Origin of the sequence: Mycolicibacterium madagascariense (genome assembly GCF_010729665.1) — a bacterium.
GTDB lineage: Bacteria > Actinomycetota > Actinomycetes > Mycobacteriales > Mycobacteriaceae > Mycobacterium > Mycobacterium madagascariense.
In genome coordinates this window covers 688,963-746,633 of the sequence record NZ_AP022610.1, presented here as the reverse complement: position 1 = coordinate 746,633, position 57,671 = coordinate 688,963, and the positions used below count along the sequence as shown (strand labels likewise).

Sequence of the window (57,671 nt, the reverse complement as noted above, 5' to 3'; positions counted from 1 at the left end):
AGCGCCGAAGTCGAACTCCTGAAGGGCGATCGAGCCCTGTTCGTGCTGGAGATCCTCGACGGGGACGACGTGCCGTCGCGCAACGGCATCGACATGTCCGACTCGCTGTTCGACGAGACCACGTCCTTCTGGCGTTCCTGGTTGAGCCAGTCGCGCTACGTCGGCCGGTGGCGCGAGGTGGTGCACCGGTCGGCGATCACCCTGAAGCTACTGACCCACGAGCCGACCGGGGCCGTGATCGCCGCCCCGACCACCAGCCTGCCCGAACACATTGGTGGAGAACGGAACTGGGACTACCGCTACGTGTGGGTGCGTGACGCTGGCTTCAGTCTCTACGCCCTGCTGCGACTGGGCTTCACCGCCGAGGCCCGCGCGTTCATCGGCTGGCTGTCGGAGCGACTCGGCCACGAGCGCAACGAGAACCACGACCTGGGGCCGCTGCGGGTGCTCTACGACATCGACGGCAAGCAGCCCACCGAGGAGTCCGAACTCGACCATCTGCGCGGCTACCGTGACTCGACGCCGGTGCGGGTGGGCAACGCGGCAGTGGACCAACTGCAGCTCGACATCTACGGCGAGCTGATCGATTCGATCTACCTGTTCAACAAGTACGGCGCCGGCATCAGCAGCGACGCCTGGGACGACGTCGTGCAGGTCGTCGAGTGGGTGACCGAGAACTGGGACCGCGACGACGCCGGCATGTGGGAGGTGCGCGGAGAGACCAAGGCGTACACCACCTCTCGACTGTTCTGCTGGGTGTCGCTCGAGCGCACCATCCGGGTGGCGCGCCAGCGCGGGCTGCCGGGTGACCTGGCGGCGTGGTGCAGGACACGCGACGAGATCTACGAGCGGATCATGTCGCGGTGCTGGAACGACGACCTGCAGGCCTTCACCCAGACCGAGGACGGCACCGACCTGGACGCGGGCGTGCTGCTGATGCCGATGGTGAAGTTCCTCTCGCCTGCCGATCCAAAGTTCCTATCCACCCTCGAAGCCGTCGAGAAGGAACTCGTCATCGACAGCCTGGTGTTCCGCTACAGCCTGGAGTCCGACGGTCTGGACGGCGAGGAGGGCACGTTCTCGCTGTGCTCCTTCTGGTACGTCGAGGCGCTGACCAGAGCGGACCGACTCGAGGACGCCCAACTGGCGCTGGAGAAGATGTTCACCTACGCCAATCACGTGGGCCTGTACGCCGAACAGGTCAGCGCCACCGGTGACCAGGTGGGCAACTTCCCGCAGGCCTTCACCCACTTCGCGCTCATCAGCGCGGCGATCAACCTGGATCGCGCACTCGACAAGAAGGAACGACCATGACCGTCGCACAACGGGAACGTGCCGCACTCGTCACCACCATGCGCGGCGTAGGCCCAGACAAACCCACCCTGTGCGGGGACTGGACGACCCGGGACCTCGCCGCGCACCTGGTGATTCGCGAACGGCGGCTCGACGCGGCGCCGGGCATCCTCGTCCCGCGACTGGCCGGTTACACCGAGCGGGTGCAGAACCAGGTGGCCGCGGAGAACGACTGGAACGTGCTCCTGGACCAGATCGCGGCGGGCCCGCCGCTGCTGTCACCGTTCAAGCTGCTCGACCCCTTCGTCAACGTCGCCGAGATGTTCATCCACCACGAAGACGTCCGGCGTGCCGAAAGCGGTTGGCAGCCACGGGAACTCGATGGGGAGACGACGGCGTCGGTGGCGAAGCAGGTCGGCCTGATGTCGCGGCTGACGATGTCCAAGGCGCCCGCCCGGGTGTCGCTGCGCACGCCGGACGGCACGACCCTCGCCACCGTCGGCAAGGGTCCCGAGGTCGTGGTGACCGGCGCCCCCGGTGAGCTGCTGATGTTCATCTCCGGTCGCGACGAGGCGAAGATCGAGTTCTCCGGCGACGACTCCGCGGTGCAGGCGGTCCGTGACGGCGAGCGCGGCCTCTAGTCCCTCCCGCGAACAGACGCGAAAGTGTCGCAGCCTCGGCGTGTTGCGACATGTTTGCGGCTGCTCGCGAGGGGCTGGGCGGCCCAAGGTAATAAGCTGAGCCGATGGACTTCCGTGTGTTCGTCGAACCTCAGCAGGGCGCTACCTACGCCGACCAACTCGCCGTCGCGAAGACCGCCGAGGCGGCGGGGTACTCCGCCTTCTTCCGGTCCGATCACTACCTGGCGATGGCCGGCGACGGCCTGCCGGGTCCGACCGACTCCTGGGTGACACTCGGCGGCATCGCGCGCGAGACGTCGACGATCCGGCTCGGCACCATGGTCACCTCGGCGACGTTCCGGCACCCCGGCGTGCTGGCCATCTCGGTGGCCCAGGTCGACGAGATGAGCGGCGGCAGAATCGATCTCGGCATCGGGGCCGGTTGGTTCGAGGCCGAGCACGACGCGTACGCGATCCCCTTCCCGGCCCTGGGCGAGCGGTTCGAGCGGCTGGCCGAGCAATTGGACATCATCACCGGCATGTGGCAGACCCCGACGGGTCAGACGTTCGACTACGCGGGCACGCACTACACGGTCAAGGACTCCCCGGCCCTGCCCAAGCCCGTGCAGACGCCGCCGCCGATCATCATCGGCGGCGGCGGCCCCAAGCGCACCCCCGCGCTGACCGCGAAGTTCGCCTCGGAATTCAACATCCCCTTCGTCGACCTCGACACGTTGGTGGCGCAGTACGCCCGCGTCGCCGACGCCGTCGAGAAGGCGGGCCGGACGCCGGACTCCCTGACCTATTCCGCGGCGTTCGTGGTGTGCGCCGGATCCGACGACGCCGAGGTCAACAGGAGGGCAGCCGCCATCGGCCGCGAAGTCGACGAGTTGCGCTCCAACTCGCCCGCGGTGGGCACGCCTTCGGAGATCGTCGACAAGCTCGGGCCGTTCATCGAGGCCGGGGTGCAGCGCGTGTACCTGCAGGTGCTGGACATGTCCGATCTCGAGCACGTGGAGTTCTTTGCGAGCAAAGTAGCCGGCCAACTCCGCTAACCCGTTGGCCGGACCGGCCCGCCGCTACTATCGAACGTCGTGGCGGGTGACGACGACTCGGGGACCGGCGAACCCGCATGGCACGAACGCACCTCGACCGTCGTCGGCGCCAGCGCGGGCGCACTCGCGGTCATCGCGCTGCTGTGGTTCGCCATCTCCTACGTGACGAGCGGGTCGGACGCGCCGCCGCCACCGACGCCGCAGTACTCCGTGCAGTCCAGTGACTCGGGCACCACGACCACGACGACCGCCACGAGCACCGAGACGATCACCAGCACCAGCCCGCCGATGACCTCCGACATCAACCCCGGCGACACCAGCGCCACGACGACGTCGGGGACCTCACCGAGCACGGACACGACGACGTCGTTCAACCCGTCCAACCTGCCGCACACCAAGTCGCCGACGACCTACGACGACGGCCGTACCCGGCCGCGGTACAACGAGACTCGCACCCTGTACCCGCATCCGTAGCTCAGCGGCCCTGCGCGGCGAAGTCGGCCACCATCGCCTCGGCACTGCGCACGGCCGCCCGGCACGCCCTGGTGGTGAACGGATCGTTGAGCGGATGGTCCGCGCGGCGTCGCCAGCGCTGGGCGGCCGAGAACGCCGCGCGCGGGCCGTCGTACGGCGCGTCGGGCTGCAAGCCGAGCCGGCTGGCCGCATCGGTGCCCGACCCCCCGATGATGCGCCTCAGCGACGCCATCTCGTCCTCGGTCAACGTCGTTGGGCGCGAACGCAATTGACTCAGCAGCCGGAGTTCTTCGAACGCGTGGGTGTCGGCGAGCAGCGGGTCGATGTCGGCGACGATGAAGGGCGTCGCGTAGATGGGGTTGGCCTCCACGACCCGTCGCAGCGACAGCAGCGCGGTGTGGGCCTTCAGCAGATCGGACCGCTGCGCGAACTGCTGATCGATGACGTCGCGCAGGGCGACCAGCCCACTGCGCTCGAGGAGTTCGTCGGCCAGACCCACCGAGTCCCCGACGCCGGCCCGCAGCACCGCGATCGAGATGCGGATGCCGAACATGCCGAACCGTTCCAGCAGAGCCGATCTGGTGGCGGCGTCCACGGGCAGCGCCGCATCCTCCCGCACGAAGCGGTCGACGCTCAGCATGGCCTTGGCGAGGTCGGCCGCGTCGACGGCAGCGAGTTTCTCCAGCGCGACGAACTCGCTCTGCCGCAGCGTGCGCGCCGTCAGCGCGAGCAGTCCGGACACCGGCACCACCGCCTGGCAGATGCCCGTCCTGTCCATCTCGGCGGTGAACCGCGCCGCCACGTCCTTGGCGGACAACATCGCATCGATGCGGCCCGCCCCGATCTCGTCGGCGCGCGACGCGACCCCGATGACGCCGAGCGCACCCGACGCCCCGCCGACCAGCGTGCCGATCTGCTCGAGCAGGGCGATGTCGGCGGCGTTGAGCGTGCGCAGCAGGAACACCACCGCGTCGACGCGGGGCACCCCGTCCTCGGGCACCAGCAGGCGCAGCGTGCGCTCGGAGACGTCGCGGTTCAGCGACGAGGTGCCGGGGGTGTCGATGATCGTGGCGTCGGCGAGTTCGGCTGCGGGCCATTCGACGTCGAGATCGAGCACGTCCTGCGGGTCGAGGCTGGCGAAGTCGAAGGTGAGTCCGCCGTGCGCGCGGGTGATGGGGACGTTGGTCCTTCGCCCGCCGCGGTGGTTGGCCGTCACCCGCGGGGTGGCGCCGTTGCGGAACCACGTCACGATGCGGGTGGCCTCGGTGGCGTCGGTCGGCGCGATGTCCTCCCCGACCAGCGCGTTGACCAGCGTGGACTTGCCCGCCTTGAGCGTGCCCGCCAGCGCGATGCGGATGGGCTGGTTGAGTTGTCGGCCGATCCGGTCGAGCTCGTGCAGGACGTCCTGACGCTGGGCGTAGACCGGGTCGCTGCGGTAGGCGGCGACGGTGCCGCCGAGGATTGCCCGCACCCGGTCGCTCGTGCTCATGTCGGTAGGCCAGCTTAAGGCGTCCGCCTGCGAACGGCCCTACGCGGTGACGGTTTCCGATCGCGCTGACATCTTGACGGCGTGCTCGGTGACCTGCCGCAGGATGTCGAGGCGACGTTGCAGCTCGCGCACCCTGGCGTCGCGCTCGTCCATCTCCATCTTGGCGGCGTTGAGCGACGCCTGCAGGGATTCGTTGAGCGAGCGGGTCGTCTGATTCGCGATGTCGCGGTAGTGGTCGCGCAGTTGGCGCTGTACGCCCTTGAGCCGGTCGCGAGACTCCTTGCCGACGACGAAGGACACGTCGTCGACGAATCGCCGCACGTTGGTCTTGGCCTCGTTGCGCACCCGCAGCATGCGGTTCTCCATGTCCTCCCGATAGGCCTTGCGGCCGAGGACCAGACCCGCGCCGAGCGACAGCGGGTTGAACATGCCGAGGCCCGCGAACGAGGTGAGCATGCCGAACATCAGCACGCCGCCGTAGGAGCCGCGCATCCCGGTGACGACCTTGTGCCCCTTGCCAATCGGGTTGGCCTCGAGCCGACCGAGGGACTTCATGTCACCGAAGCCCGCACCCATCTCGCGGGCATTCAGCTGCGGCATCTCGACGGCGTCGAGCCCGGCCTCGGCGAAGGTGCGGCCCACCTCCTGCGCCAGGGCCTCGGCGCGGCGGTAGGCCCACACGAAGTTGTCCCCGACGGCCGTGGCGACCGCATTCTCCAGCTCGGTGCCGATTTCGGCCCAGTGCTGCGTCGGATCGCAGCCATCGATGCGGCGCTCGGTGTGCTGGGTGATCGCACGGAACCGGGCGCGCATGTCGTGGTCGACGTCGGCGGTCAGGTCGGCGATGCCGTCGTTGAGCACCTGCTGCCACAGCGCCGTGTGCTGCAACGCATCCTGGGCCTCCTGCTTGCGCCGCTCGAGCTCGGCGTTGAGGGCGTCCCGGGCCTCGGGGTCATTGATGGACGCCAGTTCGGTCTCGATGGTGAGCGTGAGATGCTCTGCGGCCGAACGCACTTCGGCGAGCACCTCATCCTGGATCCGGTCGTTCTCGCGGCCCAGCACCCGGTCCCCGAGGAAGGCGACGATGGCCGGAAAGTTGGACTCTGCGTTGAGCTCCTGGTCGTTCATCTGGATGGCGTGGCTGCGCAGGACCGACGAGACCGGGACGACCGGCACGTCGATGCCGGCGCGACGCAGGTGCGCCTCGTCCGCGGCCACGATCTCGCGCCAGTGCGGGTACAGATCGGTCTTCGTGACGAGAACCGTTGCCAGCGGGCAGATTTCGATGGCCTGGCGCAGGAACGTCAGCTCCGGCTCGGTGAATTCCTGGCTCGCGTCGGTGACCATGAGCATCGCGTCGGCGTCCGGCAGCAGGCCGAGGGTCGCGGACAGGTGCGGCTGGCCGTGCCCGCCGACGCCGGGGGTGTCGACGAATGCCAGCCCGTTGCGCAGCAGCGGACTGGGCGCGGTGACCTCGACGCGCAGCACCTCGCGACCGCCGGCCTGCGGCGCGCGGCGCAGATCGTTGCGGACCTCGGCGATCGGGATCTCGACCGCCTCCGGCTCGGCACCGTCGCCGCGGGCCACGATGAGCCGCGCCGACGGCTGCTCGCCGTAGGACACCACCGTCGCCAACGTCGTGGTCTCGTCGTCCCCCACGCGCGCGACCGGCACGTTGAGCAGGGAATTGAGCAGCTGGCTCTTGCCCTGCTTGAGCTGGCCCGCGATGACCACCCGGATCTGCGGGTCACCGATGCGCTGCTTCGCCCTCGACAGCCGCTCGACCAGATCGCCGCGGTCGTAGTCCCCGGCGATCCTGACGGTGTGGTCGATCAGCTCGACGATGACCGTGACCGGCCGTGGGTCGTTCGGGGGCGTCATGTGATTTCTCCTCACCTCACGGTAGACGCGCGGACCGGCGGGGCGCCGGAAGGAGCCCCGCCAGTCGCGGTGCGTCAGAAACCGATGTGCGTGTCAGGCTGGACGTGGGTGTCGACCGACTGGTGCAGCGAGTTCTCCTGCGAGAACGACGTGTCGCTGTGCACCGAGCTGTCGGTGTGGGTGGAGTTGTCCTGCTCGAACGTGTTGTCCTCGTGCACCGTCGAGGCGGTGTGGGTGGAGGAGTCGACGGTCGAGGTGTTGCCACTGCCCAGGTCGTGACCGACCGTGGTCTGGTTGCCACCGACGGCCGTCGTGGACGTGTTCGAGTGGTTGCCGTTGTCGGTCACGATGATCGAGCCACCCTGACCGCCGCTGCCCGCGTGGGCGTCGTTGCCACCGGTGCCGATGCCGAGGAGGCTGCTGCCGCCGCTCGCGCTCGCGCCGCCGCCGTGCCCGCCGGACATGTCGTTGTCCTTGATGACGGTGCCTTGGTTGCCATCGATGATGTCGCCGCCGGAGTGCTGCGAGCTGTCGCTCACGTGGGTCTGGTTGCCCTCGCCCACGGTGATCGGCGAGTGGCTACCCGCGGAGATGACCCCGGTGTTGGCGTTGTTGTCGTGGCCGACGACGTTTCCGTCACCGTTGACGCTGGTGGTGTCGATGTGGCCGGCGCTGCCGGTGTTCACGACGCCGCCGTTGGTGGCGGTGTTGCTCGTCTTGTCGCCGAACGTGATGTCGCCGAAGCCGAGGTTGAACGCGCCGTTCTGGGCGTTGGCCCCGGCCGACTGGTTCGGGCTCATGACGTCGTTGTTGCTGGCGACCTCGGTGGCGTTGTTGCTGGCGAAGTCGGTCTGCGGGGAGAAGGCCGTCTGCGGCGAGAACGCGGCCGGGATGCTGTGGTAGTTCGCGACTGCCGTCTGCAATCCGTACACCGGGTCGCCGTCGCCGAGGAACACGCCGGCGGGGGCGGCGCTGGCGGCGACGGCCTGCAGCTGAGCTGCGCTCACGTTCGGCAGGCCGGCGTCGCGCAGGGCCCCGTCGGGGTCCCTGACGAACGTGGCCGCCACGCCCGGGTCGCGGAACAGGTCGAGGATGTAGTCGATGAGGTTCGTCATGGGACTGCCTTTCGTCGGTGGGTGCTTGGTGTGCTGGCAACTACGTTATGAGCGTCGGGACACCCCGGAAACGGGGCCCACACCCCTTCCCCGTGGGGATCGTTGAGGGATGCCCTAGGGGCGTCCGTTAGGGGGTTAGGGGATCCCCCGGGGGCGCCGAGCTGCCCTCACGACGACGACAGTGCGGCCACTCGGGCCGCGCTGTCGTGGGGTGATTCGGGCGTGGGGTCACGCGAAGATGTCGAAACCGGGGTCCTGCGGATGGTCGTCGACGACGCCGTGGTGCACGTCGTCCACCGGGCCGGCATCGGTGACGTGCCCATCGTCGATCACGGGCACGTCGTAGGCCAGCGCGTGGTCCGACGGACTCACCGCACTGACCTCGCGCAGGTCGTCGAAGGCATCGAAACCATGGTCGACGACGGTCGGCGCGGCGTCCGCGGGCGGCTGGATCACGGTCGCGACCGTGGGCACGTGAGCTGCGACGACGTCGGCGCCGCGCAGGGGCAGATGGTCGTCGAACGCGTCGAAGGCCGCCGTCGCCGCGCCGCTCGCCCAGACGTTGTGCGCGTCGTCGAGCGCGCTGCCCGCCGCCGCGGACGGCACGACCGTCGACATCGATTCCGCCACCACCGGGATGAGGTGGTTGACGTCCGCACTCGTCACGTCGGTCAGGTGGGCGTCGGCGATGGCCTGCGCGGGATTGGCCGCATACTGGGCAGCGGCGTCGGGATCGCGCACCAGCGACATCACGAAGTCCAACAGCGAGTTCGCCACGAGCCGCCCCCTTCCCGGCGTTGCGCCGACTGTCTGCACCGAATGCTATCGGCGTATCGCGTCGCTGGGATCGGTGGTGAAGCCACCCGTGCCAACAGGGCGTTAGGGGATCGGCCATTAGGGGCTCGACACCACTAGGGGGATGACACCCCGTTTCGCGTACAGCAGCCGTTAAGGTGAGGGCTGTTTCTCCGACCCGGCAGGGGATGAGCCGTTCATGACCGAACCACTGGCCACGACTGAACCACTCGGGATGTCCGTCGGCACCACCAACCTGGTGGCCACCCGCGGCGGGGCTGCGCCCGTCACCCGGCGCTCGGTGCTGACGGTCTACCCCGACCGCGCGCCCGAGGTCGGGACCTTCCCCGGACCGAACCAGCCCGGCCTGGTCTTGGCGGGGTTCGTCGAACGCGTCGGCGACCCGGTGCCCCTGGTCGCCGCGGACGGGTCGTCGCACCGCGGCGAGACCGTCCTCGTCGAGGCCCTCGACGTGATGGCCCGCATCGTGGGTGGGGGCGCCCCCGTCACGATCGCGGTGCCGTCCCACTGGGGTCCGGGAGTCGTCGGCGCACTGCGAAATGCCCTGCGCGCCAAGCCAATTCTGAGCCCAGGCGGGATTCCCGCCACGCTGGTGCCCGACTCCGTCGCCGCGCTCGCCGGGCTGCGGTCGTCGCCGGGCCTGCCCGACGCCGGCGTCGTCGTGCTCTGCGACGTCGGCGGCGGGGGCACGAGCATCACCCTGGCCGATGCCGCCGCCGGCCTGGCCGTCATCGGCAGCACGACGCGCTATCCGGACTTCTCCGGCGACCTGGTCGACCAGGCCCTGCTGAACCACGTCGTCGCGGGCATCGCGGACGCCAACCCGGCCGATACCGCGAGCACGGCCGCGGTCGGCTCGCTGACCCGGCTGCGGGCCGAGTGCCGCGACGCGAAGGAACGCCTGTCGTCGGACACCTCCACCGTCCTCTCGGCCCAATTGCCGGGCTACTCCTCCGACGTGCGGATCACCCGGCAGGAACTCGAACGGCTCATCGAGCAACCGCTGGCCGGTCTGCTGTCGGCGGTGTCGGAAGCCGTGCAGCGCTACGGCATTGCGCCGGCGAGCGTGTCCGCGGTGGCCACCGTCGGCGGCGGCGCCGCGATCCCCCTGGTGACGCAGCGACTCTCCGAACGGTTCCGGGTGCCCGTCGTGACGGCACCGGTGCCCGCGCTGACGATCGCCGCGGGTGCCGCCGTCGTCGCGCTCGGCGGCTACGACGACGCCCGCACCGGCTTGGCTCCGACGGGTCTGGCCCCCGTCGCCGATGCGCCGACGGGCTTGGCGCCCACCATGGGATGGGTGGCCGGTGCGCCTCCCGTCGAGGCCCCGCCCACCGAGGCGGCCGGCGCCCTGGCGTGGTCCCAGGACGACGACGCTCCGTCGGGCGAACCGCTCCCCTACGCCGGCGGGGAGTACCAGTCCGAGTACTCCGGCGCGCGGCCCGAGATGGCCTTCGCCCACGACGAGGAGGACGAGTTCCCCGACGAGGCGGCGGTGCTGCCCTGGTACAAACGCCCGCCCATCCTGTTCGGCGCCGCCGCCGCGGCCGCACTCCTGGCGATCGGCGGCCTCGCCGTGACGCTGACGGGCAACTCCACCAACAGCGGCACGGTGACCGAGGTCGTCACGATCTCCTCGACCGGAGCCAACGGCCTGGTGACCACCAGCCTGTCCACCAAGACCGAGACGCCGTCCTCCGCCAGCAATGGGCCGCAGAGTTCGTCGTCGGCGTCCCAGTCCCCGACGTCGGGTTCGAGCACCACCGAGTCGACGAGCGACACGACGTCCAGCACGACGTCGTCGACCACCACGACGACCACCACGACCACCACCACGACGACCACCACCACCACGACACCGCCCACGACGACGACGCCACCCACGACGACGACGCCACCCACCACCACACGGCCGACCACCACGACCGCTCCTCCCGTCACCACGACGAGACCGCCCGTCACCACGACGGAGGCACCGGTGACCCGGCCGCCCAGCTCGCAGGCGTCCGCGCCCACGTCGGTGGTGCCGCCGAATTCGTGATCACCCCCGACGCAGCGACGGCGTGGTCGACGGCACCGGCCGAGCCCGCCAAGATGCTGGTGTCAGGTGGTGTCGGCACGGGAAAGACCGCGCTGCTCGTCGAGGTCAGGACGGCGCTGCGCGCAGCGGGACGCACCGTGCTCGCGCGCCCGCCGCGGAGTGAGGATCCCCCCGATGCGGCGGTCGTCGTCGACGACGCCCACCTACTGCCCGCGCCGGACGTCGATCGGTTGACGGAGCTGGTCGCGGACCCGGCCAGAACCGTCGTGATCGCCGCCGAACCGCGACTGCACGATCCCTCGCTCACCTCGTTGCGGGCGGCCCTGGCCCGAGAAGCGCCGCCCATCACGCTCGGCCCGCTCACCGCCGCCGACGTGCACCGGCGCGCGCTGGACGCCCTCGGCGCCGCGCCACCCGCCGAGACGCTCCACGCGGTGCTGGTGGCCACCGCCGGCCTGCCGTTCCTGGTCGACGCCGCCGTGTCGGGCCTGGCGTCCGGGCCCGACGGGATCGAGGCGGCCACGCGCGTCGCCCTCGTCGAGCGCCTGCGACGGGTCGAGGAGCCCGTGCTCGACACGCTGCTGGTGACCTCGCTGAGCCAGGATCTCGGCCCCGACGACGTCGCCGCGGCGCTCGACGTCGACCACGGCGAGGCGCAGCGGTTGGTCGACGTCGCCAGGGCCAGCGGCTTGATCGCCCCCGGACACAGTGCGACGTTCGCGGCCGCGCTGCACCGCGGCGTCGCGCAGCTCGCCGGGGCCGCGCGCCACCATCGCCTCGAAACGGCGCTGCTGCACACGCAATGGGACAGGTCGACGCTGTCGATGGACCTCGCCCTGCAGCTGGCCGAGCACGGCCTGCGCGACGCGCGACTCGCCGACGCGCTCGCCGACCTGGCGGCCCGCCACCGCACCCGTCCCGCGCTGGCCGCCCGTCTCTACCGGGCCGCCGGGGAGATGGGCGCCGACGGGGCCGGCTCCTCCCTCGCCGACGCCCTCGCGCTGACCGGCGACTGCGCGACGGCCGGACGGCTCGCCGACCAGCTGCTGGGCTCGGAGCTGGCCGCCGAACGAGCGGCCGCGGTGCGCATCGCGGCGAGCGTGGCCATGCACGACGGGAGTGCCGTGCAGGCGGCCGAGCTGTTCCGCTGGCTGGGGGCCTACCCCGATGCCGTCGTGGGAGCCGCCGCCGTCGTCGCGGCGCTCGGGGTCGGGGACGCCCCGACGGCACGGGCCGCGCTGGCCGTCGACGCCTCCGGTCCTCCGACGTCGAGCGCGCGTGCCGCCCGCGGTCTCGCCGACGGGTTGCTGATGACCGTCGACGGCACCTACCCCGCCGCCGTCGCCCGGCTCGCGCAGTCGACGTCGGCACAGGCGGCGGCCATCGTCACGCCGGACAGCGCCCCGGCGCTCGTTGCGCTGGTGGCCCTGCACGGTGGCGACTCCGTGCGCGCCCGCAGCGTCCTGGGCCGGGCGGTCCACGACACCGGCCCGGACCTGGGTTTCACCGCTGCACGGCACGCGCTGCTGCACGGCTGGGTGCGCATGCTCGACGGCCAGTTGACCGCGGCGGCCGCCGACGTCGCCGCGGCATCCGGTGCGCCGCTGCACCGCCGCGACGCCCTGTGGGCGGCCGCCCTGCAGACGGCGATCGCCCGACGGGCCGGCGACAGCGGCGCGGTCCACAAGCACTGGCACGCCGCGATGGAGGTGCTCACCGAGTACTCGGTCGACCTCTACGCCCTGCTTCCGCTCGGCGAGCTGTGGGTGGCCGCCGCGCGGCTGGGCCAGGTCGACCTCGTCCGGCCCGCCCTCGACGAGGCCTTCAATCTGCTTGCCGCACTGGGTGATCCGTCGCTGTGGGCGATCCCGCTGCACTGGGCGGGGGTCCACGCGGGCATCCTGTCGAGCGCACCGAGCGCGGTGGCGCCGCACGGCCAGGCGCTGACGGCGGCCGCCGCGCACAGTCCGTTCGCCAGGGCGCTCGCCAACGCGGGCCGCACGTGGCTGCGGGTGCTCGCCAACCACGTCGACGCCGACGAGGTGGCCGCGGCCGCGCGTGCGCTCGTCCAGTTCGGGCTGACCTGGGACGCCACCCGGCTGGCCAGTCAGGCGGCACTGCAGACCCCCGACGGCCGGACCTCGGGCGCCATGCTGCAGCTGGCCCGCGACCTCAAGTTCGCCAGCGCCGACCCCGTCGACGTCAGCGCGACCCCGTCGGCCACGTCGGCCACCTCGTTCCCGGCACCGGCCGCCACCGCGCAGGCGCGTCCGTCGGCGTCGACCGCGCGCCTGTCCGACCGCGAGCGCGAGGTTGCCGAATTACTGCTGCAGGGTCTGCCCTACCGCGACATCGGCAGCCAGCTGTTCATTTCAGCGAAGACCGTGGAGCACCACGTGGCACGCATTCGACGCCGGCTCGGCGCGGAGTCGCGATCGGAGCTGATCTCGATGCTGCGGGCGATTCTCGAGACTCCCCCGGGGTGACAACCGACACAGGAGTCGCGCGTTCGGGCGCGCAACATACCCCCTCCCTGCCGCCTGCGCGACCGCTGCTCAGGTGCCACGAGCAGCGACACTGCGCGGCCAACGGCTGAGAGTGCCGGCGCGGTCGGCGCGGCCACCCTGGGCGACCAACCGGTGAGTTAGGTGAACCTTCGTAGCGGCGCCAAACCGCCGGGTGCCACTATGAGCTGGCATGTAGCGTAAGTTACCGCTCAGTAACAAGACTCCTTACTGATGGGTAACTTGAACCCGGGAGGCACGCGTGGACACGCAGACTCTGATCAGGCTGACCCTTGGCCTCTTGCTCACCGCAGTCGTCATGGCCTTCGCTGCCAAACGCGTGCTGTTTCTGGTCAAACTGATCAGCTCGGGTCAGAAGACGATCGACGAGGGCGCTCGCAAGGACGATCTCAAGAGGCGCATCACCACGCAGTTCACCGAGGTGTTCGGGCAAACCCGGCTGCTGAAGTGGTCGCTGCCCGGCATCGCCCACTTCTTCACCATGTGGGGCTTCTTCATCCTCATCACCGTCTACCTCGAGGCCTTCGGGGTGCTGTTCGACCCGAAGTTCGCCATCCCGCTCGTCGGGCGCTGGGGGGCGCTCGGCTTCCTGCAGGACTTCTTCGCCCTCGCCGTGCTGCTCGGCATCATCACCTTCTCGATCATCCGGTTGCGTTCGGAGCCCAAGGAATACGGCCGCGACTCCCGCTTCTACGGTTCGCACACCGGTGGCGCGTGGCTCATCCTCTTCATGATCTTCCTGGTCATCTTCAGCTACGCGTTCTTCCGCGGTGCGGCGGTGGCCAACGGCAACCTGCCCTACGGCTGGGGGGCGTTCTTCTCCCACGGCATGGGCTCCTGGATGCAGGTCTTCGGGCACACCGCCAACGAGTGGATCGAGACCGTCGCCCTGTTGGCGCACATCGCGATTGCGTTGATCTTCCTGCTGATCGTGTTGCACTCCAAGCACCTGCACATCGGCCTCGCACCGGTCAACGTCACGTTCAAGCGGCTGCCGAATGCCCTTGGCCCGCTGCTTCCCATGGAGTACAAGGGCGAATACATCGACTTCGAGGATCCCGCCGAGGACGCCGTGCTCGGACGCGGCAAGATCGAGGACTTCACCTGGAAGGGCTACCTCGACCTCACCACGTGTACCGAGTGTGGCCGCTGCCAGTCGCAGTGCCCGGCGTGGAACACCGGAAAGCCGTTGTCTCCCAAGCTCGTAATCATGAACCTGCGCGATCACCTCTTCGCCAAGGCGCCCTACATCCTCGGTAGCGCGGAGACGCCGCTGGAGAACACCGCCGAGGGCGGCCTCGGTGAAGAGGTCCGCGGTGAAGGGCACTCGGAGGCCCACGCCGTGCCCGAGTCCGGCTTCGAACGCGTGCTCGGTTCGGGCCCCGAGCAGGCCACCCGCCCGCTCGTCGGCACCCTGGAGCAGGGCGGCGTCATCGACCCCGACGTGCTGTGGTCCTGCACGAACTGCGGCGCCTGCGTCGAGCAGTGCCCCGTCGACATCGAGCACATCGACCACATCGTCGACATGCGCCGCTACCAGGTGATGGTGGAGTCGGAGTTCCCCGCCGAGCTCAACGGTCTCTTCAAGAACCTCGAGCGCAACGGCAACCCCTGGGGACAGAGCGCCAAGGAGCGCACCAAGTGGATCGACGAAGTCGACTTCGACGTTCCGGTCTACGGCGAGGACGTCGACTCGTTCGACGGTTATGAGTACCTGTTCTGGGTGGGATGCGCTGGCGCGCTTGAAGATCGGGCCAAGAAGACGACCAAGGCCGTCGCCGAGCTGCTCGCGACCGCCGGGGTCAAGTTCCTCGTCCTCGGCTCCGGTGAGACCTGCACCGGCGACTCGGCCCGACGCGCCGGCAACGAGTTCCTGTTCCAGCAGCTGGCCGCGCAGAACGTCGAGACCATCAACGGGGTCTTCGAGGGCGTCGAGACCGTCGACCGCAAGATCATCGCGACGTGCCCGCACTGCTTCAACACCATCGGCCGCGAATATCCGCAACTCGGTAGCAACTACACCGTCGTGCACCACACGCAGTTGCTCAACCGCCTGGTCCGCGAGAAGAAGCTGGTCCCGGTCAGCCCCGTCAGCCAGGACGTGACCTACCACGACCCGTGCTTCCTGGGCAGGCACAACAAGGAGTACGAGGCGCCTCGCGAGTTGATCGGCGCCTCGGGCGCGACGCTCACCGAGATGCCGAGGCACGCCGACCGCGGCCTGTGCTGTGGCGCCGGTGGCGCGCGGATGTGGATGGAAGAGCACATCGGCAAGCGCGTCAACCACGAGCGCGCCGAGGAGGCGCTGAACACCGACGCCTCCAAGATCGCGACGGGCTGCCCGTTCTGCCGGGTGATGATGACCGACGGCGTCGGTGACCGTGCCGAGGAGATGGGCAAGGAGGCCGAGGTCCTCGACGTCGCGCAGCTCCTGCTCGCAGCGCTGGACAAGGACTCGGTGACGTTACCCGCCAAGGGCGCCGCCGCCGAGGCCGCCGCGGCGAAGCTGGCGACTGCCCCCGCCGAGGCCGAGCCCGTGAAGGCGGAGGAAGCCGCCCAGCCCGCCGCCACGGTGGACACCGCGCCCGCCGAGGCGCCCGCCGCCGCAGCAGCGCCGGCGAAGGGCGGACTCACCGTCGCCCGCAAGCCGGGTGGCAAGAAGTCGGCCCCCGCGGCGTCGAACGGCACCGCCGAGGCTGCCCCCGCCGCCACTGCGGCCCCCGCCGAGGCACCGGCCGCGGCGGAGCCGCCGGTGAAGGGGCTCGGCATCGCCAAGCGACCCGGCAGTAAGAAGGCTGCCGCACCGACCGCCGAGACGGCACCCGTCGAGGCATCATCCACCGAGGCACCGGCCGCATCCGCAGCCCCCGCCGAGGCACCGGCCAAGGCCGAGCCGCCGGTCAAGGGACTCGGCATCGCCAAGCGACCCGGCAGCAAGAAGGCCGCCGCGCCCGCCGCCGACACGGCACCGCCGCACGAGGGCGACGCCAGCGTCGTGCAGCCCGCCAACGTCGCGCCCGACGACGTGCCCGCCGGACCCGATCCCGCGGACTCGGCCGACTCGGACCTCGGCCTTCAGACCCCGCCCGCGACGGAGTCGGCACCGGAGCCGCCCGTGAAGGGGCTCGCCATCGCCAAGCGACCCGGCAGCAAGAAGGCCGCCGCGAAACCCGTTGATGCACAACCGGAGACGACCGGCGCGCCGTCGGCCGAGGCGTCCGCGCCGTCGGCTGAGGCTTCTGCGACGTCGGCTGAGCCGGTGGCCGAGGCACCCGCGCCGTCCACCAACGGTGGGTCCGCCAACGGTGAGTCGGCCAACGGGGCATCGACGCCGTCCGCACCGGAACCCCCGGTGAAGGGCCTCGGCATCGCTCCCGGGGTGCGCAGGCCCGGCAAGCGGTAACGGTCGGTGGCCAAAATGCCTTGCACGCCAATGGGAGCATGGACGTCGTGAGCACCCATCAGCTGCCCTGGCACACCGGCCATCAGCCCCGGCAACGCACGTTCGCGCAGTCCACCAAGCTGCAGGACGTCCTCTACGAGATCCGGGGTCCGGTACACGACCACGCCGCCAGGCTGGAGGCCGAGGGCCACCGCATCCTCAAGCTAAACATCGGCAACCCGGCGCCGTTCGGCTTCGAGGCGCCCGACGTCATCATGCGCGACATGATCCAGGCGCTTCCCTACGCGCAGGGCTACTCGGACTCCAAGGGCATCCCCAGCGCGCGCCGTGCGGTGTTCACCCGCTACGAACTCGTCGAGGGCTTCCCGCGGTTCGACATCGACGACGTCTACCTCGGCAACGGGGTGTCCGAGCTGATCACGATGACGCTGCAGGCGCTGCTCGACAACGGCGACCAGGTGCTCATCCCGGCGCCGGACTACCCGCTGTGGACGGCGTCGACCGCACTCGCCGGCGGCACGCCCGTGCACTACCTGTGCGACGAGACGCAGGGCTGGATGCCCGACATCGCCGACCTGGAATCCAAGATCACCGAGCGGACCAAGGCGCTCGTCGTCATCAACCCGAACAATCCGACCGGCGCGGTGTACAGCCGCGAGATCCTGCAGCAGATGGCCGACCTGGCCCGCAAGCACCAGCTGCTGCTCCTGGCCGACGAGATCTACGACAAGATCCTGTACGGCGACGCCAAGCACATCGCGATGGCGTCGGTCGCACCCGACCAGCTGTGCCTGACGTTCAATGGGCTCTCCAAGGCCTATCGGGTCGCGGGCTACCGGTCCGGATGGCTGGTGATCACCGGGCCCAAGGAACACGCGACCAGCTTCATCGAGGGCATCAGCCTGCTGTCGAACATGCGACTGTGCCCGAATGTGCCTGCGCAGCACGCCATTCAGGTCGCCCTGGGCGGCCATCAGAGCATCGACGACCTGGTGCTGCCCGGCGGCCGACTGCTCGAACAGCGCGACGTCGCGGTCGCCAAGCTCAACGAGATCCCCGGCGTCTCCTGCGTGAAACCGGATGGCGCGCTGTACGCGTTTCCGCGCCTGGATCCCGAGGTGCACGACATCCACGACGACGAGCAGCTGGTGCTCGACCTCCTGCTGCAGGAGAAGATCCTGGTCACCCAGGGCACCGGATTCAATTGGCCCGCACCGGATCACCTGCGCATCGTGACGCTGCCATGGGCGCGGGACCTGTCGAATGCGATCGACCGGCTGGGGAACTTCCTGGCCAGCTACCGGCAGTAGCGCCTCAGCCGGCACCAGTACGGTGGTGCCCTGTGGCGCATTCGCACTCGCACTCCCTGCCCTCCGGTCCGGCTCCCCTCGGTCCGGTCGCCGCCAAGGTCGTCGTCGGGCTCCTGGTCGCCATCGGGGTGGTCGTGGTGGTCGGCATGGTGGTGCTGTGGCCCAGCCGCGAGACGGTGGATATCCCGCTGCCCTTCCAGAACGCGCAGGGCGGCGCCGTGACGACCGAATCCGCCTCCGTGCTGTCGAGTTCGCGGGCGCCGTGTGGCAGCCCGTCGGCGGGCGGGGTGCTGACCTCGGCGCCCGTGCAGGCCCAACCCGGCAACGGTGAGTGCGTGCAGTCGCTGGTGCGGATCGACACCGGACCCAACACCGGCGCCGACACCCTGCTCGAGTTCAGCGGCGGCCCCGGGCAACCGAGCCTGGCCGTGGGGGACGCCGTCAGGGTCAGCAGGCAGGTCGATCAGAACGGCAGCACGTCGTATGCGTTCTTCGACTTCGAGCGGAGCTGGCCGCTGGGGCTGCTCGCCGCGACCTTCGCGGTCGTGATCGTCGCGGTGGCCCGCTGGCGCGGGCTGCGGGCGTTGATCGGGATCGGGGTGGCGTTCGCGGTGCTGATGCTGTTCCTGCTGCCCGCGCTGCGCGACGGCGCGCCGGCGGTCCCGGTCTCACTGGTGGCGTCGGGCGCGATCCTCTACGCCGTCATCTATCTGGCCCACGGGGTGAGCCTGCGCACCAGCGCGGCCCTGCTCGGCACGCTGAGCGCACTGCTGCTGGCAGCTCTATCATCTTGGGCCGCAATCGAACTCGCGCACCTCACCGGCCTGTCGGAGGACCAGAACAACGAGGTCGCCGCCTACCTCGGGAACGTGTCGATCACCGGACTGCTGCTGGCGGGCTTCATCATCGGCTCCCTCGGCGTGTTGAACGACGTGACCGTCACGCAGGCGTCGGCGGCGTTCGAGATCGCCGAGCACGGCGCCAGCCGACGGGCCATCTTCGTCGGCGCCATGCGCGTGGGTCGCGACCACATCGCCAGCACGGTCTACACGCTGGTGCTGGCCTACGCGGGCAGCGCGCTGCCGCTGCTGCTCCTGTTCAGCGTCGCGAACCGCTCCCTCGGGGACGTGCTGACCAGTGAGAGCGTGGCCATCGAGATCGCGCGGTCCGCGGTCGGCGGCATCGCGCTGGCGCTGTCGGTGCCGCTGACGACGTCCATCGCGTCGGTGTTGGCCACACCGCGGGCGCCCGCCGACTCAGAACGGCGTGCTGCGTAGCCAGTGCTCCCACACCTCGGCGTCGCCGAGGACCTCGACGTCGTTGCTGCGGCGGCTCAGCGCGAGCAGCAGGTCGACGGCTCGCCCCCGCACCGCCGCGTCGCCCTTGCCGTGGGCGTGCGACCACTGCAGACCCTCGTCGTCGTTGGTGATCGTCCACTCCCCCGTCGGGCCGAGTCCGTCGTCGTGGGCGTGCAGGTGCAGGGTCTGCCCGGACCGCAGCGGCGGGTCGGCGGGCTTAGCGCTGGTGAGGGCCAGGTCGATCCACTCCGAGACGCCGTCGGCGGCCAGTTCGGAGTCCATCTCGAGGTCGCCGCCGAGCGCAAGCACCGCGTCCGCGCGGTGCACGGTCGCCTCGTGGACGCGTCGGCGGACCCACCATCCCGCGGGCCGCGGACCGACGAACGTCCACACGCGCGTCTCGGCGCCGACGCGCTCGACCGCGTCGATGACCGCCTGGGCGCTCTGGTCGAGCCATTCGAGCGCGCCGTCGACGTCGGCGGGCGGTTTGCCGTCGCGCACCTCGCGCGGATCGATCGGCTCCAGCCGCCGGTCGGCGATGATCTGCGCCGACCAACGATGGCCCCGCCCAAGGTGTTTCATCAGCTGGGTGATGGTCCACCCCGGGCACGACGGCACCGGCGTGTTCGGGTCGGCGCGGCGGATGGCGTCACCGAAGGCCCGGGTCTCTCCGAGCAGCGTTGCACGAAAGTCCACGCCTAGGACGGTACCGCTGCGCGCGCCTCTCCGAGCCTGATCGGCAACGTCGACCAACCGCGCAGGACCCGGGTGTCGCGGCGCGTCCCCGGCCCGGCCAGTTGGACGTCGGGGTAGCGGTCGAAGAACGTGCGCAGCCCGACCTCGCCCTCGGCGCGCGCAAGAGCCGCACCCAGGCAGAAGTGCCTGCCGCCGGAGAACGACAGGTGCTTGCCCGCGTTCTCCCGCGTCACGTCGAACCGGTGCGGATCGGCGAACACCTCGGGATCGCGGTTGGCGCCCGCGAGGTAGAGGATGACGAGCTCGCCCGCCGCGATCTGCCGCCCCCCGACCTCGGTGTCGACCAGTGCGATCCGCGCGCTCAGCTGTACCGGCGACTCCAGCCGCAGGATCTCCTCGACCGCGCCCGGCCACAGCTCCGGCGACGACCGCAGCAGCGCCAACTGGTCGGGATGCTCGAGCAGGATCCGAATTCCGTTGCCCAACAGGTTGACCGTGGTCTCGAACCCGGCGGCGAGGACCAGGCCGGCGGTCGCGCGCAGCTCGTCGTCGTTCAGGCGGGCGCCGTCGTCACCGGCTCGGATGATCTGGCTCATCAGATCGTCGCCGGGGTGGTGCTGCAGCTGACCGAGGTGCTGCGCCAGCCAGGTGTTGAACCCGTCGAGTCCGCTCTCCACGCGCAGGTACTGCTCCCAGGACAGGCCGATGTCGAGGCTGGGGGCGGCGAGCTCGCCGAATTCGAGGATGCGGGGCCGGTCGTGATCGGGCACGCCGAGGATGTCGCCGATGACGGTGACCGGCAGCTGCGAGCAGTAGAGGTCGACGGCGTCGACGCTCGCCGACGGTGCGGCGGCGATCCCGTCGAGCAGGCCGGTCGCCGCCTGCTGCACCCTTTCCCGAAGTGCCGCAACGGCTCTGGTGGTGAACACCGATGACACGGTCTTGCGGTAGCGGGTGTGCTCGGGCGGCTCGACCGACAGCATCGACGGCGGCAGCAGGGGATGCAGCCTGCCCTTGACGGTCGTCTTCTGTTCGAGCCAGCCCAGCGGACCGGGCAGCGTCTTGCCGATCGCGGTGACCGAGAAGTCGTCGGAACGCAGGAGTTGGTGTGCCAGTGCATGATCGGCGGTCAGCCAGGCGGCGCGGCCGCGCACGATCCTGCCGCGCTCGCGCAACTCGTCGGCGAAGGCACCGGGGTCGGCGCGCACCGCAGGATCGGCGATCAGCCTGCCCTGCATCTCGCCGCGTCGCGCCCCGAACGAGGCTAGACCGCGGATCACCCCGTGTAGCGCGAACCAGTGCAGACGTTGCCTGAGCGAATGCCTGCTGACCGGCGTCATGCCTCGAGTTTAAGCACCGGCCGCAAGTCGTCCAACCGGTCGAACAGTTGCCAGACGTAGGCAGACGTCCCGTTTTCGCGATGTGCGTGCAGGTCGGCGAGGGTGGGGTCGTTGCAGTAGCCGTCGAACGCCGCCCGGTCCGGCCACTCCACCAGAATCAGGACCTGACGCCCGGCCACCTCGCCCTCGATGGTGTCGCTGTACTTGCCGAGCGCGACCACGCGCCCGCCGTACCTGGCTACCTCGGCGACGGACCGCTTCGAGTACGCCAGGTACTCGTCGCGGTTCGCGACGTCGAACAGGTTGAGCGCGTAGACGGACATGCCCACACGCTACGACCCGCGACCGTCAGCGATGTCCCGGCGCGCAGAAGATGAGGAAGCACCCACCGCCGCCGCCGCCGCGACCGCCACCCGGGTAGCCACCGCCACCTGGGTAGCCGCCGCCCGGATATCCGCCGCCGGGGTAGCCGCCGTAGCCGCCGTCGTCACGCCCCCGCGGGGACTGCCACGGGCTTTGCGGCTGAGGCTGCCAGGGCGGCTGGTACTGCGGGTATTGCTGCTGGGGGTACTGCTGGTACGGGTACTGCTGCGGATATTGCTGATACGCCGGTTGCTGCTGGAACGGGTTGAACACCGGCGGCACCGGGGGGACCGCGGCGGGAACGGGATCGGGCGGCGGCGCGGCCGGAGGATCGGGCACCGGAGCCGGGGCCGCCTGCGGCGCGGGGGCCTCGGGCTGACGCTCGACGTAGACAGTGCGCGGCGGGGTCTCGGGTTGCTGCTTCACGACCGGGATCGGGTTCTTGATGGTCTCGGCGGGCGGCGGGGCCGGCGCTGCCGCGGGGACCGGAGCGGGCGGCGGTGCCGCCTGGGGCACGACCGGAGCGGACGCCGCGGGGCTCGGGATGATCGCGGCCTGACCGGGGTCGGGACGCTGGTCGGCCGTCGGGCGGATGCTGACGGCCAGCGAGATCACCAGGGCGATGACGCCGATGACGAACACCGACGTCAGCGCGCTGCCGACGAGCAGGAACGGCTTGCGCCCTTCCTCCGCGGGGACGTCCGCATAGTCGTCGGCGTAGGCGAGGTCGGCCTCGTCGGACAGGGGCGTCACGCCGCCGACGCCGCGCAGCTGGGTCTCGGCGCCCGCGAAGGCGAGGTACTCGTTGCCCGCGGTGCCGTCGGGGTCCTGCGAGTAGGCGAGGCCGACGGTCGACGCGTCGAAGATCGGGGCGTTCGCGGCCGCGATCGCCGCGCCGCGGGCCAGGGCCAGCCCCGACTCCTCGGGGGCGCTCACCGGCAGCGAGACGAGGTCCTGCAGATGGGACTTGACCGACGCGACGTCGACACCCGAGCCGACGACGAACATCCCCTGCGGCGGGGAGTCCTGGGCGTCGATCGCCGAGGCCATCTCGGTGAGGACCGCCATCGCGTCGGTGCTGTGCAAACTGCGGCTGAGCACCTTGACGATCGAGCCGTCATCGGTGCGGACGACCGACAGCGTTGCGGTGTCGCGATCGAGGAACAGCAACCCCGTGCTCTCGTAGCCGACCGCACGTCCGGCGGTCTGGGCCAGCGCACCCGCGGCATGCAGTTCCGACACCATCATCGCGTCGTCGATGCCGGCGCCGGCCAGCGCGTCGCGCAGCCGGGAGGCCTCGGCATGGTCGCTCCACGTGACGCCGATCGCCTTCAGTCGGTGGCCGCCCTCGCGGGCGCTCTCGAGCGTTCCCAGGACGGCGGAGACCACCTGATCGGCCGCAGTAGGCGTTGCTGCTTCTTCGGACGGCGACACGTCGAAGGTGTCGTGGTCGATGATGGCGCCGTCCGCCTGGACACCTTCGACCAGCACCAGTCGCACCGTCTTCGGCGTCAGGGACACACCCAGAACGATGTCCACGAACTCCTCCAAAGTATTAGCTGATCTACGCATCTTCGATTCTAAGGAACTGAACGCAGGAGCGCAGCCCCCTATTTCTTCGCCTCGACCTGCGCAATCGTTACAGCCGAAGCCAGCGGGTCGCCGCGTTCTCTAAGAGGCTACCCGCGCCGGCGAAATCAATGCTTGATGAAATTTTGATAGGAGCGTGACGGGGTGGGGCCGCGCTGTCCCTGGTACTTCGAGCCGACCCGGGCGCTGCCGTAGGGGTCCTGGGCGGGGCTCGTCAGCCGCAACAGGCACAGCTGCCCGATCTTCATGCCCGGCCACAGCGTGATCGGCAGGTTTGCGACGTTCGAGAGCTCCAGGGTGATGTGCCCGCTGAAGCCGGGGTCGATGAACCCCGCCGTGGAGTGGGTCAGCAGCCCGAGCCTGCCCAGTGACGACTTGCCCTCCAGTCGGCCGGCGAGGTCGTCGGGCAACGTGCACCGCTCCAGCGTCGAGCCGAGCACGAACTCCCCGGGATGCAGCACGAAGGGTTCGCCCTCCTTGGGCTCGACCAGCGTCGTCAGATCGTCCTGGCGAACGGCCGGATCGATGTGGGTGTACCGGGTGTTGTTGAACACCCTGAACAGGTTGTCCAACCGGACGTCGACGCTCGACGGTTGGATGAGCGCGTCGTCGAACGGGTCGATGCCCAGCCGACCGGCGGAGAACTCAGCCCGGATGTCGCGATCGGAGAGCAGCACCGGTTGAGCGTATCGGGCTTGGTATCCTTCCTGGGCACCACCACTCGCCGATGTAGTTCAATGGCAGAACATCAGCTTCCCAAGCTGAATACGCGGGTTCGATTCCCGTCATCGGCTCTCTGTCTCCCGCGTCTCCCCCCGCGAGATTGACACCACTCAAACCCCCACTCGATCTTTCGTCGACTGACGGCAATCTCGCGAGGTGCCCCTCGGGCTGACGCCTAACTCGGACTAACGACCGCGTTAGTCCGAGTTATGAAGCCCCGCCCCCCGCGAGATTGACACCACTCAAACCCTCACTCGATCTTTCGTCGACTGACGGCAATCTCGCGGGGCGCTACCTCACGTCGTGGCCGCGTCCTCGTCGTCGTCGGTGCTCGGGAGGGCCTGCGCGCCGGGGGTGGCGGGGGTCGTCAACACTTCCTCGGTCTCGTCCTTCGGCTCCTGAGATGTCATGGCGGGTCTCGCTTTCTGCTGGTCGCGGTGGGAGCGCCGTGACATTTGCGAAGAAGAATGTAACAGCACCCAAGGCCTTCTACCCGCATCGCGCATGGCGCAATCGCGGCCTGCGGGGCAGCCGAGCGAACCTATAAGCTGGCTGCACACCCCACGGGCAGGAAACACCCACCCTGCATCCGCGTCTTGCGCCCTGACCCTGCCGATTCGCAGACCCCACGTCGACCGACGGGGGCCGTCCGAACCGACAGAAACCTCGATACGTCATGGCCATCTCCGATGTCGCCGCATACGCCCACCTGAGCGAGTCCGACCTGACCGCCTTCGCCGCCGCCCTCGACGACATCCGCCGCGACGTCGAGGACAGCCGCGGCGCGCGCGACCGCACCTACATCCGCCGGACCATCGCCGCGCAGCGCTGCCTCGAGGTGGCCTCCCGGTTGGCGATCACCGGGTCCACCGGCAGGCGCGGATGGTGGCTCGGCGTCCTCGGCCTGGCCGCCGCCAAGAGCATCGAGAACATGGAACTCGCCCACAACATCGGCCACGGCCAGTGGGACTGGATGAACGACCCGGAGATCCACTCCACGACGTGGGAGTGGGACATGGCGGGCCTGTCGTCGCACTGGCGCTTCTCGCACAACTACCGCCATCACGTCAACACCAACGTCCTCGGCGTCGACGACGACCTCGGCTACGGCGTCATGCGGGTGAGCCGAGACCAGGAGTGGAAGCCCAGCTACCTGTTGCAGCCCCTGCGCAGCCTGCTCCTCGCCGCCACCTTCGAATGGGGCATCGCCCTGCACGACCTCTACTCCGAGCTGGAGCGCGCCGACACCGACGTCGAGCGGTCGGCTCAGCGAAAGGCGCTGCTGCACAAGGTCGGTCGCCAGATGACCAAGGACTACCTGATCTTCCCGGCGCTGAGCCTGCGGCGGTGGCGTCGCGTACTCGGCGCCAACGTGGTCGCCAACAGTCTGCGCAACGTGTGGGCCTACGTCGTCATCTGCTGCGGCCACTTCGCCGACGGCGCAGAGACGTTCGACCCGGCGACGCTCGTGAGCGAGACCAAGCCGGAGTGGTATCTGCGACAGATGTTGGGCAGCGCCAACTTCGACGCCGGGCCGGTGATGGCGTTCATGAGTGGCAACCTCTGCTACCAGATCGAGCACCACCTGTTCCCCGACCTGCCGAGCAATCGCCTGGCCGCCATCTCACGTCGGGTGCGCGCGCTGTGCGCGGAGTACGAACTGCCCTACACGACGGGACCGCTGCTGACGCAGTACCTGCTGACGCTGCGCAACGTGTTCGTCCTCGCCCTGCCCGACCGGTTCACCACCCGCAGGAACCGAAAGGCCTTGGCGGACAGCCGTTTCGATGCTACTGCTCCAGTAGCTCCAGCAGGTAGGCACCGTATCCCGACTGCACCAGTGAGCGTGCCCGCGCTGCCAGCTGGTCATCGTCGATGAACCCGCGACGCCAGGCCACCTCCTCCGGAACGCCGATCTTCAGGCCCTGCCTACGCTCGATGGTCCTGACGTAGTCACTTGCATCGAGCAGTGAGTCGAACGTGCCGGTGTCCAGCCACGCGGTCCCGCGCGCTAGCACCTCCACCCGCAGCCGCCCCTGCTCCAGGTAGGTCCGGTTGATGTCGGTGATCTCGAATTCCCCACGCGCCGAGGGTCGCAACGAGCGGGCGATCTCGACGACGTCGTTGTCGTAGAAGTACAGTCCGGGCACCGCGTAGTGCGACTTGGGGGCGAATGGCTTCTCCTCCAGCGACAGCGCCCTGCCGTCGTCGCCGAACTCGATGACGCCGTACGCCGAGGGGTTCGCCACCCAGTAGGCGAAGATCGCCCCGCCGTCGACGTCGGTGAAGCGCGTCAGGCTGGTACCGAGCCCGGGGCCGTAGAAGATGTTGTCGCCCAGCACCAATGCGACCGAATCGCCGCCGATGTGATCCGCGCCGACGACGAACGCCTGGGCGACCCCGTCGGGCCGGTCCTGGACGGCGTAGCTGATGCTGGTGCCGAACGCCGAGCCGTCGCCAAGCAACCGGGTGAACGCCTCGACGTCGGTGGCCGTGGTGATGACCTGGATGTCGCGGATCCCCGCCATGATCAGCGTGGACAGCGAGTAGTAGACGAGCGGCTTGTCGTAGACGGGAAGCAGCTGCTTGCAGACCCCCATCGTGATCGGGTAGAGCCGGGTGCCGGCCCCACCGGCCAGGATGATTCCCCTCATGCGAGCACCCTCGGTGGCCGCGACTAGCCCTGGCCCTGCCCGTTGCCGCCGCCGCCACCGGGGAACTGCCGCTGCCGATCCCGGGTCTGCGTCACCGTCTGCGTCACGGTGCTCGTGCTGGTGCTCGTCGACACCGTGGTGCTGGTGCTGGGCTCGGTGGTCGTCGTGGTGGTGGTCGGGCTGTCGGTGGTCGTGGTGGTCGTCGGCGAATCCGTGGCCGAGCTCGGCTGCTCGGTCTGGGTCACGGTCTCCTGGCCCCCGCCGCTACCACCGGGTGCCGGCGCCTCGGAGTTGCCCGCCGACGTCGACGGCGCGGCGGTGCTGGACGTAGTCGACGTGCTGGACGTCGACGACGTCGAACTGGAGCCGTTGCCACCGGTCAGCGAGACCACGCCGTAGACGATCGCGGCGATGAGGATGACGGCGATGGCGCCGAGGCTGACCAGTCCCGCCGGGGTGCGGTACCAGGGGGTCTTGGGCGGCGGCTGCTGTCCATAGCCGGGTTGTCCATAGCCGGGCTGTCCGTAGCCGGGCTGCGGGTCGTAGCCGCCGTAGTTCGCGTACTGGGTGGGTTCGCTGTAGGCCTGCGGATCGCTGCGTGGCTGGCGTCCGTACTGCGTCGGCTCGCTGTCGGAGTAGTACGGGTCGTCTGGGGGTCCACCGGGACCGTCGTTACGCGCCACGGGGTTCGATGCTAACGGAGTCCGCTGCCGCGCCCGCGGCGCCGAGCCGTGGGTGTCGGCTCGGGTCGCCGGGCCGACATCCCCGACGCGGGCACCGATTTTCGAGGTTTCCCCGGTTGGCTCCGCTCCGAGGACGGCCCGCTACTTCGGGCGGTTTGCTAGCAGTGGTGTCAATTTTCCGGTGAACAGGTCCCGCAGCAGGAATAATTCCGGTCCGGCTGCAGCGGTCCACGACCCGGTCGCCGCCGTTCAGCAACCGCGGGAGAAGTCGCTTCGCGCACACAAGAGGCATACCGCGTTCAGAGAAACCGCAGGTGGGACGCCTGCCGGTCCGCGCCGGACCGCTCATCCCGAGTTGCCGTCCGCCGGATTTCGTAAAAGATGCAATGGCACCCCGACAGGTGGCGTACAGGTATGGCACGCCGCCGGGACCCGCACCGGACACTCACGACCACACCAAGGGATACAGATGAGGACATTGCGCAAGGCGGTGACCGTTGGCGTCGTCGCGGCGCTGGCCACTTTCGGAGTCGCGGCCTGCGGGGGTGACTCCGGCAGCACCGGCGGCGGGGGCGGAGGCGGCGAGATCAACGTGTCGATGACGTCGTTCCCCGACTACGTCGACCCGCAACTGTCCTACACGGTGCAGGGCTGGGAAGTCCTCTACAACGCCTACACGCCCCTGCTGACCTACCGGCACGCCAAGGGCCAGGACGGCACGAAGGTGGTGCCCGCGCTCGCCGAGGCCATGCCGGACATCTCCCCCGACGGCAAGACCTACAAGCTCAAGCTCCGTCCCAACATGAAGTACTCCGACGGCACCCCCATCAAGGCATCGGACTTCACCTACGCGATTCAGCGGCTGTTCAAGGCGAATTCGGGTGGGTCGGTGTTCTTCAACGGCATCGTCGGCGCCACGGACTACGCCGACGGCAAGGCGCCCACGATCTCCGGCATCACCACCGACGACGCGACCGGCGACATCACCATCGCCCTGACCGACGCCAGCGGAACGTTCGAGAACGTGCTCGCGCTGATGTTCGCCGCACCCGTGCCACCGAGCACCCCGCTGGACAAGGACGCGACGAACACCCCGCCGCCGTCGAGCGGGCCGTTCATGATCTCGAAAGTCGATGCGCCGCAGTCGTTGACGATGGTGCGCAACCCGAACTTCAAGACCGTCAAGGACGCCGGGGCGACGGAGGTCGCCGACGCGCAGGTCGACAAGATCACCGTGACCCAGAACAAGAGCAACTCCGCCCAGGTGACGGGGGTCGAGCAGAACACCATCGACTTCATGGCCGATCCGCCCGACGCCGACCGCCTGGCCGAGGTCAAGGCGAAGTTCGGCGATCGGTTCCGGCTCGACGAGTCGATCAACACCTACTACTTCTTCATGAACAACAAGAAGGCGCCCTTCAACGACATTCGCGTCCGCCAGGCCATCAACTACGCCATCGACCCGGAGGCACTCAACCGCGTCTTCGGCGGTCGTCTGCACCCCACGCAGCAGATCCTGCCCCCCGGCATGCCCGGCTACGAGGAGTACCACCCCTACCCCTATGACCTGGCCAAGGCCAAAGCGCTGCTGGCGCAAGCCAACCCAGCGGACAAGGACATCACCGTCTGGACCGACGACGAGCCCGAGCGCAAGCGCATCGGCGAGTACTACCACGACCTGTTGACCCAGCTGGGCTTCAACGCCACCCTCAAGGTGGTCGCCGGCAACGTCTACTTCGCGACGATCGGGAACACGTCGACGGCCGACCTCGACACCGGTTTCGTCGATTGGTTCCAGGACTACCCGCATCCCGACGACTTCTTCCGGCCACTGCTCAACGGCGCCAACATCCTGCCGACCAACAACAGCAACTACTCGCAGGTCGCGATCCCGCAGAACGACGCCACCATGGATCGCCTGTCGAAGGTGCAGCTGTCCGACGACGTCGAGAAGCAGTACGCAGCACTGGACAAGGCCTACATGGACCAAGCCGTCTGGGCGCCGTACGGCAACGAGGAGCGCAGCACGTTCGTCTCCGATCGCATCGACTTCGACAAGACGAGTCCGCATCTCGTGTTCACCCAGGACTTCTCCGCGTTCGCCCTGAAGTGAGCGTCCCGACCAGCGACGTCGACACGGCGGGCGTTCCCCCGGTGCCCGTCGGCGTCGCCTCCGAGGCGGTCCGCGGTCGCAGCCCGTGGTATCTCGCGTGGGTGCGGTTGCGCCGCAACAAGATAGCGCTGGGCTTCGGCGTGCTCTTCGTCGCCGTGGTCGTGCTGTGCCTGGCCGCTCCCCTGTGGGCCGACCACGTCGCCCACACCGGACCCGACGAGAACCACATCACCGACCGGATCCTGGTCGACGGCAAGGAGACCTACGTCGTGTCTCCGGACGGCACCCCGCTCGGACCGGGCCTGCACGGACGCTTCCTGCTCGGCGCCGACCAGAACGGCCGCGACGTCATGGTCCGGCTGCTCTACGGCGGGCGCACGTCGATCTTCATCGGCGTGGCCGCGGCACTCGTCACGACCGTGTTGGCGGTCCTGGTCGGACTGCTGTGCGGCTACTATCGCGGCTGGCTGGACGCCATCCTGTCCAGGGTGCTCGACGTGGTGTGGGCGTTCCCAGTGCTGCTGCTGGGCATCGCACTCGGGACGACGCTGGCGCTCGGCGGGCTCAAGGTCGGGGGTCTCGCGATCTCCGGTGACTCGCTGTGGATTCCGATCATGATCATCGGGCTGGTGTACGTCCCGTACATGGCCCGACCGATCCGCGGTGAGATCCTGGCGCTGCGGGAGAAGGAATTCGTCGAGGCCGCCGTCGCGCAGGGCAAGGGACCGATCCGGATCATGATCTCCGAGCTCCTGCCCAACGTGGTGTCGACGATCATCGTCTTCTTCACGCTGAACATCGCCAACGACATGCTGTTGGAGTCGTCACTGTCGTTCCTGGGAGCCGGCGTGCGCCCACCGAGCGCATCCTGGGGCACGATGATCGCCGACGGGTATCAGAACATCTACACCGCACCGCATCTCACGATCGTGCCCGGCTTCATGATCGTGGTCACGGTGTTGTCGCTCAACGTGTTCGGCGACGGTCTTCGGGACGCGCTGGATCCGCGGGCCAAGATCCGGTTGGAGCACTAGCCGTGGTGCGCTTCGCCGTCCGCCGACTCATCGGCATGGCCGCCGTCCTCTTCGCGATCTCGGTCATCGTGTTCCTGATCTTCAACGTCATCCCGAATTCCGATCCGGCGCAACGCATTGCGGGCAAGAACGCCAACCCGGCGCTGATCGCGAGGGTGCGGGCGGACCTCGGCCTCGACCAGTCCCTGCCCGTGCAGTACCTGACGATGATGAAGCGGATCTTCACCGGCACGCTCACGTCGTATGCCAGTTCGCAGAACGTCGGCGACCAGATCTGGAAGGGGCTGCCCGCGACGCTGTCGCTGTGCATCGGCGCGGCGCTGCTGTGGATGACGCTGGCGGTCGTATTCGGGTACCTCAGCGCGGTGCACGCCGGCAAGTTCACCGACCGCACCCTGACCATCCTGTCGCTGGTCGGCATCTCGGTGCCGGTGTTCTGGTTGGCCGCCATCCTGCTCTACTACTTGAGCTTCAAGGCCCAGATCTTTCCGACCAGTAGTTACGTCCCGCTGACCAGGAATCCGGGGCAGTGGGCGTATCACCTGATCCTGCCGTGGATCACGCTGGCGGTGCTGTTCGTCGGGTTCTACAGCCGCGTGCTGCGGTCCAACATGCTCGACGTGATGAACGAGGACTACGTCAGGACCGCACGCGCAAAGGGCATCAGCGAGCGGCAAATTCGCATCAAGCACGTCCTGCGCAACTCGATGATTCCGGTCGTCACGCTGTTCGGCCTGGACTTCGGGGCGGTCGTCGGCGGCGGCGCCATCCTCACCGAGACGGTGTTCAACATCAACGGCGTCGGTCTCTACGCGGGCCAGGCGATCGGCAGTCTCGATCTACCACCGCTGATGGGCGTCACCATGTTCGGTGCGTTCTTCATCGTGCTCTTCAACACGGTCGTCGACGTGCTCTACGCGTTCCTCGACCCACGCATCCGACTCGGCGAGGCGGCCCCCGCATGATCCTGTCCGTACGCGACCTCAGCGTCAGCTTCGCCACCGACGGCGGCGTCGTCCGCGCAGTCGAGCGGGTCTCCTTCGAACTCGACACCGGCGAAATCCTCGCCGTCGTGGGCGAGTCGGGCTCCGGCAAGAGCGTGACCGCGCAGACCATCCTGGGCCTGACGCGGGCCCCCAACGCCACGATCACCGGTGCGGTCGAGTTCGACGGCCGTGACCTCACCCAGCTCGACGACGAGCAGCTGCGCGACGTCCGGGGCAAGCGCATCGCGATGATCTTCCAGGATCCGATGACCTCGCTGAACCCCGTCTACCGCGTCGGTGACCAGATCGTCGAGATGATCCGCGCGCACCGCAAGGTGGGCAAGCGGGAGGCCCAGGAACAGGCGGTGGAACTGCTTCGCTCGGTCGGGATCCCGAATCCCGAACGGCGCGTTCGTGATTACCCGCACGAGTTCTCCGGCGGCATGCGGCAGCGCGTGATGATCGCGATGGCGCTCGCACTGGACCCCGACGTGCTGATCGCCGACGAGCCGACCACCGCGCTCGACGTCACGGTGCAGGCGCAGATCCTGCGGCTGCTCGACACGTTGAACAGGGAGCGCGGCCTCGCGGTCGTCCTGATCACCCACGATCTCGGCGTGGTCGCCGAGATCGCCGACCGGGTGGCGGTGATGTATGCCGGACAGATCGTCGAGGACGCCACACTGGAGAACCTGTTCTACGACCCACAGCACCCCTACACCTGGGGGCTGCTCGGCTCGCTGGCCCGACTCGACCAGCCGCGGCCGGTACGGCTGGCCCAGATCGCCGGGGCCCCACCGTCGCTGCTGAATCCCCCGACGGGATGCCGCTTCGCGGCGCGCTGTCCCCACGCGTTCGACACATGCGCGGAGCCACCCCCGCTGGTGGACGGCAACCGGTGCTGGCTGGATCCGGCGGACAAGCGCCGACTGCGCGACGTCGACGGCCACATCGGACTCCGGAAGGCCGCCTCGTGAGTGAACCGCTGCTCGAGGTCACCGATCTCGTCAAGCACTTTCCGGTCAAGTCGGGTGTCGTCGTGGACCGCGTCGTCGCCCACGTGAAGGCCGTCGACGGGGTCAGCCTCTCGATCGCCGAGGGCGAGACCCTGGGCCTCGTCGGTGAATCCGGTTGCGGCAAGTCCACTTTGAGCCGGGCCATCCTGCAGCTGACGGCGCCGACGTCGGGTTCGGTGCGGTTCCTGGGCGAGGAGCTGGTCGGCCGGTCGCGCCGCAGCCTGCGCCCGGTGCGTCGCCAGATGCAGATGATCTTCCAGGATCCGTACGCGTCGCTGAACCCGCGCAAGCGCATCGGGCAGATCATCGGCGAACCCATCGAGCTGCACGGGCTGGCCGGCGGGCGGGACGTCCACCGACGGGTGCAGGACCTGCTGGACCGCGTGGGGCTCAGTCCCGAGCACGCCGACCGCTATCCCCACGAGTTCTCCGGCGGGCAGCGACAGCGGATCGGCATCGCCCGCGCGCTGGGGTTGCAACCGAAGCTGATCATCGCCGACGAGCCCGTCTCCGCACTCGACGTGTCGGTGCAGGCGCAGATCGTCAACCTGCTCAAGGACCTTCAGGAGGAGTTGGGTCTGTCGTACCTGTTCGTCGCGCACGACCTCGGCGTCGTCAGGCACGTCTCGGATCGGGTGGCCGTCATGTATCTCGGGCGGATCGTCGAGAGTGCGCCCGCGGCGGAGCTGTATGACCGTCCGCTGCATCCGTATTCGAACGCGCTGCTGTCCGCGGTGCCCATCCCCGACCCGCGGCAGAACGTCCAGCGGGAGCGGCTGGTGCTCGAGGGCGACGTGCCCAGCCCGATCGATCCCCCGTCGGGTTGCCACTTCCACACCCGGTGCCCGTGGGCCACGCAGGTGTGCGACGACGACGATCCCCCGTTGGAGGAACTACGGGAGGCGCACGTCGCCGCCTGTCACCATCCGCGAAACCTGGTGCCGCAGAACTAGTTCGGTCAGCTGGCGGGGGCTGCCGCGGATGCCGACGCGGCCGCGGCCGACGACGACGCGGCGGCTGCGGCCGCCTTGCCCTCGGGGCTGCCCGCCGAGAAGCCCGGCGCCTTCGCCGATGCTTCGCCCGAGTCGCAGTTCAACGAAACCAGCAGCTGGCTCGTCGGTGATCCCGCGCTGTTCTCCGGCGCCGGGACCGTGCGGGCCACCGTGTTGGTGACGACGCAGTCAGGGCGTTCCTGCCGGTCGCCGACGACGGTCGACACCACCGGGGTCAGGCCCGCGCCGCTGATCGCCGTCTGGGCGTCGCTGTACTTCTGCCCGACGACGTCGGGCGACGACGATGCCTGCGCGACGCCTGCACCGAACAGCATTACCGCCGATGCCGTGAGGACCGTTCCCGCCATGACTCGTCGCATGTCAGCCTGCGCTGCCGCTTGGAACGGCCTTCGCGGTCGCCTCGATCGACGGGGGTGCCGTCCAGGTCGCCGTGGCGCCCATGTTCATGCCGCCGGCCGTCGGCTGGACGTAGGTGGTGTTGGCCGGGGCGTCGCCCGACCCTGCGAGGTCGACCCCGCGTGGATCATCGTGGGCCAAGCCGACGCTCAGCGCACCCAGCGAGACGAACGCAGCCGCCCCGACGATTCCCAACGTCCTCGTGCGCAGACGCATCGCCCGCGATCTTCCATCAGCCATGCCACGATGGTGGACTGTCTAACCTGGGAAACGCTGGATTCCTTCTGTGACATTCCTTGTCGTCTGGGAGCGCTCACAGGTTGGGGCTGAGAGGCACAGCGAATCATCGGGCGCTTCGCACGTTCGGTGATCAGTACGGATATCGGCCCGGCTGCTGGTAGGCGGGGGGTTGGTAGGGCTGATACGGCGAGTTTGGCTGATAAGGCTGATAGGGCTGGTACGGAGTCGAGGTCGCCGGAACCTGGATGGGTATTGGCACCGGCACGAACGGGACTGTGATGTAGCTGGTGGTCATGGTCGGCGTGCTCGACGTCGTGGTCTCGGTGGTCGTCGTGGTCTCGGTGGTGGTCGGCGTCGTCGTGGTCGGCTGCGTCGTGGTGGTCGTCGTGGTCTGGGTGGTGGTCTTGGTCGTGGTCACCGGACGCTCGACGGTGACCGTCTCGGTCGAGGGCGGAGGCGGCGGCGGAGGTGGTGCTTCGCTGGTCACGGGGGCGACGCTGGGTGGCGGCGCGGCGGTGGTCGGCGGCGGCGGCGGTGGCTGCGGGCTGGTCGGTCGCGGCGCGGGTGGCGAGGTGGCGGTGACGGGCGCCGTCTTCGGCGTCGGGGTGGTGTCCTCGGTCGAGCTGGTCAGTGCGATCGCCACGCCGCCGACCGCGATCAGCGCGATCACCGCGGCCACCCCGAAGATCAACAGCGGAACGCGCTGCCACGTGTGCGGTTCGGGCTCCTCCTGCCGCGGCCGGTACTGGGTGACCACCCGGGTGGTGCTGGAGTCGGCATAGGGGTCGGCGTACGGGTCCTCGCCCGTATAGGGGGCGGGATCCCCGATGGTGTCGTCGTCCTGCGACCACGCCAGCGCGCGGAACGTCGACGAGTCCGGCGCCGCGGCGTTGGCGGCGGTGAGCACGTTGGCGGCCGTCGGCTCGCCGACGCCCGGGAGGGGGACGGGAGCCATGCCGGTCTGCGCGTCGGCATCGGCGCCGTAGGCCGCGAAGAGGGCGGCGCCGACGGCGGCGTCGAGCGCGGGGTGCGGTGTCGTGACGAAGGGCCTGCGGTCGGACTCGGACAGCGTGCTGGCCACCAGCGGGATGCGTGCGCCGCCACCCACGGCCACCACCGCGGAGACGTCATCCTTGGCAATCCTGTTGCGCGCCAACGATTCATCGAGTTCGGCGAGCACGGCCGCCAGGGGCTCGGCCAGCAGACCGTCCAGGTCGTCGCGCGTGACGCGTACCGTCGAGCGGTGTCCGGGCAGTTCGACGCGGACGTCGGCGGCCTGCGCCTCGGACAGTTCCTCCTTGGCCTGCCTGCACTCCTCGCGCAGTCTGGTGAGCGACGCGACCGACGCCGTACCCGCCGGGTCGACGTCGGTGGTGAGACTCTCGAGCACGTGCGTCACGAGGGCCTGGTCGATCTGGTCGCCGGAGAACTCCGTCATGCGGATCGTCTCGATCGGCTCGAAGGACGCGGCCGCGTCGGCGAGGGTCAGGGTGGTTCCGCCGCCGCCGAAGTCGAGCAGGGCGACGACGCCGTCACTCGGCAACCCGGGATTGGTCGCCAGCGCCGTCAGCGAGGCCACCGCGTCGGAGATCAGCCGCGCAGGGACGCCGTTGGGGGCGAGGCTGGTCTTGGCGCGCATCGCGTCGCGCAGCGAGCGCAGCGTGGCCCCGTTCCAGTGCGCGGGGACCGCCACGGCGAGCTGTGCCGTCGCCCCGGCGTCCTCCCCGCGCGCCTCGACGATCATGGCGTCGAGCGCCTCGACCATCAGGACGTCGGCGCGGTAGGCCGAGCCGTCGGCCGCGATCATGGGCACCGGGTCGCCGACGCGGTCGACGAAGCCGCGGAACGTCTGCCCGGAAAGCGGCAGCACGGACCGCCGCGTGACGGGTGGGTTGCCGACGACGGCCGCGACCAGGTTGGTCGTCCCGATCGACAACCCCAACGGATCGCTCATGACGCTCACCACGATAACCCCGTGCCCGGGGGCGGCGGCTCAGACACTCCGCGGCTCCGTCATCGAACAGCGTTCTGCCAGCTAGGTTTTGGCTGTGCGTAGCGTTTGAATCGTCCTCAGGATCGGGCCGACGATTTGACGTATCCGTCAGGCGCAGTCCCCGCGGATCGCCATCCCAGCGCGCGCCACTGTGTTTCGATGACGGTCATGGGTGACATCGAGGACATTCAACGGGTCAAGTACCGGTATCTGCGCGCGCTGGACACCAAGCACTGGGACGACTTCGCCGACACGCTCACCGAGGACGTCGTGGGCGACTACGGCGAATCGCTCGGCGAGGAGCACCACTTCACCGACCGGGCGACGCTGGTCGAGTTCATGCGCAGTTCGATGCCTGCCGACGTCATCACCGAACACCGGGTGACGCATCCCGAGATCGACGTCGACGGCGACGAGGCGACGGGCATCTGGTACCTCCAGGACAAGGTCATCGTGCCGAAGTTCGACTTCCTGTTGATCGGCGCGGGCTTCTATCGCGATCGGTACCGTCGGACCGCCGACGGCTGGAAGATCAGCGTCACCGGCTACGACCGCACCTACGATGCGTCGCTGTCCACCGCCAGCCTGGGCTTCAAGGTGAAAGCCGGTCGCGCAGCGGCGAATTGACGCTACTTCGAGATGGCGATCACGGCGCCGGGGCGCAGCCACTCGATGATGCTCACCAACGTGTGATCGTCGATCGACACGCAGCCGGCCGTCGGCCCGCCGTCGGTGGTGTGCAGGAAGAACGCGCCGCCGTTGCCGGGGACCCGCTGCTCGTTGACCCCCATCACCACCGCGTGCTCGTACTGCGGGATGTCGAGGTTCTCGGTGCCGCTGCTCGGATCGGTGTCGAACGGGCACTGCGCCTTCTTGCAGACCTGCATCGTGTTGTAGGTGGGGCTCTTCATGTCCCCGTCCCACCAGTGGTCCCGGTCCACCTGCACGTACTGAAGACCCCCGCCGGGGTTGGGCGCCGTCCCGAAGGCGAAGTCGAGGGAGAAGACGCCCATCGGCGTCAGCATCTGGCCGTCGTGGGTCTGGGGCGCCATGCCCGCCGACCCGACGTGGGCCGGTATCCCCGCGGCGACGGCCTGCCACCCCGCCGACGTCCGCTGGTAGACGTCGACCTTCGCGTTCGAACCCCCAACGCCCACAACGGAAATCACCTGATTGGCCGCGCCGACGCTGGGCGCGAACCACGGCACCAGCTCGGCACGGGCAGTGGGCGGCAGAGGCGCGACGACGAAACCCGCGACCACCGCGCACAGCACGATCAGCAGTCGGCGCACCACTCAACGTCACCACGTGGCCTGCATCAAGGTCAAGTAAAGGTTTAGCATCATCGGTCCGCCGTCCGGGAACGAGTCGCCCCGCCAGCCCGTCACCCCCCGCGGCTAGGTTGAACGGCATGAAGCTTTTTCCCAGGGAGCGACGTCAGGGCATCCGCCAGATCGGCAAGGGCCTCGGCACGCTGGACCGCGAGGTCTTCGAGGCCATCGCCGAGTCTCCGAGCCCGCTGCTGGACGGCTTCATGCCGAAGCTGACGGCGGCCGCCGATCACTCCAAGCTCTGGCTGGCGATCGCGGTCGCCCTCGGAGCCACCCGTCGCAAGTCGGTACAGCGCGGTGCGGGCCGGGGCGTGGCGTCGCTGGCCGTCACCAGCCTGGTGACCAATCAGCTCGCCAAGCGGGCCTGGAAGCGGCCCCGCCCCAACTTCACCCCCGTTCCCGTCATCCGCAGGTCGCGGCGGATGCCGACGTCGAACTCCCTGCCGTCGGGCCATTCGGCCAGCGCCGCGGCGTTCGCCATCGGCGTCGGCCTCGAGAGCGCCCCCGTGGGCCTCGGCCTGGCGCTCCTGGCCGGGATGGTCGGGGTGTCGCGGGTGGCCACCGGCGCGCACTACCCCGGTGACGTGCTGGCGGGATTCGGCGTCGGCGCGGCGGTCGCGGTGCTCGGCGGCAAGATCGTGCCGCCGATCGTCGAAGCCCGCATCCCCGTCGCCGACCCGCTACGCGTCGACACCCCGCCGCGCCCCGAGGGCGAGGGCGTCGTGCTGGTCATCAATCCGACGTCGGGGGGCGGAACCGGCGCGCGGGTCCTGGCCGAGGCGCGCAAGGCGCTGCCGAAGATGGAGATCGTCGAGCTCGACGAGGACGACGACCTGGAAGACGTCCTGCGGTCGGCGGCCGGACGGGCCGAGGTCCTCGCGATCGGCGGCGGTGACGGCACGGTGGCCGCGGCGGCCGGGGTGGCCCTGGCCACCGACCGCCCGCTGGCCGTGTTCGCCGGTGGCACGTTCAACCACTTCGCCAAGGACATCGGGTGCGAGGCCGTCGCCCAGACCGTCGCCGCCATCCGCGCCGGGGAGGTGAGTTGCGTCGACGTCCTGCGGCTCAACGAGACCGGAACCGTCATCAACACCGCCAGCATCGGCGCGTATCCCGCGTTCGTGCAGACCAGGGAGAAGCTGGAACACAAGATCGGCAAGCCGCTCGCCGGGGCCTATGCCATGTTCCACACGCTGCGGCGCAGCGATCCCGTGCGCATCTCCTATGACAACAAGACCCTCGGAACGTCGCTGTTCTTCGTCGGCAACTCGTCCTATCTCCCGTCGGGGTTCGCTCCGGCACGGCGGCTGCGGATGGACGACGGGTTGATCGACGTCCGGATCCTGGAGACCGAGCGGCGCTTCGCCACGGCCCGCATCCTGACGTCGCTCGTGCTGGGCCGCCTCGTGCGCAGCCCGCTCTACCACGAACTGCGGGTGCCCGAGTTCCGGTTCACCGCGGTCGACGGACCGACCCTGCTGGCGCGCGACGGCGAACTGTCCGACGAGGTGGCCGAGGCGAGCTTCAGCGTGCGCTACCGGGCCCTGCAGGTGTTTCGTCCGGTGCCGTGAGCCGCGGGCGTCCCAGCACCGCGAGACACAGCACGACCCAGAGGTAGCCGAGGGCCCAGCCGGCCACTACGTCGGACAGGTGATGGACGTTGAGGGCGACCCGGCCGGCGCCCACCGATAGGACGAGCAGGCACCCGAGGCCGATCGTCCAGCGCCGCCCCGCACGGCCGAGTACAGGCAGCAGGACCAGCCACGCCACCAGCGTGACGATCATCGTGCCCACGGCGTGGCCGGAGGGGAACGAGGTGGACGCGGCGTGCACGAGCTCGGTCGCGGGCCGAGGCCGGTCGGCGAGTCGCTTGGCCGTCTCGGCGACCACGGCGGACAGCTCCACGGTGGCGAAGAGGAACAGCGCGAGTCGGATTCGGCGGCGCACCAGCGCCAGCACGACGAGGCCGAGGGTCAGGGCGCGAAAACTCAGGGGTGAGAACACCGAGCACCACACGTTCCAGAACGTCACCCAGCCGTGGTGGGCCACGCCGATCCGGTAGGCGGGGCGCAGGGTCGCGGCGTCGGTGGCAACGACCCAATGCCAGCCCTGTGACCAGCCGACCCACATGACGGCATACACCGCCCCGGCGAGCACGGCCGACCACAGCCCGCCGCGCGCCACCCGGACATCGCCTCGAATCACGTGTAACACCATCCTCACCGGTAACGATCACACCAGTAGCGCCCGCGCTGCCACCACAACCCCGACTCTTGGTGGCAGTGCGGGCCACATTGCTTCCGGTGGGAACACGGTCGTCACGAGTTGGAAACAACCCCGTCTTAGCTTTGCTACCCATGACGCAAGAGCTCAACCGGGATCCTGACGGCCCCGGCACGCCCGCCACCGCCGAGGTCGACCCCGACGCCAGCCTCGACCAGATGACGGCCACCAAGGAAACCTTGGAGGACTACACCCTGCGGTTTGCGCCGCGCAGCTACCGCAAGTGGTCCACCCGCGTGGTGGGCATCTCGGCCCTCGGCGGCATCGCCTACCTCGCCGACTTCGCCATCGGCGCCAACATCGGCATCTCCTACGGCACCACCAACGCGCTGTGGGGCATCTTCATCTTCGCCGTCGTCATCATGGCAACGGGCTTCCCGGTGGCCTACTACTCGGCGCGCTACAACATCGACCTCGACCTCGTCACCCGCGGCAGCGGCTTCGGCTACTACGGGTCGGTGGTCACCAACGTCATCTTCGCGACGTTCACCTTCATCTTCTTCGCGCTCGAGGGCTCGATCATGGCCCAGGGCCTGCAACTCGGCCTCGGCATTCCGCTGTGGATCGGCTACGCGACGTCGACGATCATCATCTTCCCGCTCGTCATCTACGGCATGAAGGTGCTGTCCACGCTGCAGGTGTGGACCACCCCGCTGTGGCTGATCCTGATGGTCGCGCCGTTCGTCTACCTCGTCATCAGCCATCCCGAGTCGGTCAGCTCGTTCTTCGCCTACCAGGGCGAGAAGGGCGTGCACGGCTTCGACATCGGCTCGACGCTGCTCGCCGCGGGCGTCTGCCTGTCGCTCATCGCGCAGATCGCCGAGCAGAACGACTACCTGCGCTTCATGCCGCCGCAGACGCCCGAGAACAAGCGCAGCTGGTGGACGTGGCTGTTCCTGGCCGGCCCCGGCTGGGTCATCTTCGGCGCCATCAAGCAGGTCGTCGGCCTGTTCCTGGCCGTCTACCTCATCGCCAACGTCGCCGACGGCGCGGGCATCGCCAACCAGCCCGTGCACCAGTTCCTGGAGATCTACAAGAACTTCCTGCCGAACTGGCTCGCCCTGACGCTGGCCGTCTGCCTGGTGGTCATCAGCCAGATCAAGATCAACGTCACCAACGCCTACTCCGGTTCGCTGGCGTGGACCAACTCGTTCACCCGCGTCACGAAGACCTACCCCGGTCGCCTGGTGTTCCTGGCCTTTAACCTGCTGATCGCGCTGGTGCTGATGGAAGCGAACATGTTCAGCTTCCTCAACACGATCCTCGGGTTCTACGCCAACTGCGGCATGGCCTGGGTGGTCGTGGTCGCCTCGGACATCGTCTTCAACAAGTACCTGCTGAAGCTGTCGCCGAAGGTGCCCGAGTTCCGCCGCGGCATGCTGTACGACTTCAACCCGGTGGGCTTCGGCTCGATGCTCATCGCGGCGGGCGTGTCGATCATCGCGTTCTTCGGTGGACTCGGCTCGGCGATCACGCCCTACTCGCCGCTGGTCGCCATCGGCTTGGCCCTGGTGCTCCCGCCGATCATCGCCGTCGCGACCAAGGGCAAGTACTACCTGCGTCGCACCGACGACGGCATCGACCTGCCGATGTTCGACGAGCTGGGCAACCCGTCCGGCGAGCATCTGCGGTGCCACGTCTGCCACCATGAGTACGAGCGGCCGGACATGCTGAAGGCGGCGAACGTCGAGGGCTACATCTGCTCGCTGTGCCTGTCGACCGACAAGTCCGGTGAGAACGTGCTGCCCGCGCAAACCTAGATCGCACCGCAGGAAGACGGCCCCAGCCGATAACCTCGTAGGCCATGGCCGTCTTCCTGCGCAAGATGCTCGGCATCGGGCAGTTGCCCGACGACATGCGCGCCCAGGTCGAGGCCGAGGGCGTGCTCCTGCTCGCCGAGTTCGTCCCCGTCACCTACCGCTTCTCCGGCCACGTGCCGGGCAAGGTCGCCAAGGGGAACCTGGCCAGCTACGTGGGCGCGCTGGCGCTGACCAGGCAGCGGGTGCTGGCCACGCTGTCCTCGGTACCCAAGAAGGCGGCCCGGTCGGCGGACCACCGGTGGGACGCCCCCGAGGGCACCATGGTCGACGCCACCCTCGACGAGTCGGGCCTGCTGCTCGACGTGCCCGACATGTCGGCCGTCGATCCCAACTTCTCGGGCTCGGTGTCGCTGCACTACAAGGCGGCGCTGAGCGCCGAGGTGCTCGCCGCCCTCCCCCAGCGCACGTTCGCCTTCGACGTGCCGCCGAAGTTCGTCTACTCCGTGTGCGGCGTGCCCGTCCGCTGATCGTCGAGACTGAATCTCACGACGCAGAACCCACGTCGTGCGTCGTGAGATTCAGTCTCGGCGCGCCGGTCAACCGTCGACGTAGACCCAGCGGCCCGCCCGCCGCGCGAAGCGGCTGCGTTCGTGCATCGCGTCGGGGCGGCCGTCCTGCACGAAGTGCGCCGTGAACTCCACCACCCCGTGGTCGTCGTCGACACCGCCCGCCTCGACGTCGGTGATCTCGAGGCCGGTCCAGACGACGTCGGAGTCGGTGGTCACCTCGGCCGGACGCGTCCGTGGATGCCACGTGCGGAACAGGTAGTCGGCGTCACCGCGGGCGTACGCCGCGTAACGCGAGCGCATCAGCGCCTCGGCCGTCGAGGCCTGCCGCTCGCCGTGATGCAGGGGACCGCAGCACGCCGCGTAGCCGGCGCCGCTGCCGCACGGGCACGGCACCCCGAAGGCGGCGGTCCCCGCGGAGTTCGGCACGCGCCGATCATGCCTCAGGACGCCGTGGAGACGACGCCGCCGGGGCCTTACGGTTGCCGATTCGGCGCAGAACCTGTTGCGTGTATCAACGATGACGGACAACGTGCTCCTCGTGCACTGGCACGACCTCGGCAGACACCTCGGCGCCTACGGCCATGCCGACGTGAGCAGCCCCCGACTGGACCGCCTCGCCGCCGAGGGGATCCTCTTCACGCGCGCCCACGCCACCGCGCCGCTGTGCTCGCCGTCGCGCGGATCGCTGTTCACCGGGCGCTACCCGCAGGGCAACGGACTGGTCGGGCTCGCCCACCACGGCTGGGAGTACCGCGCGGGCGTTCGCACCCTGCCGCACCTGCTCACCGAATCCGGTTGGCACACAGCGCTATTCGGCATGCAGCACGAGACGTCGTTCCCGGGCCGGCTCGGCTTCGCCGAGTACGACGTGTCGAATTCGTACTGCGAATACGTCGTCGATCGGGCCACCGACTGGCTGCACGACGCCCCGCAGACCCCGTTCTTCCTCACCGCGGGATTCTTCGAGACCCACCGCCCCTACCCCCGCGACCGCTACGAGCCCGCCGATCCCGGCGCCGTGGAGGTGCCGGACTACCTCCCCGACCGCCCCGACGTGCGCGAAGACCTCGCCGACTTCTACGGCTCGATCGCCGTCGCCGACGCCGCGGTCGGCCGTTTGCTCGACGCGTTGGCCGAGACGGGGCTCGACGAGTCGACCTGGGTGGTGTTCCTCACCGACCACGGTCCGGCCCTGCCGCGGGCGAAGTCGACGCTCTACGACGCGGGCACCGGCATCGCGATGATGGTGCGCCCGCCCGCGCGGTACGGGGTGGCGGGCAGCGTCTACGACGACCTGTTCAGCGGTGTGGACCTGGTGCCGACCCTGCTCGACCTGCTCGGTGTCGAGGTGCCCGAGGACGTCGACGGGATGTCGCACGCCGACGCGCTGACTCGACCCGGCCACGAACCCGTGCGGTGGGAGGTCTACACGACGAAGACTTACCACGACTCGTTCGATCCGATCCGCGCGATTCGAACCAAGGAGTACAGCTACATCGAGAACTATGCGCCGCGGCCGCTGCTCGACCTTCCCCTCGACATCGCCCAGAGCGCCCCCGGCCGCGCGGTCGCACCGCTGAGCTCGGCTCCCCGGCCGAGCCGCGAACTGTACGATCTGCGCACCGATCCGACCGAGGAGGACAACCTCCTGGTGGGCACCGTGACCGCCGAGTCGGAGGCCACGGCGAACGAATTGTCCATGCTCCTCAACGACTGGCGGCAGAAGACCAACGACGTCATTCCGTCGGAATTCGCGGGCACCAGGATCTCGGCCCGCTATACCGAAACCTACATGCGCATCAACGGAATACGGTTGCCCAGCCGGTCGGCACTGGCCAGTGAGCGCGGCATCGAGGACGACGTGCGGGCACCGCAATAATTGCACTCACCCGGAATTTATCTACGACCGAAACACCGGGTGCGCAAGCGCTTTTCGACTTGGTTAGGCTCACGCGCATGCCGACTCCGTCTGCGTACCTCGTCCTCGCCTCGCAGCGCAGCGGCAGCACGTTGCTCGTCGAATCCCTGCGCGCCACCGGCGTCGCGGGCGAACCGCAGGAGTTCTTCCAGTACCTGCCGAGCACCAGCATGTCGCCGCAACCCCGGGAGTGGTTCGCCGGTGTCGAGGACGAGTCGATCCTGCGCCTGCTCGATCCGCTCGACGAGGGGAAGCCGGACCTGGCGCCGTCGGAGATCTGGCGCGACTACATCCGCACCGTCGGGCGCACGCCCAACGGGGTCTGGGGCGGCAAGCTGATGTGGAATCAGACGCCGCTGCTGCTGGACCGCGCCGAGGGCCTGCCCGATCGCTCGGGAACCGGCCTGCTGTCGGCGATTCGCGACGTCGTCGGCTCCGATCCGGTCCTCGTCCACGTCTACCGCCCGGACGTCGTCTCGCAGGCGGTGTCGTTCTGGCGCGCCGTGCAGACCCGGGTCTGGCGGGGCCGTCCCGATCCGGTCCGCGACGCGCGCGCCGAGTACCACGCCGGCGCGATCGCACACGTGGTGGCGATGCTGCGCGCCCAGGAGGAGGCCTGGCGGGCCTGGTTCGCGGAGGAGGGGATCGAACCCATCGACGTGTCCTACCCCGTGCTGTGGCGCAACCTCACCGACGTGGTCGGTACGGTTCTGGAGGCACTCGGACTCGATCCCCGGCTCGCACCGGCACCGGTGCTGGAACGTCAGGCCGACCACCGGTCCGACGACTGGGTGGATCGCTACCGCCGCGACGCCGAGAAGGAGGGCCTGCCGACATGACGGCTGCTACACGCGACGACACCCGGGTCGACGAACTACGGCTGCTCGAGGCCGAATCGGTGCACATCATCCGCGAGGTCGTCGCCGAACTTCAGCGACCGGTCCTGCTGTTCTCCGCGGGCAAGGACTCGATCGTCCTGCTTCGCTTGGCGGAGAAGGCCTTTCGGCCGTCACCGCTACCCTTCCCGGTGCTGCACGTCGACACGGGCCACAACTTCCCCGAGGTCATCGAGTTCCGCGACCGCCGGCTCGGCGAGCACGGTCACCGGCTCATCGTCGGATCGGTGCAGGAGTCGATCGACTCGGGGCGCGTGCCCGATCCCGGACCCGGCGCCTCGCGCAACCGCCAGCAGACGCGCACGCTGCTCGACGCGCTGGAGGCGGGCGGTTTCGACGCCGCGTTCGGCGGGGCTCGCCGCGACGAGGAGCGGGCCAGGGCCAAGGAGCGCATCCTGAGCTTCCGCGACGAGTTCGGCCAGTGGGATCCGCGCGCCCAGCGACCCGAGCCGTGGTCGCTGTACAACGGCAGGATCAAGAAGGGCGAGCAGGTCAGGGTGTTCCCGCTGTCCAATTGGACCGAGCTGGACATCTGGCGCTACATCGAGTTGGAGAACCTCGAGTTGCCGTCGATCTACTTCGCCCACCAGCGCGAGGTCGTCGCTAGGGACGGCATCCTGCTCGCCGTGTCGGAATACGTGCAGCCCACGGCCGACGAGACCGCGGCCGTCGAATGGGTGCGCTACCGGACCGTCGGCGATCTCACGATCACCGGCGCGGTGCGCTCGCACGCCACCGACATCGCCGGTGTCATCACCGAGATCTCCGCGGCGACGGTGTCCGAGCGCGGCGAGACCCGCGCCGACGACCGGACCTCGGTGGCGGCGATGGAAGATCGCAAGCGCGAGGGCTACTTCTGATGGCCGGGCGAGCGAAGCGACGGGAAATGGTCACCGGGCGAGCGCAGCGACGGGAAACGGGAACCAGGCGAGCGAAGCGACGGGAGATTTACGGATGACGACTCGCCAACTGCTGCGCATCGCGACTGCGGGCTCGGTCGACGACGGGAAGAGCACGCTCATCGGGCGGCTCATGCACGACACCGACAGCCTGCCGCTGGATCACCTCGAGGCCGTCACCGACGACGAGGGCGTCGCCGACCTGGCCGCGCTGTCGGACGGTCTGCGCGCCGAACGCGAGCAGGGCATCACCATCGACGTGGCCTACCGGTTCTTCTCGACCGAGGCGCGCAGCTACATCCTCGCCGACACCCCCGGCCACGAGCGCTACACGCGCAACATGTTCACCGGGGCGTCCAACGCCCACGTCGCGATCCTCCTCGTCGACGCCAGGGCCGGTGTGCTGCGTCAGACGCGCAGGCATGCCAGGATCGCAAAGCTGTTGGGCATCAAGCACTTCGTGGCGACGGTGAACAAGATCGACCTGGTCGACTTCGATCAGACCCGGTTCAACGAGGTGGCCGCGGAGCTGCAGCAGATGGCCGCCCGCCTCGGCGGTGCCGAGCTGTCGGTGATTCCGATCGCCGCCAAGCACGGCGACAACGTCGTGCACCGCTCGGAGAACACCGACTGGTACACCGGGCCCACGCTGCTGGAGTACCTGGAGAACATCGAACTCTCGGCGCCGCAGCCGCAGGCCGACAAGCTTCGGCTGCCCATTCAGTGGGTGTCGCGGCCGACGACCGAGCAGCGCCGTCGCTATACGGGTCGCATCTCGGCGGGCACGCTCAGCGTCGGCGATGCCGTCGTGTCGCTGCCCGCAGGCACCAGGTCGACCGTGACGGCGGTCGACACCCTCGACGACGATCGCGCGACGGCCGTTGCGCCGCTGTCGGTGTCGATCGAGTTGGCCGACGACATCGACGTGGGCCGCGGCGACGTGTTCGTCAGCGGCGCCGACGACGCGACGCTGCCGGTGCTGGCCCGCGAGCTCGACGCGACGGTCTGCTGGTTCACCGAGACGCCCCTGCGCGCCGGTGACCGGGTGGCGTTGAAGCAGACCAGCAAGACGGTCCGCGCGACGGTGCAGGCGCTGCACACGCGCCTGGATCCCGAGACCCTCGACGAGCTCGACAACCCAGTCGAGTTGTCGCTCAACGACATCGGTGAGGTGACGCTGCGCACCAGCTCGGTGGTCATCGCCGACTCCTACACCGAGAACCGCGACAGTGGTGCCTTCATCCTGATCGACGAGACGTCGAACGAGACCATCGGCGCGGGCACCATCATCGAGCCGCGGGAGGTCAAGCCCGGCGGCCAGACCCGCAACGACATTCGTTGGCATCCTTCGTCATTGGATCGTGCGCACCGGTGGAACGCCACCGGGCAGCGGGGTGCCACCATCTGGTTCACGGGGCTGCCCGCCTCGGGCAAGTCGACGATCGCCGTCGCGGTCGAACGGGCCCTCGTGGAGTCCGGTGACGTCGCCTACCTGCTCGACGGTGACAACATCAGGCACGGGTTGTCCGACGACCTCGGGTTCACCGCGGGCGACCGGGCCGAGAACATCAGGCGCGTCGGGCATCTCACGCGGTTGTTCGCCGACGCCGGCGTCGTCGCGCTGGCCTCGCTGGTGTCGCCGTTGAAGTCGGACCGGGAGATCGCGAGGGCGCTCAACGACGCCGCGAAGCTGCCGTTCATCGAGGTGTACATCTGCACGTCGGTCGAGGAGTGCGAGAAGCGCGACCCGAAGGGCCTCTATGCCAGGGCGCGGGCGGGTGAGCTCAAGGGCCTCACCGGCGTCGACGCCCCCTACGAGGCACCGGAGAATCCCGACCTGACCCTGGACACGACCGGTGCCGACATCGACGAACTGGTGGCCCAGGTGCTCGACGTCCTGCGCGCACGCCGCGACGGCGCCTGACTATTGTCAGCATGTCCTGACAAAATGTTGACCAGCTGCGCTGATCCTGGTAAGAATCTCCCAACCCATCCGAGGAAGTGACTGCGTTCACGAGGAGTCCACATGATCGTGCGTCGAATGGTAGCGGCCGCGGTGGCCGCCGTCGCGTCGACCGTGGTGTGCGCCGGACCGGCCGCGGCCGACGACTTCACCGGGACGTACTCGGTCACGCTGATCGGCGCGACCGGTCAGAGTTCGTGGTCGACGCGCACCGCCTGCGCTCCCGCGGGGTCCTGCGTCGCCCACGTCACCAGCTCGGTCGGGTGGAGCGGCAACGCGACGCTATCGGGCAACCGCTGGACGATGACGGTCGCGCGGGCCGACGGCCACAGCTGCCCCGACGGCACCCGGCATGCGGAGATGCAGACCTGGTCGTGGGACGCCACGACCCTCGACGGTGAGGTGGGCGGCGTATCGACCGACCCCGCGTCTTGCCCAGTGGGACAGGCGAATTCGTTCTCTCTCACCCGCATGCGCGTGGGCGGTACGCCCCTCTGATTCAGGCGGCATTCCGCTCTGATCGAGGCGGCCCGCTAGCCGTCGCGCGGCACGCCGAACGCCAGCACCGCGGTGTCGTCTTCGACACCGGGGCCCAGTGACTCGAGCAGTCCGTGGATGGCCTCCACGATCGACGACGCCGAACTCGGCGCCTGCGCCTCGACGAACCGCAGCAGCGCGCCCTCGTCGTCGTAACGTTCGTTGCCGATACCGGTTCCGGCTTCGGTCAGCCCGTCGGTGTAGAGCATCAGCGTGTCCCCCCGGTCGAGGTCCAGCTGGGCCGAGACGAAGTGCGGGTTGGCACTGAGACCGGCGGCGTGCCCACCCGTGACGTCGACGTAGTGCGCGGTGCCGTCCGCACGCAGCACCAGCGGAGGCGGATGACCTCCGCTGGCCAGCTCGACGCGAAACCCCTTGCCAGCGCTGGTGATTCGACCGTAGATCAGCGTGCAGAAACGGTTGCGCTCGCCCTTGAGTTCCTGGCTCAGCACGGTGTTGACGTTGGTCAGCACCTGCTCGGGGTCGTCGTCGTAGACCGCCGCCGCGCGCAGCGTGTACCGCGTCAGCCCACTGATCACCGCGGCCTCGACGCCCTTGCCCGCGACGTCGCCGAGGAAGAAGCCCCACGTGGCGCGCGAGAGGGGGAAGAGGTCGTAGAAGTCGCCGCCGATGTCGTCGGTCGAGGCCGCGAAGTAGTAGTCGACGGCGTCCAGGCCGGGCGGCGGTGAGAGCAGCGGGGGCAGCAGCGAGCGGCGCAGCGTTTCGGCGAAGACCCGCACGCGTTGGTTCTCGTCCTGCGCCCGGGCCCCGGCGGCGACGACGTCGCGTTCCCACGACCGTCGTCCGGCGGCCTCCAGCACGGCGATGTTGCGCATTCCGCGGCCGTCGGCGGCGACGTTGGCGGCGAGGAAGACCGGGAGCACGCCGCCGTCGGCGGTCACCAGATCCACCGGGACACCGCTCAGTGCGTCCTCCCGCGGCATGGGGACGGTGAGGAGTTCGTCGAATGACTTGCCGCGCAACGCTTCTCGCTCGTAGCCGAGCCATCGCGCCAGGGTGGCGTTGACGCGGATGATGCGACCGTCCATGGTGGCGACGACGAGGCCGCATGGCGAGTCCTCCCAGGAGGCCTCGACTCCGTCGCTCGTCATGGGGGGTGGCATACCCACTGTTCTCACCCACTATCGCCAAGACTGGTGTGGCGATTGGGTTACGGCGTGGGTCCAGCCCGCACAATGGGGGTATGACGGCAACGATGACGGGACCGCCACAGCCTCCTCGCCCACCGCAGGCCGCGTCGGCATCGACCGCCGACGCGGAGGTGGCGGCGCCCAAGCGCAACCTCATCTTCACGGCCGTGCTGTTGGGCATGCTGCTGGCCGCACTCGATCAGACGATCGTCGCGACCGCGCTGCCCACCGTGGTGGCCGATCTCGGCGGCGCGGGCCACCAGGCCTGGGTGGTGACCAGCTACCTGCTGGCGTCGACCGTGGTGACGGCGATCGTCGGCAAGCTCGGCGACCTGCTCGGGCGCAAGACCGTCTTCATCGTCGCGGTGCTGTCCTTCATGGCCGGTTCGGTGCTGTGCGGCCTGGCCAGTTCGCTGCCCATGCTGGTGGGGGCGCGTGCGCTGCAGGGCATCGGCGGCGGCGCCATCATGGTCACCGCGACGGCGGTGATCGGCGAGGTCATCCCGCTGCGCGAGCGCGGCAAGTACCAGGGCGCCCTCGGCGCGGTCTTCGGCGTCACGACGGTGATCGGCCCGCTGCTGGGCGGCTTCTTCACCGACCACCTGAGCTGGCGCTGGGCGTTCTGGATCAACGTCCCGGTGGCCGTCGTCGTGCTCGTCGTCGCCGTCATCGCCATCCCCAGCTTCGGCACGAAGGCGCGTCCCGTCATCGACTACGCCGGCATCGTGCTGGTCGGTCTCGGCGCCACCGGGCTGACCCTCGCCACCAGCTGGGGCGGCACCACCTATGGGTGGGGCTCTCCGATGATCATCGGCCTGTTCGTCGGCTCGCTGGTGGCCATCGGCGCGTTCGTGGCCGTCGAACTGCGGGCGCAGGAGCCGATCCTGCCGATCCGGCTGTTCCGCGAACCGGTGTTCGCGGTGTGCTGCGCGCTGTCGTTCGTCGTCGGGTTCGCGATGCTCGGCGCGCTCACCTTCCTGCCGACGTTCATGCAGTTCGTCGACGGCGTGTCGGCCACGACGTCGGGCCTGCACACCCTGCCGATGGTGGTCGGGCTGTTGACCATGTCCATCAGCAGCGGTGTCATCGTCGGCCGCACCGGCAAGTACAAGCTCTTCCCGGTGCTCGGTACGGCGACCATGGCGGTCGGCTTCGTCCTGCTGTCGCGGATGGGGCCGGACACCTCCACCCTCGTGCAGTCGCTCTATCTGGTGGTGCTCGGCGCCGGCATCGGCATGTGCATGCAGGTGCTGGTGCTCATCGTGCAGAACACCGTCGACTTCGCCGATCTGGGCGTGGCGACGTCGGGGGTGACGTTCTTCCGGACCATCGGCAGTTCCTTCGGTGCGGCCGTGTTCGGCTCGCTGTTCAACAACTTCCTGCAGGACCCGCTGGCCGACGCCATGGCCCGCAGTGGCGCCCCCGCGGCGGCGGCCCAGTCCCCCGACGCGCTGCACCGGCTCGCCCCCGAGACGGCCGCGCCGATCGCGTCGGCCTACGCCGATGCCCTCGACCACGTGTTCCTGTACGCGGCGCCGGTGGCCGTGGTCGGCTTGGTGCTGGCGCTCATGCTCAAGCAGGTGCCGTTGCGCAACAACGCCGTCAGCACCGCGGCCGACCTCGGCGAGGGGTTCGCCATGCCGACGACGGACTCGCCCGACCAGTTGCTGGAGAACGCCGTCGGCCGGCTCATCCGGCAGGGGTCGGGGGTCCAGCTGCGCACGCTGGCGCGGCGGCCGGACAGCAAGCTCGACGTCGGACGGTTGTGGGCGGTGCTTCAGGTGTACCGCTTCGGCCAGGCCGCCGGTCAGGCGCGGTCCGGCGACATCGCCGATCATCTCCGGGTGCCGTGGGAGGTGCTCGAGCCGACGTTCGACCGGCTGGTCGCCACCGGGTACGCCGAGCGCAGCGCGGACGTCTTCTGGTTGACGAAGGCCGGCGCGCACCAGGTCGAGTACGTCAGGGCCGGGATGGTCGACTGGATGACCCGGCGGCTCGTCGAGACGACGGGCATGCAGTCCGCGCCGGACCCGCACGTCGTGGGGACCACCATGGATCGCATCGCGCAAAACGTTCTGGTGCAACGTGATTGGAGCGACGATGCCACGCACGCGATGCGGATGCGGCCCCCGCGCACCACGCCGCAGCCACCCCGGCGGACACCGACACCCGCGCCGCCGCGGCCACGTCCACCCCAGCCGCGCCCACCCCGGCCGACCGAGCCGCCCACCACCCGGTTTCGACCGCCGCCCGGGCCCCCGGCCCGCTAGGCCGCGAGGTCTCGAGAAATCGACCAGCTGCCCACTTATTCCCGCTTCGCACTCGGCGTAACGGCGTTCCGCCGGGCGCCGCGAGCTGGTTAGGTCGACGGTGTGACCGTGAAACTGGGCTACCAGATCCCGAACTTCTCCTATGGCACCGGCGTCGAGCAGCTCTTCCCGACCGTCGTCACCCAGGCCCGCGAGGCCGACGAAGCCGGGTTCGACGCCGTGTTCGTGATGGACCACTTCTACCAACTGCCGGGCCTCGGCGCGCCCGAGGAACCGATGCTGGAGGCGTACACCACGCTCGGCGCGCTGGCCGCGGTGACCGAGCACGTGCAACTCGGCACGCTCGTCACCGGCAACACCTACCGCAACCCCACGCTGCTGGCGAAGGCCATCACGACACTCGACGTGATCAGCCAGGGTCGGGCCATCCTCGGCATCGGCACGGGGTGGTTCGAACTCGAACACGATCAGCTGGGGTACGACTTCGGCACCTTCACCGACCGCTTCGAGCGGCTCGACGAGGCGCTCGACATCATCCTGCCGATGCTCGCCGGCGAGCGGCCCACCGTGTCCGGCACGTACTACCGCACGCAGGAGGCAATGGCCGAACCCCGCTTCCGCGACCACATCCCGCTGATGATCGGCGGCAGCGGTGAGAAGAAGACGATTCCGTTGGCAGTCGAGCACTTCGACCACCTCAACGTCATCGCCGGCTTCGACGACCTGCCGACCAAGGTCAGGGTGATCAGGGAGCGGTGCGAGGACGTCGGCCGCGATCCGGCCACGCTGGAGACCAGCATGCTGATCACCGTGATCGTCGACGAGAAGGCGACCATCGACCAGGTCCCGGAGGCCCGTCGGGCGCGGGCCGCGGTGGGCACGCCCGAGGCGATCGCCGAGCAGATCAAGACCAAGGTGTTCGACGCGGGCATCGGTGGCATCATCTTCAACATGCCGCACTACGTGCCGGGTGCCGTCGCCGCGGTCGCCTCAGCCCTCGCGCCGCTGCTCCCCGAGTAGCGTTGGGCGATGGGCTGGTTCACGCGCCGCAAGGCGACGCCGGGACGGTTCCGGGTCACGGCCGTCACCGAGATGCCGTCGCGCGGCACGATGGTGCTCAACGGCGTGCCGGTGCGGAAGTACTTCGTCTCCGGCCTTCTCGACGCCGAAGGCGTTGCGCCCCAGGCAGTCTCGTACGAGCTGCGCGCCGGACTGGACCGCACGCCCGCGGTGGGCGAGGTGCTGGCCGCCGACATCGACGAGGTGGGGCCGCCCGCGAAGGCGACCGTCCACTGGGGCACCCCGGACGACCACCGGCTGCAGGCCGCTGCGCAGGGCGCGAGCGAAGCCGAGGTACTCGCCGAGCTGATGCGGTCCGGCCGCGCGACCCACGCCCCGGGTGAGGCCGACCCCCTGGGCATCGCGGCGACCGACCCCGCCGTGGCCGACACGCTCGCGCAGCAGCTCGGTGCCGCACTGGGCACCCCGATCTCGCTGGACGTCGACCTCGACGGCGTCCGCAAGACGGTGCACGCGGGCGGCGGCGGGCACCTCACGTCGGCCGAAGCCGCCGAGTTGCTCCGCACCGGCATCCCCGCCACCGCAGTCATCACCGGGGCCTCGCGGGTGCCCCTGCCCGCGGCGATGCTGCCGGGGTCCGAGGCGTCGCTGTGGGATCTGGAGCTGCGCGTGCGACGCTCCGACGGCACCAGCTTTCACGCCAGCAATCGCACCGCGTATCGGACCGAGGCCCGCCGCAACGCCCTTGGCGCCGTTGGCCTTACGATCCCGGTCCGCATCGACCCGAACGACGAGTCCCGCGTCGCCGTCGACGGCGACACCTATGACGCCGGCCATCCGGGCGCGCCCCCACGCTGAGAAGCTATCCGACCTGAGCGACGACGAAGATCCGGCGGAAGGGGAAGAACGTCCGCCCGTCGGGCCGCGCGGGGTAGCGCTCGTCGAGCAGCGGGATGAGCTCGTGCCGGAACTGCTGCCACTCGTCGTCGTCCAGGGCATCCCTGACCGGGGTGAGCGCGGTGCCGGTGATCCAGTCCAGGACCGGGTGCTCGCCGGTCAGTTCGTGGACGTAGGTGGTCTCCCAGGTGTCGACGGTACAGCCGGCGTCGGCGAGCATCGAGGCGTACTCGACGGCCGAGTCGACCACCTTGCCGACGCGAAAGGGGATGTCGCGCAACCTGTCCAGCCATGTGGGACTGCTCGCCAGCTCGCGCACGGCGGCATGGGACGGTGCGTCGAAGTTGCCGGGCACCTGCACGGCGATCCACGCGCCGGACGGTAGTTCGGCCGCCCAGCGGACCAGCAGCTCGCGATGGCTCGGCACCCACTGCAGCGCCGCGTTGCTCACCACGACGTCGGTGTCGGGCTCCGGCGTCCACGTCTCGAGCCCGCCGAGCGTCGCGTCGAGGCCACGCCCCCGCGCGGCCTCGACCATCTCGGCAGAACTGTCCACGGCCTGCACGACCGCACCCGGCCACCGGTCGGAGAGCGTCGCCGTCAGATTGCCGGGGCCGCAACCCAGGTCGACGACGCGGCGCGGCGACGTGGCGCGCACCCGCGACAGCAGGTCGTAGAACGGACGCCCGCGGTGGTCGGCGAAGGCCAGGTACACGTCGGGATTCCACATGAATACCATCCTGTCTGATGACCGACGAGGCGACGGCCGTACGTGCCATGTGGGAATCGTGGGGATTGCCTGGGATCGTCGACGTCCACACGCACTTCATGCCGCGGCGCGTGATGGACAAGGTGTGGCAGTACTTCGACGCCGCGGGCCCGCTGGTCGGCCGGTCCTGGCCGATCACCTACCGCAGCGACGAAGCCGACCGCCTCGCCACGCTGCGGAGCTTCGGGGTGCGGGCCTTCACCTCGCTGGTGTACGCCCACAAACCCGACATGGCCGCGTGGCTCAACCAGTGGTCGGCCCAGTTCGCGGCGGCGACCCCGGATTGCCTCGCGACGGCGACGTTCTATCCCGAGCCCGGTGCGGCCGAGTACGTGGCCGCCGCGATCAACGGTGGTGCCCGGGTGTTCAAGGCGCACGTCCAGGTCGGCGCCTACGACCCGACCGACCCGCTGCTCGACGACGTCTGGGGCGTACTGGCCGACGCCCGCGTCCCCGTCGTCATCCACTGCGGGTCCGGCCCGCAGCCCGGCGAACACACCGGACCCGGACCCATCCGGGCGGTGCTGGCCGCCCACCCGGGACTGCGCCTCGTCATCGCCCACCTGGGCATGCCCGAGTACGTCGAGTTCCTCGACGTCTGCGACGCCCATCCGGAGGTCCGGCTCGACACGACGATGGCGTTCACGCCCTTCGTCGAGGAGCAGATGCCGTTTCCCGCCGCCGAGCGCGGCAGACTGCTCGACCTGGGCGATCGCATCCTGTTCGGCAGCGACTTCCCCAACATCCCCTACGGCTATCCCGAGGCCATGCGCGTGATCGCCGAGCTGCCCGGCGTCGACGACGCGTGGTTGCGCGGGGTCTTCCACGACAACGCCGCGCACCTGTTCGGGCTCGATGCCGGTCACAGCTGATCCGCAGTAGTCGCCAAGGCGCCCCGTAGCCAAACCCGACAGGGTGGCCCACGTGATCGCGCGGTGGCCACGGTGGGGGCTCGCCGTCCTGCTGGCGGGCACCGCGGCGATGTACTTCCCCGGACTGTCCGCCTCCGGTTACGGCAACGAGTTCTACGCCGCCGCCGCGCAGGCCGGCGCACGGAGTTGGTCGGCGTGGTTCTTCGGATCGCTCGACGCGCACGACTTCATCACCGTCGACAAGCCTCCGGCCGCCCTGTGGGTGACCGGCCTCTCGGTCCGGCTGTTCGGCGTGCACGGCTGGGCAGTGCTCGTGCCACAGGCCGTGATGGGCGTCGCGGCCGTCGCGATCCTGTTCGCGGCCGTGCGTCGCGTCGTGCCGGATCCGCGGCTGGGCGCCGCGGCGGGGCTGCTGGCCGGCGCCGTACTGGCGTGCACCCCGGCGGCGGCGCTGATGTTCCGCTTCGACGATCCCGACGCGCTGCTCACCCTGCTGCTGGTCACCGCCGCCTACTGCCTCGCCCGCGCCGTGCACGGGGCGTCGTGGCGCTGGCTGGTCCTGGTCGGCGTCGCCGTCGGCACCGCGTTTCTGACCAAACTGCTGCAGGCCTTCCTCGTCCTTCCCGGCTTCGGGCTCGCCTACCTGCTGGCCGCTCCCACGACGCTGCGCACTCGGCTGGCCCACCTGGCCGCAGCCCTCGGCGCGCTGGTCGTCGCCGCCGGGTGGTGGGTGCTGATCGTGCAACTCATCCCGGCCAACGCGCGCCCCTACGTCGGCGGTTCGACCGACGACACCGTGCTCGATCTCGCCTTCGGCTACGACGGCTTCGGCCGGCTGCAGGGGCCGCACGCGAGCCCGGCCGTCGCCTCGATGGGCCCGCCGACGGGTCCGCGCCGGCTGTTCCTCGCCGAGATGGGCGACGAGATCTCCTGGTTGCTGCCTGCCGCGCTGTTCGCGCTGGCGTTCGGCGGATGGCTCGCGCTGCGCGGTCACCTCGGCCGCGCGGAGCGGGCGGCGACGGTGTCCTGGGGTGGCTGGCTGCTGGTGACCGGCGCGGTCTTCGCTGGCGTGCACGGCACCATTCATCCGTACTACACCGTCGCGCTGGCGCCCGCGGTCGGTGCGCTCGTCGGCCTGGGTTCGGCATGGGCGTGGCGGCTGCGCGCGACGTGGGACGGCCGGGTCGGCCTCGCCGGGCTGGTGCTGACCGGCGGCTGGTGGTCGTCGATATTGTTGCGCCGCAACGACTTCGGTCCGCATTGGCTGCCACCCCTGCTGCTCGTTGCGACGGTGGCCGCCGCCGCGTGCGCGATCATCGGGCGACGGCTGCTGCCGGTGGCTGCGGGCGTCGGTGCGGCCGCAGCACTCGCGGGCACCGTCGCGTTCAGCGTCGCCACCGCCGCGACCCCGCACCACGGTGCCATCCCGGTCGCGGTGGCCCCGGCCGGCCGGCGGACGGTGACCGACGGCTGGCTGGGCGACGAGGGCACCAACCCCGCGCTGGCGGCCATGCTGCGGGCGAGCCCCAGCGAGTGGAGCGCGGCAACCACCGGCTCGCAGTCGGCCGCGGCGCTGGAACTGTCCTCGCAGACCGCGGTGATGGCGGTCGGCGGATGGAGCGACGATCCGGTGCCGACCCTGGCGCAATTCGTCGCCGACGTGCAGTCCGGCCGCATCGGCTACTACGTCGAGCCCGGTCTCGGCGGAGCGGCGCGCCCGCACGGCCGCATCATCCGGTCGGCGAACCACAGCGCCTCCCACGCCAGGGACATCGCCGATTGGGTGGCCGCCCACTATCCGGCCGTCTCGGTCGGGACGTCGCTGGTGTATCGGCTGCGCTGACCGCCGCGCTACGATCGCGGGTGTCTCCTTCGCGGCCGAACGCCGCTGCTCCGGTCGATCCGCCCCTGCCCGTTCCCGACGTCTCGGGCGCCGACGCCTCGGTCCGCGGACTGCCGCGCCGCGTCGACCTGACGTGGCAGCAGAAGCTCGTCGTCGACTCCTCGGCCGCGGCCGACCTCGGTCTGCGCACGGCCATCGCCTCACTCGTCGGGGCCGCCATGCTGCCCCGCCTCGCCGTGTCGGCGCTGCGATCCGGCGACACCCGGTCCGAGCGCGACGCCCTGAGCTTCTACGCCGAGCTGGCCGCCGCCAAGGATCCACAGCTGTCCTTTCCGGCGCCGACGGAACTGCCGCGGGTCTCGTCGCGGCCCGCCAACCCGATCGCCGAGTGGACCGCCCACGGCCCCGTCCAGAACATCCGGTTCCAGAGCAGCTTTCAGGCGGTCAACCCGGCGCTGCGCACGAAGCGCGGCGGCTACGCGCGCAACAATGTCGTCCACGCCCAGCACTGGCGCCACGACGACGGGCCGCGT

49 protein-coding genes and 1 tRNA gene (2 of these 50 only partly in view) are annotated in these 57,671 nt (G+C 69.5%); 31 read left to right on the top strand and 19 right to left on the bottom strand.

Annotation, left to right across the window (positions count from 1 at the left end; translation table 11 throughout):
* The 4 genes from G6N60_RS03385 to G6N60_RS03370 all read left to right on the top strand — a co-directional run.
* A protein-coding gene (locus G6N60_RS03385) for a glycoside hydrolase family 15 protein (protein ID WP_163732550.1) crosses the window boundary here: on the top strand, window positions 1-1,314 show its 3' portion. It extends 519 nt beyond the left edge of the window; the window shows 1,314 of its 1,833 coding nt (coding positions 520-1,833); the start codon falls outside the window, past its left edge; the stop codon is at window positions 1,312-1,314.
* Window positions 1,311-1,934, top strand: coding sequence for a TIGR03085 family metal-binding protein (locus G6N60_RS03380; protein ID WP_163732547.1), 624 nt, complete (start codon window positions 1,311-1,313; stop codon window positions 1,932-1,934). The genes G6N60_RS03385 and G6N60_RS03380 overlap by 4 nt, the downstream gene beginning before the upstream one ends.
* 104 nt (window positions 1,935-2,038) lie before the next feature.
* On the top strand, window positions 2,039-2,968 hold the full coding sequence (locus G6N60_RS03375; protein WP_163732545.1) for an LLM class F420-dependent oxidoreductase: 930 nt from the start codon (window positions 2,039-2,041) through the stop codon (window positions 2,966-2,968).
* A 39-nt stretch (window positions 2,969-3,007) separates the two neighbouring features.
* The gene (locus tag G6N60_RS03370; RefSeq protein WP_163732542.1) at window positions 3,008-3,442 is read left to right on the top strand and encodes a hypothetical protein; all 435 of its coding nucleotides are present in this window, start codon (window positions 3,008-3,010) and stop codon (window positions 3,440-3,442) included.
* Between the two features lies 1 nt (window position 3,443).
* Here the strand turns inward: G6N60_RS03370 and G6N60_RS03365 are convergent, their stop codons facing one another.
* The 4 genes from G6N60_RS03365 to G6N60_RS03350 form a co-directional block, all read right to left on the bottom strand.
* On the bottom strand, window positions 3,444-4,931 hold the full coding sequence (locus G6N60_RS03365; protein ID WP_163732539.1) for a dynamin family protein: 1,488 nt from the start codon (window positions 4,929-4,931) through the stop codon (window positions 3,444-3,446).
* 39 nt (window positions 4,932-4,970) lie between these two features.
* Window positions 4,971-6,812, bottom strand: coding sequence for a dynamin family protein (locus G6N60_RS03360; protein ID WP_163732536.1), 1,842 nt, complete (start codon window positions 6,810-6,812; stop codon window positions 4,971-4,973).
* Between the two features lie 74 nt (window positions 6,813-6,886).
* Entirely contained in the window at window positions 6,887-7,927 is a 1,041-nt protein-coding gene (locus tag G6N60_RS03355) for an IniB N-terminal domain-containing protein (RefSeq protein WP_163732534.1), read from the bottom strand.
* A 228-nt stretch (window positions 7,928-8,155) separates the two neighbouring features.
* Entirely contained in the window at window positions 8,156-8,704 is a 549-nt protein-coding gene (locus G6N60_RS03350; protein ID WP_163732531.1) for an Rv0340 family IniB-related protein, read from the bottom strand.
* A 217-nt stretch (window positions 8,705-8,921) separates the two neighbouring features.
* Here G6N60_RS03350 and G6N60_RS28455 point away from each other — a divergent pair, with 217 nt between their 5' ends.
* The 5 genes from G6N60_RS28455 (at window position 8,922) to G6N60_RS03325 (ending at window position 19,299) form a co-directional block, all read left to right on the top strand.
* A complete protein-coding gene (locus G6N60_RS28455; protein WP_163732528.1) occupies window positions 8,922-10,784 on the top strand; it encodes an Hsp70 family protein in 1,863 nt (620 codons plus the stop codon).
* Window positions 10,781-13,270, top strand: a complete 2,490-nt coding sequence (iniR, locus tag G6N60_RS03340) for an isoniazid response ATPase/transcriptional regulator IniR (protein WP_407665220.1) — start codon at window positions 10,781-10,783, stop codon at window positions 13,268-13,270. The genes G6N60_RS28455 and iniR overlap by 4 nt, the downstream gene beginning before the upstream one ends.
* 280 nt (window positions 13,271-13,550) lie before the next feature.
* The gene (locus G6N60_RS03335; protein ID WP_163732525.1) at window positions 13,551-16,712 is read left to right on the top strand and encodes a heterodisulfide reductase-related iron-sulfur binding cluster; all 3,162 of its coding nucleotides are present in this window, start codon (window positions 13,551-13,553) and stop codon (window positions 16,710-16,712) included.
* Between the two features lie 38 nt (window positions 16,713-16,750).
* On the top strand, window positions 16,751-18,022 hold the full coding sequence (locus G6N60_RS03330; protein WP_372510943.1) for a pyridoxal phosphate-dependent aminotransferase: 1,272 nt from the start codon (window positions 16,751-16,753) through the stop codon (window positions 18,020-18,022).
* Window positions 18,023-18,054: 32 nt separating this feature from the next.
* Entirely contained in the window at window positions 18,055-19,299 is a 1,245-nt protein-coding gene (locus tag G6N60_RS03325; protein ID WP_246240276.1) for a YibE/F family protein, read from the top strand.
* Here G6N60_RS03325 and G6N60_RS03320 read toward each other — a convergent pair.
* From G6N60_RS03320 to dcd, 5 genes are all read right to left on the bottom strand, one after another.
* On the bottom strand, window positions 19,279-20,016 hold the full coding sequence (locus G6N60_RS03320; RefSeq protein WP_163732516.1) for a maleylpyruvate isomerase family mycothiol-dependent enzyme: 738 nt from the start codon (window positions 20,014-20,016) through the stop codon (window positions 19,279-19,281). The two genes, G6N60_RS03325 and G6N60_RS03320, sit on opposite strands and share 21 nt — an antisense overlap.
* A 2-nt stretch (window positions 20,017-20,018) precedes the next feature.
* Window positions 20,019-21,356, bottom strand: a complete 1,338-nt coding sequence (locus G6N60_RS03315; RefSeq protein ID WP_163732513.1) for a cytochrome P450 — start codon at window positions 21,354-21,356, stop codon at window positions 20,019-20,021.
* The gene (locus G6N60_RS03310) at window positions 21,353-21,679 is read right to left on the bottom strand and encodes a DUF1330 domain-containing protein (protein WP_163732510.1); all 327 of its coding nucleotides are present in this window, start codon (window positions 21,677-21,679) and stop codon (window positions 21,353-21,355) included. The genes G6N60_RS03315 and G6N60_RS03310 overlap by 4 nt, the downstream gene beginning before the upstream one ends.
* A gap of 25 nt (window positions 21,680-21,704) precedes the next feature.
* Window positions 21,705-23,258: a DUF7159 family protein gene (locus G6N60_RS03305; RefSeq protein WP_163732507.1), complete on the bottom strand. Its 1,554-nt coding sequence runs from the start codon at window positions 23,256-23,258 to the stop codon at window positions 21,705-21,707.
* A 158-nt stretch (window positions 23,259-23,416) separates the two neighbouring features.
* Complete coding sequence (gene dcd / locus G6N60_RS03300; protein ID WP_163732505.1) at window positions 23,417-23,986, bottom strand: dCTP deaminase; 570 nt, start codon at window positions 23,984-23,986, stop codon at window positions 23,417-23,419.
* Window positions 23,987-24,032: 46 nt separating this feature from the next.
* Between dcd and G6N60_RS03295 the strand changes: the two genes are divergently transcribed.
* Window positions 24,033-24,103, top strand: a tRNA-Gly gene (locus G6N60_RS03295).
* Window positions 24,104-24,708: 605 nt separating this feature from the next.
* Window positions 24,709-25,911, top strand: coding sequence for a fatty acid desaturase family protein (locus tag G6N60_RS03290; protein ID WP_163732501.1), 1,203 nt, complete (start codon window positions 24,709-24,711; stop codon window positions 25,909-25,911).
* Here G6N60_RS03290 and rfbA read toward each other — a convergent pair.
* The gene (gene rfbA / locus G6N60_RS03285) at window positions 25,823-26,686 is read right to left on the bottom strand and encodes a glucose-1-phosphate thymidylyltransferase RfbA (RefSeq protein ID WP_163732498.1); all 864 of its coding nucleotides are present in this window, start codon (window positions 26,684-26,686) and stop codon (window positions 25,823-25,825) included. The two genes, G6N60_RS03290 and rfbA, sit on opposite strands and share 89 nt — an antisense overlap.
* 23 nt (window positions 26,687-26,709) lie before the next feature.
* The gene (locus tag G6N60_RS03280; protein WP_246240272.1) at window positions 26,710-27,369 is read right to left on the bottom strand and encodes a hypothetical protein; all 660 of its coding nucleotides are present in this window, start codon (window positions 27,367-27,369) and stop codon (window positions 26,710-26,712) included.
* 469 nt (window positions 27,370-27,838) lie between these two features.
* Here G6N60_RS03280 and G6N60_RS03275 point away from each other — a divergent pair, with 469 nt between their 5' ends.
* Genes G6N60_RS03275 through G6N60_RS03255 form a run of 5 tightly spaced genes read left to right on the top strand, consistent with a single transcriptional unit; the run spans window position 27,839 to window position 33,471 of the window.
* Window positions 27,839-29,482 (top strand): ABC transporter substrate-binding protein, encoded by a 1,644-nt coding sequence (locus G6N60_RS03275; protein WP_163732496.1) that lies wholly within the window; start codon window positions 27,839-27,841, stop codon window positions 29,480-29,482.
* A 41-nt stretch (window positions 29,483-29,523) separates the two neighbouring features.
* Entirely contained in the window at window positions 29,524-30,516 is a 993-nt protein-coding gene (locus tag G6N60_RS03270) for an ABC transporter permease (RefSeq protein ID WP_163743388.1), read from the top strand.
* Between the two features lie 2 nt (window positions 30,517-30,518).
* On the top strand, window positions 30,519-31,481 hold the full coding sequence (locus tag G6N60_RS03265) for an ABC transporter permease (protein WP_163732493.1): 963 nt from the start codon (window positions 30,519-30,521) through the stop codon (window positions 31,479-31,481).
* Entirely contained in the window at window positions 31,478-32,479 is a 1,002-nt protein-coding gene (locus G6N60_RS03260) for an ABC transporter ATP-binding protein (RefSeq protein WP_163732491.1), read from the top strand. Before G6N60_RS03265 ends, G6N60_RS03260 begins: the two co-directional genes overlap by 4 nt.
* Window positions 32,476-33,471, top strand: a complete 996-nt coding sequence (locus tag G6N60_RS03255; RefSeq protein WP_179969632.1) for an ABC transporter ATP-binding protein — start codon at window positions 32,476-32,478, stop codon at window positions 33,469-33,471. Before G6N60_RS03260 ends, G6N60_RS03255 begins: the two co-directional genes overlap by 4 nt.
* Window positions 33,472-33,476: 5 nt before the next feature.
* Here G6N60_RS03255 and G6N60_RS03250 read toward each other — a convergent pair whose 3' ends face one another.
* The 3 genes from G6N60_RS03250 to G6N60_RS03240 form a co-directional block, all read right to left on the bottom strand.
* Window positions 33,477-33,878: a PASTA domain-containing protein gene (locus tag G6N60_RS03250; protein WP_246240270.1), complete on the bottom strand. Its 402-nt coding sequence runs from the start codon at window positions 33,876-33,878 to the stop codon at window positions 33,477-33,479.
* A gap of 13 nt (window positions 33,879-33,891) precedes the next feature.
* Window positions 33,892-34,167 (bottom strand): hypothetical protein, encoded by a 276-nt coding sequence (locus G6N60_RS03245; protein WP_163732481.1) that lies wholly within the window; start codon window positions 34,165-34,167, stop codon window positions 33,892-33,894.
* Between the two features lie 130 nt (window positions 34,168-34,297).
* Complete coding sequence (locus G6N60_RS03240) at window positions 34,298-36,121, bottom strand: Hsp70 family protein (RefSeq protein ID WP_163732478.1); 1,824 nt, start codon at window positions 36,119-36,121, stop codon at window positions 34,298-34,300.
* A gap of 207 nt (window positions 36,122-36,328) precedes the next feature.
* Between G6N60_RS03240 and G6N60_RS03235 the strand changes: the two genes are divergently transcribed.
* The gene (locus tag G6N60_RS03235) at window positions 36,329-36,787 is read left to right on the top strand and encodes a nuclear transport factor 2 family protein (RefSeq protein WP_163743385.1); all 459 of its coding nucleotides are present in this window, start codon (window positions 36,329-36,331) and stop codon (window positions 36,785-36,787) included.
* Window positions 36,788-36,789: 2 nt separating this feature from the next.
* Here G6N60_RS03235 and G6N60_RS03230 read toward each other — a convergent pair whose 3' ends face one another.
* Window positions 36,790-37,452, bottom strand: a complete 663-nt coding sequence (locus G6N60_RS03230) for a L,D-transpeptidase family protein (protein WP_163743383.1) — start codon at window positions 37,450-37,452, stop codon at window positions 36,790-36,792.
* A 119-nt stretch (window positions 37,453-37,571) separates the two neighbouring features.
* On the opposite strand from G6N60_RS03230, the gene G6N60_RS03225 reads away from it, so the two are divergent.
* The gene (locus G6N60_RS03225) at window positions 37,572-39,062 is read left to right on the top strand and encodes a bifunctional phosphatase PAP2/diacylglycerol kinase family protein (protein WP_163732475.1); all 1,491 of its coding nucleotides are present in this window, start codon (window positions 37,572-37,574) and stop codon (window positions 39,060-39,062) included.
* On the opposite strand, the gene G6N60_RS03220 is transcribed toward G6N60_RS03225, so the two are convergent.
* Window positions 39,016-39,696 carry a phosphatase PAP2 family protein gene (locus G6N60_RS03220; protein WP_246240267.1) on the bottom strand — a complete coding sequence of 227 codons (681 nt, stop codon included), beginning with the start codon at window positions 39,694-39,696 and terminating at the stop codon, window positions 39,016-39,018. The two genes, G6N60_RS03225 and G6N60_RS03220, sit on opposite strands and share 47 nt — an antisense overlap.
* A gap of 236 nt (window positions 39,697-39,932) precedes the next feature.
* Between G6N60_RS03220 and G6N60_RS03215 the strand changes: the two genes are divergently transcribed.
* Both G6N60_RS03215 and G6N60_RS03210 read left to right on the top strand, forming a co-directional pair.
* On the top strand, window positions 39,933-41,534 hold the full coding sequence (locus G6N60_RS03215) for a purine-cytosine permease family protein (RefSeq protein ID WP_197746972.1): 1,602 nt from the start codon (window positions 39,933-39,935) through the stop codon (window positions 41,532-41,534).
* A gap of 44 nt (window positions 41,535-41,578) precedes the next feature.
* Window positions 41,579-42,061 (top strand): hypothetical protein, encoded by a 483-nt coding sequence (locus tag G6N60_RS03210; RefSeq protein ID WP_163732466.1) that lies wholly within the window; start codon window positions 41,579-41,581, stop codon window positions 42,059-42,061.
* 69 nt (window positions 42,062-42,130) lie between these two features.
* Here the strand turns inward: G6N60_RS03210 and G6N60_RS03205 are convergent, their stop codons facing one another.
* Entirely contained in the window at window positions 42,131-42,529 is a 399-nt protein-coding gene (locus tag G6N60_RS03205) for a YchJ family protein (protein WP_170312542.1), read from the bottom strand.
* A gap of 91 nt (window positions 42,530-42,620) precedes the next feature.
* Here G6N60_RS03205 and G6N60_RS03200 point away from each other — a divergent pair, with 91 nt between their 5' ends.
* The 5 genes from G6N60_RS03200 (at window position 42,621) to G6N60_RS03180 (ending at window position 48,277) form a co-directional block, all read left to right on the top strand.
* On the top strand, window positions 42,621-43,982 hold the full coding sequence (locus G6N60_RS03200; protein WP_163732462.1) for a sulfatase family protein: 1,362 nt from the start codon (window positions 42,621-42,623) through the stop codon (window positions 43,980-43,982).
* Between the two features lie 77 nt (window positions 43,983-44,059).
* Window positions 44,060-44,860: a trehalose 2-sulfotransferase gene (gene stf0 / locus G6N60_RS03195; RefSeq protein ID WP_163732457.1), complete on the top strand. Its 801-nt coding sequence runs from the start codon at window positions 44,060-44,062 to the stop codon at window positions 44,858-44,860.
* On the top strand, window positions 44,857-45,777 hold the full coding sequence (gene cysD / locus G6N60_RS03190; protein WP_163732455.1) for a sulfate adenylyltransferase subunit CysD: 921 nt from the start codon (window positions 44,857-44,859) through the stop codon (window positions 45,775-45,777). Before stf0 ends, cysD begins: the two co-directional genes overlap by 4 nt.
* A 94-nt stretch (window positions 45,778-45,871) precedes the next feature.
* Window positions 45,872-47,740, top strand: a complete 1,869-nt coding sequence (gene cysC, locus G6N60_RS03185; RefSeq protein ID WP_163732452.1) for a sulfate adenylyltransferase subunit CysN — start codon at window positions 45,872-45,874, stop codon at window positions 47,738-47,740.
* Window positions 47,741-47,848: 108 nt separating this feature from the next.
* A complete protein-coding gene (locus G6N60_RS03180; RefSeq protein ID WP_163732449.1) occupies window positions 47,849-48,277 on the top strand; it encodes a hypothetical protein in 429 nt (142 codons plus the stop codon).
* 35 nt (window positions 48,278-48,312) lie between these two features.
* Here G6N60_RS03180 and G6N60_RS03175 read toward each other — a convergent pair whose 3' ends face one another.
* Window positions 48,313-49,428, bottom strand: coding sequence for a SpoIIE family protein phosphatase (locus G6N60_RS03175; RefSeq protein ID WP_163732446.1), 1,116 nt, complete (start codon window positions 49,426-49,428; stop codon window positions 48,313-48,315).
* A gap of 92 nt (window positions 49,429-49,520) precedes the next feature.
* Here G6N60_RS03175 and G6N60_RS03170 point away from each other — a divergent pair, with 92 nt between their 5' ends.
* From G6N60_RS03170 to G6N60_RS03160, 3 genes are all read left to right on the top strand, one after another.
* Window positions 49,521-51,737, top strand: a complete 2,217-nt coding sequence (locus G6N60_RS03170) for an MDR family MFS transporter (protein ID WP_163732443.1) — start codon at window positions 49,521-49,523, stop codon at window positions 51,735-51,737.
* Window positions 51,738-51,839: 102 nt separating this feature from the next.
* Window positions 51,840-52,757 (top strand): LLM class F420-dependent oxidoreductase, encoded by a 918-nt coding sequence (locus tag G6N60_RS03165; RefSeq protein WP_163732440.1) that lies wholly within the window; start codon window positions 51,840-51,842, stop codon window positions 52,755-52,757.
* 9 nt (window positions 52,758-52,766) lie between these two features.
* The gene (locus G6N60_RS03160) at window positions 52,767-53,615 is read left to right on the top strand and encodes a hypothetical protein (RefSeq protein ID WP_163732438.1); all 849 of its coding nucleotides are present in this window, start codon (window positions 52,767-52,769) and stop codon (window positions 53,613-53,615) included.
* A gap of 4 nt (window positions 53,616-53,619) precedes the next feature.
* Here G6N60_RS03160 and G6N60_RS03155 read toward each other — a convergent pair whose 3' ends face one another.
* Window positions 53,620-54,384, bottom strand: coding sequence for a trans-aconitate 2-methyltransferase (locus tag G6N60_RS03155; protein WP_163732435.1), 765 nt, complete (start codon window positions 54,382-54,384; stop codon window positions 53,620-53,622).
* A gap of 17 nt (window positions 54,385-54,401) precedes the next feature.
* Here G6N60_RS03155 and G6N60_RS03150 point away from each other — a divergent pair, with 17 nt between their 5' ends.
* The 3 genes in view from G6N60_RS03150 to G6N60_RS03140 are tightly spaced (at most 52 nt apart) and all read left to right on the top strand, a layout consistent with a single transcriptional unit that may run on beyond the window.
* Window positions 54,402-55,295, top strand: a complete 894-nt coding sequence (locus G6N60_RS03150; protein ID WP_163732432.1) for an amidohydrolase family protein — start codon at window positions 54,402-54,404, stop codon at window positions 55,293-55,295.
* A gap of 52 nt (window positions 55,296-55,347) precedes the next feature.
* Window positions 55,348-57,138 (top strand): glycosyltransferase family 39 protein, encoded by a 1,791-nt coding sequence (locus G6N60_RS03145; protein ID WP_246240264.1) that lies wholly within the window; start codon window positions 55,348-55,350, stop codon window positions 57,136-57,138.
* A 20-nt stretch (window positions 57,139-57,158) separates the two neighbouring features.
* Window positions 57,159-57,671 carry the beginning of an alpha/beta hydrolase family protein gene (locus G6N60_RS03140; RefSeq protein ID WP_163732429.1) on the top strand. 696 nt of this gene lie beyond the right edge of the window, so 513 of the gene's 1,209 nt are visible here — the first part of the coding sequence; the start codon lies at window positions 57,159-57,161; its stop codon lies beyond the right edge, outside the window.

Excerpts from the sequence above, each read along its gene's own strand:
- G6N60_RS03380 (WP_163732547.1), top strand. The coding sequence starts at position 1,311 with ATGACCGTCGCACAACGGGAACGTGCCGCACTCGTCACCACCATGCGC.
- G6N60_RS03375 (WP_163732545.1), top strand. The coding sequence starts at position 2,039 with ATGGACTTCCGTGTGTTCGTCGAACCTCAGCAGGGCGCTACCTACGCC.
- G6N60_RS03365 (WP_163732539.1), bottom strand. The coding sequence starts at position 4,931 with ATGAGCACGAGCGACCGGGTGCGGGCAATCCTCGGCGGCACCGTCGCC.
- G6N60_RS03360 (WP_163732536.1), bottom strand. The coding sequence starts at position 6,812 with ATGACGCCCCCGAACGACCCACGGCCGGTCACGGTCATCGTCGAGCTG.
- G6N60_RS03355 (WP_163732534.1), bottom strand. The coding sequence starts at position 7,927 with ATGACGAACCTCATCGACTACATCCTCGACCTGTTCCGCGACCCGGGC.
- G6N60_RS28455 (WP_163732528.1), top strand. The coding sequence starts at position 8,922 with ATGACCGAACCACTGGCCACGACTGAACCACTCGGGATGTCCGTCGGC.
- G6N60_RS03330 (WP_372510943.1), top strand. The coding sequence starts at position 16,751 with ATGGACGTCGTGAGCACCCATCAGCTGCCCTGGCACACCGGCCATCAG.
- G6N60_RS03315 (WP_163732513.1), bottom strand. The coding sequence starts at position 21,356 with ATGACGCCGGTCAGCAGGCATTCGCTCAGGCAACGTCTGCACTGGTTC.
- G6N60_RS03310 (WP_163732510.1), bottom strand. The coding sequence starts at position 21,679 with ATGTCCGTCTACGCGCTCAACCTGTTCGACGTCGCGAACCGCGACGAG.
- G6N60_RS03290 (WP_163732501.1), top strand. The coding sequence starts at position 24,709 with ATGGCCATCTCCGATGTCGCCGCATACGCCCACCTGAGCGAGTCCGAC.
- rfbA (WP_163732498.1), bottom strand. The coding sequence starts at position 26,686 with ATGAGGGGAATCATCCTGGCCGGTGGGGCCGGCACCCGGCTCTACCCG.
- G6N60_RS03275 (WP_163732496.1), top strand. The coding sequence starts at position 27,839 with ATGAGGACATTGCGCAAGGCGGTGACCGTTGGCGTCGTCGCGGCGCTG.
- G6N60_RS03260 (WP_163732491.1), top strand. The coding sequence starts at position 31,478 with ATGATCCTGTCCGTACGCGACCTCAGCGTCAGCTTCGCCACCGACGGC.
- G6N60_RS03250 (WP_246240270.1), bottom strand. The coding sequence starts at position 33,878 with ATGGCGGGAACGGTCCTCACGGCATCGGCGGTAATGCTGTTCGGTGCA.
- G6N60_RS03245 (WP_163732481.1), bottom strand. The coding sequence starts at position 34,167 with ATGGCTGATGGAAGATCGCGGGCGATGCGTCTGCGCACGAGGACGTTG.
- G6N60_RS03240 (WP_163732478.1), bottom strand. The coding sequence starts at position 36,121 with ATGAGCGATCCGTTGGGGTTGTCGATCGGGACGACCAACCTGGTCGCG.
- G6N60_RS03235 (WP_163743385.1), top strand. The coding sequence starts at position 36,329 with ATGGGTGACATCGAGGACATTCAACGGGTCAAGTACCGGTATCTGCGC.
- G6N60_RS03225 (WP_163732475.1), top strand. The coding sequence starts at position 37,572 with ATGAAGCTTTTTCCCAGGGAGCGACGTCAGGGCATCCGCCAGATCGGC.
- G6N60_RS03215 (WP_197746972.1), top strand. The coding sequence starts at position 39,933 with ATGACGGCCACCAAGGAAACCTTGGAGGACTACACCCTGCGGTTTGCG.
- G6N60_RS03210 (WP_163732466.1), top strand. The coding sequence starts at position 41,579 with ATGGCCGTCTTCCTGCGCAAGATGCTCGGCATCGGGCAGTTGCCCGAC.
- G6N60_RS03200 (WP_163732462.1), top strand. The coding sequence starts at position 42,621 with ATGACGGACAACGTGCTCCTCGTGCACTGGCACGACCTCGGCAGACAC.
- stf0 (WP_163732457.1), top strand. The coding sequence starts at position 44,060 with ATGCCGACTCCGTCTGCGTACCTCGTCCTCGCCTCGCAGCGCAGCGGC.
- cysD (WP_163732455.1), top strand. The coding sequence starts at position 44,857 with ATGACGGCTGCTACACGCGACGACACCCGGGTCGACGAACTACGGCTG.
- cysC (WP_163732452.1), top strand. The coding sequence starts at position 45,872 with ATGACGACTCGCCAACTGCTGCGCATCGCGACTGCGGGCTCGGTCGAC.
- G6N60_RS03175 (WP_163732446.1), bottom strand. The coding sequence starts at position 49,428 with ATGACGAGCGACGGAGTCGAGGCCTCCTGGGAGGACTCGCCATGCGGC.
- G6N60_RS03170 (WP_163732443.1), top strand. The coding sequence starts at position 49,521 with ATGACGGCAACGATGACGGGACCGCCACAGCCTCCTCGCCCACCGCAG.
- G6N60_RS03160 (WP_163732438.1), top strand. The coding sequence starts at position 52,767 with ATGGGCTGGTTCACGCGCCGCAAGGCGACGCCGGGACGGTTCCGGGTC.
- G6N60_RS03155 (WP_163732435.1), bottom strand. The coding sequence starts at position 54,384 with ATGTGGAATCCCGACGTGTACCTGGCCTTCGCCGACCACCGCGGGCGT.
- G6N60_RS03150 (WP_163732432.1), top strand. The coding sequence starts at position 54,402 with ATGACCGACGAGGCGACGGCCGTACGTGCCATGTGGGAATCGTGGGGA.